Raw genomic sequence first — 57,671 nt, 5'->3', positions numbered from 1 at the left:
TTATGATGCTCGTGTTCACGGCAGATACGAATAGCCATGCGCAGTAACTTATTTTTGCGCAAAGCATCCGCTGCACCCCAATAGGTATATAAAGGTAATAACTTATGGGTTTTATCAGGGTCGCTAACAAGCTGCGTTTGGGCTTGCTCATTGGCAGTTAATGCCTCAGGGTAAGCCGTGGCCTCATCAGGCAACAGAGCGATGACGGGGATTTGAGCATCGTGGGCTTTTAAAATCTCTTTGACGTCTTTAAACGATAAATCATACGCATTCCCCATTAAAATAATGTCCCAAGACTGGCGCAATAACTTTATCAGCTCGTCTTTGGCATCCAAAAATCCTAAATTAACCTGTCTATAATAATGTTTTTCTAATAACCCAACTAAGTGTTCGGCATACAGCTGGTTATCATCAATGATTAACAGGTTGAGTTGTTTTTGTTTTTGCATCGATTAACTATCCCATTAAACGCTTGCTTTATAGAGCACTAAGCGACCTATTATAAGCGAATTTTTTGATAAATTATTTATAATATTAGATTCAATTTCTTATTATATGATTAATCAATCAAAACAGCTATAAAGCTATGAAAATCTTTTATTTTTAATGGGTTAGATTTAATTTGGCAACTTTTGTTGCCATTTTTTAGCGATTAAAACTGAATTCTCACAAAAGCATATTCCTCGACATCATCAGTCATATTAAGTAGCTCAGTTAAACGCACGTTAATTTCTTTGTTATCAATACGTATCACCAGCTTGTCTGCCACTTGGTAGCCAAAACGCGCCATCAGCAAACGGGTCTGGCTATCAGTGTGGTTTGGGGCGGTCGGAATAATAAATGCCGCAACAAAATGTGGCTGACGGCTACCGGCATTTTGAAAGCGCACGCCACAGGGAATCGCATTTTGACAATGCACTTGCACTTGTGCCTCAATTTCTAAGTAGGTCTTGTTGGTTGGTTGCCCAGTGGGCGTATCGATAAAACCCTGCCGGTTGTCTTTAATATAGCCGAGCTGCCAAGTTTTTGAACCATTAACCTTTCGCATCGCAATTAAGGAATTGACTTGCAGTTGATTCAGCGGGTGATAGCTATCGCCACGGCTGATGCTCGGATATGGGTCAACGATTTGATTGGCGTAGCTAAACACGTGCGACAGGCACATGGATTGGGGATTTTCTTTGTTCAGCTCCACAACGGTAGATTTTTTAAGATACGCCGTATGTTGAGTTTTGGGTTTTAACCGCTCAGGCAACTCATTGGCATGAATGAGATTGCCCAAACTGGTTTTATTCGCAAGCATGTAATGGATATTATTAAAACCGAGCACGACTTCACATTTTGAATGGCTATGATAATACTCTGCCGCTGGTTTTAACCCATCTTGCAGATTATTCAATACCAATTTGGCCTGACGCGCGCTATTTTTTATCTCAGCATCGGTGCTGATTTGACCTTGGGTAATGGTTTGATGCAAGCGTTTAAATAACCGACTAAACATCACAAACAGGCAGTTGCTAGTTGCTGCAAAAGGATTGAATAAATCATCGACTGCCAGCAGTTTGGGCGGCTGTTTACCTTCTAAATCAATATATAGGTAAGGTTTTTCAACCAAATCTTTACTGATAATGAGCTCTTCCATCAACTGGGTACTTACTTTTTGAATGGCTAAAATATCCGCACGCCGACAAGCATACGGATTGGTGACCGCCACCATCAAGCAGTGAAAATAAATAGCCTCAATCGATAACGGTGCGCCCTGTTTGCTATATTCATTGGCAGAATGCAGTTTGACTGGCAGGGTGATAGACTGCCAATCATTGGTGACTGCAAATCGATAGCAGGCATTCAGGTATTGCCAAATTACCTGTGTATCTTTACGATAGCCGGTATATTTTTCAAACAGCGATTGGCGCAGTAATACCATGATACTATATAGGCAGCGCTGAATGACTTGGGTGGGGGTAAGGGATTGAGGTTTACGGCGAAATAAGCCAGTGATGCCTTTTTTATCAGCCACTTCAGGGCGAGCCGCCGCACGTTGCCAAATGACATGGTAAAACATGATGCTCAGATAATGTACCGATAGTACGGTATCTAAGCCTTGCTGTTTTTCTTCATCTAAAATCCCGGGCTGGGTTTGGTAATTCACCCGTAATTTGCCGAGTAACACGCTGACGGCTTTATTAACCTCATCAAATAATGCAAAGCGTTTGACATCGTCAATATCGGCAAACATCAACTGGTTTATCACGAACTTATATTCGTTATACATCTCACACGCCGACATACGATTAAATCGTATCTGCCAATCGGTCGTATCCTGCAACGAATCCTGGGTAACTTTGAGTTCAATAGGACTGGTCGGTATATCGTTTATGCGCTGTAAGAAATCGTCTAGTGTGAGATCCGTAACCATTTTTTTGCACCAAAATGCACAACATTTTTCGACTTATTTAACAACAATAAATAACACAAAAGCCATGTTTTATCTAGATATTTAAGATAATTGTACTATTTATCAGATAAGTAACAGATAACCCGTTATTTTAGTTGTTGTGTTTCAAAATATGTTAGTGGTTATACAAGTCAACGGGCGTTTTAAATGGCTTATTAGGCAACTCTCGTACCAACTTTGGCACCAAGTAGCCAGCACATTTGGCGAGTAATTCCCAGTATAGAGCGACTGCTTGCTCATCTGAGATATAGAAGTGGCTCGCCCCGGCAACTTTATCAAGCACATGCAAATAATAGGGTAAGACGCCCGCTTGCCATAATTTTTCGTTCAAGCTTGCAAGCGTATTTGCATCGTCATTAATCGACTTAAGTAGCACGGTTTGGTTAAGTAACGTAACACCCGCTTTTTTTGCCTTAGCCAAAAATATTTGTGTTTCTTGGTCGATTTCATTGGGGTGATTGGCATGAATGACCATGACGATGTGACAGCGGCTGTTAGCAAATAGCGCAAGTAACGGCTCATCTAAGCGTTCAGGAATCATCACAGGTACACGGGTGTGGATACGGATGGTCTGTACTTGGGGTAGTGCTTCAAGGGTGGTGAAAATCTCCAATAATCGACGATTGCTCAGCGATAACGGGTCGCCGCCGCTTAAAATCACTTCATTGACTGCGGGGTGCGCTGTGATATAGGCACTGATGGCTTGCCAATCGTTTTGGGTTGGTAGATTCTCGTGGTAGTCAAAGTGCTGGCGAAAACAATAGCGGCAATTGACCACGCAAGCCCCGGTGACAGGAATCAGCACCCGTGATGCATATTTATGGATAATACCTTTGACGGGATTGGCGTGTTGCTCGTCGAGTGGGTCGGTGACAAAGCCGGTGACTTGTACCGTTTCTTGAAACGTCGGCAACACTTGCTTAAGCAGCGGATCATTAATATCGCCTTTCCCCATTTTTTGCACAAAGCGACGTGGCACTTTTAGGGGAAATTGACCGACCTGACTGTCAAAGCTATCTATCGGCAAATCTAACGCTTGCGCTAATTCAGCAAAGCTCGTGATAGTGTCAGAAAACGCATTTTGCCAGTTTTTTTGTGTCGCCAAATAGTTTATCATATAGTGTTTATCCAATCGTCAATGCCGCTTGCTGATAACGCCTGTCGCTGATAGGATTACCGCGTAGGCAGCGCTTTTTTAGCAAATTGGCTATTATACAAAGATTTGATTTACCTCGGTTATTTTTTAGTCGCAACACCTTATTAGGAAATTTTATGGCAACTTACTCAACCAATGAATTTAAAGCTGGCTTAAAAGTCATGCATGAAGGCAACCCCTTTGCAATTTTAGAAAATGAATACGTTAAACCAGGTAAAGGTCAAGCATTCAACCGCGTCAAAATGCGTAACCTAAAAACGGGTAAAGTATTAGAAAACACCTTTAAATCTGGCGATAGCCTTGAAGGCGCTGACGTTGTTGATACTGAAATGAACTACCTATACAACGACGGCGAATTCTGGCACTTTATGCACCCAGAAAGCTTTGAGCAGCTACAAGCCGACAAAAACGCGATGGGCGATGCGGCGAAATGGTTAAAAGAAAATAGCAACGAAGAATGTACCATTACCCTATTCAATGGCGTGCCTTTAAGCGTTGCTGCGCCAAACTTTGTTGAGTTAGTGATTACCGAAACTGACCCAGGTCTAAAAGGCGATACATCAGGTGGCGGCGGTAAACCTGCAACCCTTGAAACTGGTGCGGTAGTACGTGTGCCATTATTTGTCCAACAAGGCGAAAAAATCAAAGTCGATACCCGTACTGGCGAATACCTATCACGGGTACAATAATATATTTTATTACCAAGAATTTTGGAAAAATAAAAGCCCAACTAACTGTTGGGCTTTCGTTTTTTTAACATGTGATTGAAAAAATTTTTGTCACGCTGTCATATTGACGTAGCATCATAAAAAAATCATTCGTCAAACACGCATGGAAAAAATGATTACCCAAATAGAACAACAAATGAAATAATTCACCAAGATAATCAAACTAGCGTTAGCTCAAACCGCTAAAATACAAAGACAAATTAAAAGGCAAGTTAATATACAAATACCAATATAGACAACTCAAGGATATATCATGCCAGAACTCACCCCGCCAGAAACCAGCCCTGTCATCAGCCTTGAAGCGCCGCAACCCGTTGCCGTTGTGCCACAAGACGAAGCTGACCAACTGGTCAAACTTGACCTAACCAAAGTGCCTGAACTTGATGCCAAAGTGAACGATTTTGTGATGCATGTATTACAAACCCCTGTCAACACGTCTGTATTCGATGAGAAAGTCAACGCCATTCATCAGCTTGGTAGTGCCGAAATTCGCGCTTCAGCGCAGATTGCAAATCGCATGCTTGATCGTCCTGCCAAAAGCATGGATAAAGCCTTATTTGACAACTCCCCGATTGCCAAATCGTTGACTGAGCTACGCAGCGTGGTCGAAGACCTAGATCCAAACCGACAAGGTTCGCTGTCAAGTCCACGCAAATTTTTGGGCATTATCCCAATGGGCAAATCCGTGCAAGATTATTTTCGCAAATACCAATCTTCGCAAACCCATATCAATGCCATCATTGAAAGCCTGTATCACGGCAAAGATGAACTGATGAAAGACAATGCTAGCATTGAGCAAGAAAAGGTCAATATGTGGGCACTCATGCAGTCACTCCGTCAATATATCTACGTCGGTAAAAAAATTGATGAACGTCTAGAGCAAAAAATCGGTGAGCTTGAAGCCACCGACCCTGAAAAAGCACGCGTGGTCAAAGAAGAACTGCTGTTTTATGTGCGCCAGAAAAACATGGATTTTTTGACCCAGCTGGCGGTGAACATCCAAGGGTATTTGGCGCTTGATATGATTCGCAAAAACAACTTGGAGCTTATCAAAGGCGTTGACCGTGCCACGACGACAACGATTGCTGCGCTACGTACTGCGGTGATGGTGTCACAAGCGCTGAGCAGTCAAAAATTGGTACTTGACCAAATCAATGCGCTTAACTCAACGACCAGTAGTTTGATTGAATCAACGTCAGTCATGCTGAAACGCCAAACCGCGCAAGTGCATGAGCAAGCCAGTGGCAGCTCAGTTGATTTGGAAAAACTGCAAAAATCCTTTAACCACATCTATGAAACCATGCATGCGATTGACGCCTTTAAAGTCAAAGCACTTGGCAATATGCAGCAAACGCTTCGTGTACTGACCCAAGAAGTTGACCGCGCACAAACCTACCTTGACCGCACCAATCGCCAAACGGTGAGTGAGGTTACCAACGAGCTGCAAATTGATGAGGAGAAATTGGGTAATGTCAAACTTTAATCGCCGTTTGATTTGACTATGCGCAACCTCACGGGTGAGTGCGGTGTTTTTGCTGACACATAGCCTTAGTCAAATAGCTTTAGTCAGACAATTTATTGGGTAATTTTGCAAGCACTTGCGCGACCGTGTTATCCAGTTGACTGCTATCGCTCGGCATGACAGTGATATGAGCGATTTTGCGACCCTCGCGTTCTTCTTTATCATAATTGTGCACGTGCACGCCAGCGATGGCTAGGACTTCGGCCAGTTTTGGATACTCTCCGATGATGTTCAGCATGACAGAGGGTTTGACGATGGCTGTGTCTCCCAATGGCAATCCTGCCACCGCGCGCATGTGATTCTCAAATTGACTGGTTACCGCGCCTTCAATACTCCAGTGCCCTGAGTTGTGCACGCGGGGTGCGATTTCATTGGCTAGCAATTTTTCAGCGCCGCCTTCAGAAGTCACAAATAATTCTAACGTCAACACGCCCACATAATTTAAATGTTCGAGCAATTTTTTGATATTACTTTGGGCTTGCTCCGTGAGGTTATCAACATTGGGTGCAGGTGCGGTTGATTTGGCTAAAATACCATTGCTATGTTCATTTTGCACGAGCGGATAATAGCGGATTTCACCGTTTTGGGCGCGCACTGCAATGATAGATACTTCGCGCTCAAAGTGAATAAAGCCTTCGGCAATGAGCGGCGCTGTTTTGGTTGCGTCGCCAAGTTCTGCCCACGCGGTGTCGATTTGGTCAGCGGATTTGACCACAAACTGCCCTTTGCCATCATAGCCCCCGCGTGTGGTTTTGAGTACCAAGGGTAGTCCCAATTTGTCGGCAGCGGCTTGGATATCGGCTTTGCTATGCACTGCCATAAAAGGTACGGTGGCGATATCTAATTGGTTAAACAAGTTTTTTTCATTTAACCGATCTTGTGCCACTGATAGCGCAAATGATGATGGGTACAAGGTTTTGGTCGATTCCAAAAACTGGGCAGGTTTGAGCGGGGTGTTTTCAAACTCTAAGGTAAAAATATCACAGCTTTGGGCAAAATCTTCAAATTGCTCGCTACTAAACACTTTACCCAGTAAGCGTGCGGGGCAATTGGCACTATCCTCCAAAAACACGCAGCGAATGCCGAGTGGCAACGCCGCTTGCGCCAACATCATACCTAGCTGTCCGCCACCTAAAATCCCAATGGTTTTGACTGGATAATTGGAATGATTGATGGTATAAAAATTGGCGGTTTGCATAGGCATGGTGGCGGCTCTTTTTGATAAGTGAAACACAGAAGAAAAATTATGGCTAATTATAAAGGATTTGCCCACAAATAAAAAATCTAAGCACAAAAAAACCCATAAGTCTTTAGTCTTATGGGTTCAATAAATCAATGAATAGGCGTTACGCGTTAACTGTAATGCACGGGTTCTTCGTCATACACATTGGCATGCCACTGTGAGAGCTGCTTTTGCATTAAGGTTTGAATGGCAGCATGAATCATGCTTTGACCAATCAACTGGGTATCATCCCCTAACAGTTCTTTCACCTTGTCAGAAAATTCAATGCTTACCAAGTCTTCTGACTCATCATTCGAGGTACGTAGTACCATTTTGCCATCATCTTGCTCGACAAACTCCAGCATCATCGCTTCTGCTTTGGCATCCTTTGCCGCTTGCAGTAGGCTTTGGTAATCTGATTTTGTATCTTTTTGCATCGTCGCTCCTCAATCTTTTATCCGCCCCAGTGACTACTTTGGTTACTACCTTAGTAGCTATCTTATGAACTAAGCTTATAAACTAGGCTAATCAACCTGTTAGTCACCCTGTCATATCACTTTAATAAACCTAAGTATGGTTTAACGCTTGCATCTTTTTAGAAGCTTGTTGACAGCTTATTAACAGGTTTTGGCATCTTGCATGATTATTAAAATGGCGACTTTCACGGTAAAAATCAAGCATAATTTATGATATTAACACAGCCACTACAATGCTTAATGCTTGAGGGTTGCTGTGATAAATTATTTAGCGAACCATGTAGCTTGAAACATTGAACTTATAACAATTGCGGAAATACACTTTTTAAACCGCCAACAAAAATCTCTACTGCAACGGCTGCAAGTAGCATCCCCATGATACGATTGAGCACGTTAAGCCCGGTATCACCTAAAAAACGACTCACCTGCCCCGCTGCCATAAAGCTTAGATAAGTAATAATACTGATAATCAAACCTGCGGTGATAATCGCTAGCATATTAAAATAACTATGCCCGCTTGCGGCATAAATAATCACGGTAGAAATCCCACCAGGACCAATCACCATTGGAATCGTCAATGGCACCACGGCAGATGCCGCCCCTTGAAAAGCCACCCCATTTAAATCCCCTGACTTGCCGACATGCGGTTTGGCAACATTGCCAGCGCCATTCATCATGCCAATGGCAATAATCAGTACCAAGATACCGCCTGCGATACGAAATGACCCAAGCGAAATCCCCAGCACCTTTAAGATAGGCTCGCCTGCCAACGAAAATATTGCGATGGTCACAAACACGGTAATGGCTGAAATCAGTGCAACTTTGCGAGTTTGTTGTCGATTGGCGTCTTTGGTGATATCAATAAATAACGATAACGCGGCAAATGGATTGACCAGTACCACCAGTGCCAAAAATATTTTTAAGACTTGAGATTCCATGAGTATTGACTAACTTGTTGGGTGAAGTTGGGTGAATATGACAAAACAGTTATGGTAGCATAAATTTAAGTAAGCCAGGTTACGGCGTTAATCCGCTTAGCGCTACCAGTACGCATGCTAAGCCTGCATGATGAACCCGAAATTAGTGGCTGTCTAACGTTAGGGTGATTTTATCAAGATTTAAACTATCGGACATGGCATTAAAAATCTCATAGTATTTGCCTTGCTTGCGATACAGTTCATCATGCGTACCTGTCTCCACCACGCGCCCTTGCTCGATGACCACCAAATCATCAGCGTCAATAATCTGCGCGATATTGTGCGACACGATAATCACAGTGCGGTTTTGTTTGATTAAATCCAAACTACGCTTGATTTGCTGGCTGGCAATAGCATCTAGACTTGCGGTCGGCTCGTCCAAAAAGACAATTGGCGGATTTTTGAGAAACATACGTGCCAGTGCAATACGCTGCTGCTGTCCACCTGACAAGGATTTGGCTTCGCTTTGGTAGCCTTTGGGCAGTTGGGTAATTTGTTCATGAATGGAGGCTTGTATTGCTGCCTGCTCAATCTGAGCTTGACTGGCAGTTAAATCGCCATAACGAATATTTTCTTCAATAGTCCCGCCAAAAATATGGTTTTTTTGCAACACCAAACCGATTTGTTGGCGTAGCTCATGGGTATCATAGTCTTGCAAATCCTTGCCATCGAGCAAAATTTGCCCCTGCGTGGGCTGATAAAATTTTACCAACAGATTGATAATGGTGCTTTTACCTGCGCCACTCAGCCCGACCAACGCGGTAATTCGGTTGCGCCGAATGCGAAAACTGACATCCTGCAAGGCTTGGTTGCCGTTGGGATAAACAAAATCCACGTGCTGAAGTTCGATATCGCCCTGCACCGTCGCAGGATTGACACCGCCTACCACTTCGATTTGGCTATCATCTTCTAAGATATCAAAAAACCCTTCGGCATAAGTCAGCGCATCATTGACCTCATCATAGATACGATGCAACTGGCGAATCGGCGATGCCACGTTTTGAAACAACAACACATGAAACATAATCATGCCAATGGTCATCTGCCCATCAAGCACAAAATACGCCGTTAAAATAATAATCGCCACAACACCAATCTGCTCGATAAAGCTTTTGAGTGCATCATAGCCAAAGCCAATACCGCGCGTTTTAAGTTGGTTATCGGTCATCTCTTTTTGAATGGCAAAATGTTTTTGCGCTTCAATCGGCTCGCGGACAAAGGATTTGATCACGGTGATAGCGTTAATGAGCGAAATGATTTGCTCGCTTTTGCTCTCCCGATAGTGGCGCATCTGCCGACGAAAGCCTCGCAAACGCGTTGCTTGCTTTTGACTGATATAAAAATAAATCGGCACAATCACCAGCCCTACCATCCCCACCCACACATTGGCGCTAAACATCACTACCAGCGCTACCATCGCATTGGCAAATAAGGGCAACATATCAATAAAAAAGTTTTGCACCAAACGCGTCAGACTACTGACACCCAAATCAATGCGCGTCTGCAGCTTACCACTGTCGTTATCAGGATGAGTATAAAACCCCATGCGGTAACTTAAAATACGCGTCACGACTTTTTGCGATAAATCCCGGGATAAATTAATGCGGATTTTTTCACCAAAATAGCGCTGTCCAAAGCTAATTGCCGCGTATAACAGTTCTTTGAGCAGTAGCACGATGCTGATAGTCGTGAGCAGTTTTGCACCTTCCTGCCACGGCTCGCTGAGTTTGAGAATCTCGGTCAAATGATCGACCGTGTAACGCAGTACAAAAGCATTGACCTGCGCGGCAAATGAACCAACCACCGTAAGTAGCAGCGTCGCCATGATTAATGAGTGATAAGATTTTGCAAAAACGGATAATTTTTTGATAATTGACCACAGCACGGCACCGCGCTCGCGTTTGTTGAGTGATGTCGGTGCAGGTTGATTGGCTGGCAGTGTCGACGTATCAGCTAGCGATGGACTAGGAGATTGGTTGGGAGATGGGTTGGGAATATTTGGCAAGAGTGGCTCACAAATGATTTTTCAATACGTTTGGTGGTTTAATATCTTTGGTAAAGTTTAAATAAAACGAGTAAGTTTAAGGTAGTTGGTAATTGTTGCATTCTTGTCCATGCGAAGCTTTGCACTACAAAATCATAAAATAATTTTATGATAATTGGTATTATTTATGAATATTTATTATGATTTGAAGCTTTTAGCGGCAAATACCTTTATACTGGGCGGACTTATTTTTACCTTTCATTTTCTATCTTAGTTAATAGCCTATTAAAAGGATTTCAGCGTATGCCATTATCATATAAAGCTCCCCTACGTGATATTCGCTTTTTAACCAATGAAGTATTTAATTACCCCGAACACTACAAAACCTTAAAATCTGGTGAAAATGCCGATCCGGAAACCGTGGATATGATGCTTGAGAGTTTTGCGGATTATTGTAGCAATGTGTTGATGCCACTATACCAATCAGGCGATGCTGAAGGCTGCCATTTTGACAAGGGTGTTGTCACCACGCCAAAAGGCTTTAAAGAAGCTTATGATATGTTCGTTGAAGCTGGGTACCAAGCCATACCGTTTCCTGAAGAATTTGGTGGCTTGAATATGCCAATGTCTGTCAACCTCATCAAAAGTGAAATGATGGGCACAGCAAACTGGGCATTTTCCATGTATCCAGGACTGTCGGTAGGCTGTATGAATACCATCATGCAATACGGCACCCCTGAGCAAAAAGCCACTTATATGCCAGCCTTGGTAGAAGGTCGTTGGTCGGGCACCATGTGTTTGACTGAGCCACAATGTGGTACCGACTTGGGTCAAGTTAAAACCAAAGCCATCCCACAAGACGATGGTACTTATAAGATTAGTGGTACCAAAATCTTTATTTCATCCGGTGAACATGACTTAACGGAAAATATCGTGCATATCGTTTTAGCACGCCTACCCGATGCGCCTGAAGGTACCAAGGGTATTTCGTTATTTATCGTGCCAAAATTCTTGGTCACAGAAAACGGTGAGATTGGTGAGCGCAATCCCGTTAACTGTGGCTCAATTGAGCACAAAATGGGTATCAAAGCTTCAGCAACTGCAGTACTCAACTTTGATAATGCCACAGGCTATCTAATCGGTGAGCCGAATAAAGGCTTAAAAGCCATGTTTACCTTTATGAACACTGCCCGCCTAGGGACAGGTATGGAAGGTTTAGCGCACATGGAATTGGCTTTCCAAAACTCATTGCCTTACGCCAAAGAACGCCGCTCAATGCGTACCCTATCAGGTACCAAAGAGCCAAACCAAGTGGCTGATGCGATTATCCATCATGCCGATGTTGCGCGCATGCTACTCACCCAAAAAGCCTTCTCAGAAGGGGCGCGCTCAATGATTTATCACGCATCACGCTATGCTGATAAAATGTTTGAAGGCGCGATGCTCGGTGACGATGCTGAGTTCCACAAATGGGATGATAAATTGGGCTTTTATACCCCAATACTCAAAGGCTTCTTAACTGAACTAAGCATTGAATGTGCCAAACATGGTATGCAAATCTACGGTGGTCATGGCTATATCAAAGAATGGGGCATGGAACAAATCGCCCGTGATGCACGTATCTCAACCTTGTATGAAGGCACCACAGGCGTACAAGCGCTTGACCTACTAGGTCGTAAAGTGTTAATCCAATCCAAAGGCAAGGTGCTACTGGATTACACCGCCAATATCATGAAATGGTGTAGTGAATATGCACTAGACAAAGGCATGCGTAAATTCGTTTGGGAATTGACCAAATACTGTGCGGAGTGGAATACCCTTACCACACGTATCATGTTGACGGCGCGTAAAGACCGTGAAATCGTCTCAGCGGCATCCGATGATTACTTAATGTACTCAGGCTACGTCATCATGGGTTATCACTGGGCACGTATGGCAGCGGTAGCGTATGACAAACTCAAAAATGGCGGCAGCGAAACCAAAGAATTCTATGAAGCCAAAATCAAAACCGCTGAGTTCTATTTTGAAAAACTATTGCCACGCGCCTCAGGTCACTCAGAGAGCATGTTGGCACCAAGCGAGTTAATGGCGATGGATTTAGATAGCTTTAATTTCCTAGACTAATGCGTTAAACTTGTTGCGCCATTTTGCAAAAAGGCTGCTCAACCTTAATGGGGGCAGCTTTTTTATTGCTCAAAATTTTAACACATACGAAAGAATTGATTATGGAATTTACTGCTTTTTCGCGCCAAGTCATTGACCAACTAGAATCTGATATCCCCGCCTACTTCCAAGCCTGCAAGTTACCCTCGCCGCTGCATGAAGCAAGCCTATACGCGATGACCAATGGCGGCAAACGGGTACGTCCTTTGCTGATTGCAGCAACTTTTGCCACGGTAAAAACCGACAACAGTCTTGCCAACCCATCCCATCCATTGTCTAATGACGTGCGCCGTGCCATGATGGCGGTGGAGTGTCTGCACGGCTATTCGCTAGTGCATGATGACTTGCCTTGTATGGATGATGATGCGCTGCGCCGAGGTCGCCCTACCACCCATATCGCCTATGGTGAAGCCGCTGCCATGCTTGCTGGTGACGTGCTACAGACCTTGGCATTTGAAGCCTTGACCCATGCGTATTTTGGTGAAAACAGCGAGTTTGCCACTCCGCTTTCTGCTACGTTTGCGCCACGGGCACGGCGGATGGTCATGGGGCAAATGCTGGATTTAAATGGCGAGCACCAACAGCTTAGCCAAACTGCGCTTGAAGCCATCCACCGTGACAAAACAGGCGCGCTCATTGAAGCTGCAGTATTGATGGGTGCCATCTGTGCCAACGCGACTGACAGCGAGCGGCAAGCCCTCAATAGCTTTGCCGAGCAGATTGGTTTGGCTTTCCAAGTACAAGATGATATTTTGGATGTGACTGCCGATACCGAGCAGCTTGGCAAACCCGCGGGTAGTGATGAGAAATTGGATAAATCCACTTATGTCAAACTACTGGGCGTGGAAGCTGCCAAAACCTACGCGCAAAGCTTATTTGATACCGCTAAAAATGCGGTGATTGCTGAATTTGGCGATGATAACTATTTGCTCGATTTAGCGGACTGGTTGTGGGCGAGAGACAAGTAATTATTTCTTTCTAAACCCAGCAAACAAGCCTTCGTGGTTAATTTTTGGCATTTTCATGGTCACGGTGTTTGATAGCAAATCATGCAGCGCCAAGCCTTGCTTATTGACCCATGCAAACCAATAATTAAACAATAGCCCGATAAACATACTAAAATACAGCGCACCCACCGACTGGTGGATAAGATAGCCTATCATCCCGCAGACCACGGGTAATAAACACGCGGCTAATATCCGCATCATCGATTGCCGCCAACTCAGCAATGAGCCATCACGGTTCATGGTTTTGAGCCGCCAAGTCTGCATGCCAAGCGTCTGCCCTGCCTTACGCCAAAATACCCCATAAAACCCGACCAAGATAATCACGAACGCAGGGATTTGCACAGCATTACGATACCATAGCGGTAACGTCGCCGCTTGCTTCATATCCGTCCCTGCCAAACCTAGCAGTTTGGTGCCCAATACAATCAGCAACATCTGCACAAAAAATAGCATCGCCAAAATCAACATACCATCATACAGCATAGCAATCAGCCGAGTTGCCGCTTTTGCCATCACCGGTTGTTGTTCTGGCAATGGCGCTGATGGCAGAGATTGCGGCTGGCTGTTGGTTTTAGCTGTTTTTAACATTGGGGTTTCGGTCTTAGGCATAGGTATGGCGGGCGAATGATGGTAGCAATTAATAAGCGAAATTGTAGCCTAAATACAACCAAAACGCTATGACTCAAACACCAACTACAGACCCATCAGCGCATGGCTCATATAAACATAACTGGAATGAAAATGCTTTAGGCAATAGTGAGGCAGTGGTGAAACAACAGAACGGCAAAATAGCCTGCTGAGTAATTCGGGGCAAAAAAATAAGACATAAAAAAAAATCGCCTGAACTCAAAGAGTGGCGATTAATTTTAACAAAGTAATTAGTGGTGCGCTTGGAGGGAGTCGAACCCCCGACCCTCAAGTTCGTAGCCTGATGCTCTATCCAACTGAGCTACAAGCGCTTAACTAATGTCTTCGTTTGAAGTGGGCGCTATTATAAGTTAGAATATTTATTTTGTCAAACTTTATTTTAAATAATTTTAAAACTAATTTTGCTTCAATAAATGGCGGTGACGGAGGGATTCGAACCCTCGATACAGTTTCCCGTATGCAGCCTTAGCAGGGCTGTGGTTTCAGCCACTCACCCACGTCACCGAATTGGTCTTACTTATCTATAACACCGTACAATAATTTTAGTCAATGTCGCCATTAACCTCAAGTATTGTGGGTGGGCATTATAACAAACCAATCCAAATTTGCAAGACTTTTTAAAAAAATTATGTGAGAATAATTGCAGCACCTTGGCAATGGCACCATGCCTACCTATAACCCAGTCGCTGTTTATGGCTCAGTCGTTATGTGATAATCTGTTTGAAAGTAATGATTAAAAAACCACTTAACCAATCCTTTACAAGGATTGATAACCAGCCTGTGAGAATCTTATGTCAACCCCTGCTACTTTTGCCCCTATTTTAGCACCCAGCATGACACTGCGCCCCACTGTATTGTGTTTTTCGGGGTTAGATCCATCAGGTGGTGCAGGCTTGCAAGCGGATATTGAGTCGATTGGACAAGCAGGGAGTCATGCAGCGATTGCCTGTACTGCAGTGACCGTTCAAAGTTCACAGCAAGTTTTTGGGTTTGAGGCATGCGCAAGTGAGCTGGTAAGGGCGCAAGCACTGGCGGTGCTCAATGATTTGCCTGTCAAAGCCATCAAGTCGGGGATGCTTGGCACCACTGACAATATTGCAATGCTCGCGCAGCTTTTTACCGATGGCAGTATTGCAACAGGTACGCCGTATGTGCTTGACCCCGTACTGGTGGCCAACAGTGGCGGTGCTTTAGGTGACAAAGACACTTTGGTGGCTGCCTTTGCCCAGCTAACCCCTTTTGCGACCCTAATGACCCCCAACAGCATTGAACTGCGTGATTTGACAGGCATCGACAATCTACACGCCGCCGCCAAAGATTTGTGTCAACAAGGTGCCAAAGCAGTGCTAGTCAAGACGTCTCACGATAGCCAAGCCTCTGGTATCGAGCAGTATTTATACGTTAATGACAACCAAACCTGCCGACTGGCATACCAAGCGATTTTGCCAAGACTGGCGGGTGAATATCATGGCTCAGGCTGCAGTCTGGCAAGTTATATCGCAGGTCGTTTGGCACTGGGTGATGAGCTTGTGACAGCGGTACAATGCGCAGATATTTGGACACAACACGTGCTCAAAGTTGCTGACATTGTCCACCCTCATGGTCAACGAATTCCCAAGCGCTTTCATTACACCTCAATGTTAGGTTAGGCAAGCTAGTATGGGGTTATTATTGGAGTGGTCGATTGTCAAGACGTTGCTATTGCAGCTAGGTGTGATCGCCCATTTTCTCATCACGCTTTGGCTAGTTGTGCGGGTTATTCAACAGCAGCGCCACCAAAGCGTGGCAATCGCTTGGATTGCGGTGTTATTTGCCCTGCCTGTTGTTGGCATCATCGGTTATATGTTATTTGGTGAAATCAATATTGGGCATCAGTATCGTAAGCGCAGTTTGATGGCGCAAAAATTACTGCGTGACTTTGCCAACGCTCAGCATATTGATTTTAATGAAATTTCCAAAAATTTAGACACCGAAGCACGGCAACTGAGCAATATCGCCCTACTAAAAACTGGGCTTGGCGTGTATGACCATCATACGCTGACGCTGATGACAGACGCTGACCATATTTTTGCCAGTTTATTAGCCGATATCCGTGCGGCAAACACGATGATTTTGCTGGAATTTTATATTGTGTCGCCACAAGGCCGGGTGATTGAGTTATTAGAAGCTTTGATGGCGGCTAGCCAGCGCGGCGTATCCGTGCATTTGCTCGCTGATAGCGTTGGCAGTCATGCGTTTTTTCGCAGTTCGTGGGTGCAAAAACTCAAAGACGCTGATGTTTTTGTGCATGAGTCGCTGCCCGTGGGTTTGTTCAAAACTATTGTCAAACGCATTGATATCCGCAATCATCGTAAGCTGGCTATTTTTGACAACTGCTATGGCTATACGGGAAGTTTTAATTTAATCGACCCCGATTTTTTCAAACAAAACGAGCATGTGGGCAAATGGATTGATGTCATGATACGGGTGGAAGGTCATGATAACGTCAATTCGGTGAAAGCCATGGCACTTGTCACGACCACGGATATCAGCGCAGAAACCAACGCCAATTTTTCCGGCCTTAAAAAAATCGTTAATCGCTTTACCAAGTCGTTCTATACCGAGTCGCTGTATATTGGCACCTCAAAGCTGCATCATCACAAATTAAAAAACGTGACTAACGCTCGCGGGGTAGGTCAAAACGCTAACACTGGTGCCCCTAAGCCGCCCCTGCTTAACATTTTGCCACTGCAAAGCAACCTACAAGCCTACCCATCGGTGAGTCAAGTCAGTTTGCAGCTGATTCCATCGGCGCCAGAATTAACGGGGCATGTCATCTACGAAACCTTGGTGTGTGCGATTTTTGCCGCCAAAAAACAAGTGGTCATTACCACGCCTTATTTTGTGCCAGATGATGCACTGCTGCTTGCCCTCACTACCGCTGCCAAGCGTGGGGTCAAGGTGATTTTAAATGTACCCAAAAAAGTAGATTCGCTGTTGGTACGGTTTGCTTCACAGGCTTATTTTGAGCCGCTGTTGTCAGCAGGAGTGCAGATTTATTTGTTCAATGCAGGCTTGCTACATGCCAAGATTTTGTGCGTGGATGACGATTATTGCTTGTTTGGTACCGTCAATATGGATATGCGCAGTTTTTATCTGAATATGGAGGTGAGTATGGCGATTTATAATCGTACCATGACCCAGCAAATGCTCACTTGCCAGCATGAATATCTGCGACAAAGTGAGCCATTACAGCGCGATGGATGGCAGCAGCGTAGCTTTGGGGCAAAATTCTTGGACAACGCTATTCGCCTGTTTAGCCCACTGCTTTAAAGCTTACTCATTTAATCGTCGTTTGCCAAAGACTATAGGGTTACAAAGACTAGAGGGTTAATAAATAAACCCCTACGGTTTGCACCAAGGTTTCTAGCAAAATAATCAAGAAAAAACCCAGCATAGGTGCCAAATCAAGCATGCCTGTGGCAGGTAATACTTTGCGAAATGGCTGAATAATTGGCTCACTAAGCAAGGTGAGCAGGCCAAAAATCGCTGGCATTTTTTGGGTAAAAAGCATCACCCAACCCCCGATAAAGGAGCCAATAATGATGTACTGACACATTCTTAAAAAATCAATCAGCAAGGTCACCGCCGCCACAAAAAACATCATGACAGGTGAAAAATGCCGCGATAGATAATCAACCATGGCTAAGTTCACTTCTGGCATATAGAACAGCCCAATATTTTGACTATCAATGCGCATCATGCCAAGCACGCCCCAAATAAAAATCATCCGCAGCAAAAATAGCAGCACCAAACTTGCGGTATTGATTCTGCCATCGCCTAGGGTTGGGAAAATACGTCCAAACACATCGACAATACGTGTCATACGATAAATGGGTTTGGCAAACGCATCTTTTGCAGTAATGCCAGCAAACTGCAGCATAAATCGAAAGAAAACCAGTATCATCGCCGCCGCGACGACGATATCAAACAACCCTGCCAAAAGATTAGTCATGCCCTGTTTTTATCCTTATTTGCTGCTTACACACTTGTTAACGATGAGCCGTTAAGATAGTTAATTAAAATTTGCTGTTGTAGCCAATGTTATAGCCAAATCGAGTTATTTGCCAAACGCTTGGCTTAGCTCACGCGAGCGCTGCTCACATGCTAGCATGGCATCGGCAATAGTTTGATGCATTTGTTTAGCATCCATCACTTCAATTGCCGCTTGGGTAGTCCCATTGGGCGAGGTCACTTTGCGACGCAGCTCAGCTGGCGTATCATGACTGGTCAATGCCATTTGCGCTGAGCCCAGTGCCGTTTGCATTGCCAAAGCCGTGGCTTGGGTTTGGGTCAGCCCCAATTTTTCACCTGTGGCAATCATGTTCTCTAACATATAAAAGAAATACGCAGGCGCTGACCCTGAGATAGCAGTCACGGCGTGCAGTAGGTCTTCGTCATCTACCCATAACACCAGTCCTGCTGCGGACATCACTTGCTGCGCAAGTTGCTGCTGCGCCTCGCTGACCGCTGCTGTCGCGTACAGGCCTGTGGCGCCCATTTGAATCATCGCAGGGGTATTTGGCATCGCTCGCACTAGTTTGACTTGCGGTCCCAACCATTCGGCTAAACTATCGGTAGCAATCCCCGCGGCAATTGAAATAACCACTTGCTCGCCCCAGATGTCTTTGACTGGCAGTAGCACATCTTTAATGACCTGCGGTTTGACAGCGAGCACGACCACATCAGCTTTTTCGATGGCGTGCTTGGTATCGTCGATGTTGCTCGCATCGTAGGTATTCAACCCTTGGGCTTGAAAATCCGCTAACTTCTCGGCATCGGTTTCTACCACATGCAGTAGGCTAGTTGGTTGACCCTTTGCTAATAGCCCTGCAATGAGTGCCGATGCCATATTACCGCCACCAATAAAGGCGATATTAAGAGAAGTTGTGGTTGCCATAGATGTCCTTTGTAATCATTTTTTGTGGGGTGACGAAAGCAGTTAAAGGGTTCGCCCTCGCTATTATTCGCAAATAAGTCTACCATACCTACTGCAAATTTTGATGACAAATTTTGATGACAAATTTACAGCGTAAATTGGTGTACATGGCGCAAATTCAAGCGATTCATGCCCGTTTGATAGTCTCAGTTTATCACATGACAGTGTTAGTCCATGATAGTCTTAAATCAATGACATTCACTATCAAGACCGCATGTCCAAACCAATTGCCACGGACAAGGCGCTTGGGTAGCTAAATTCAGCTCACCGGCATCTGCCAGCCAAACACTGATATTCGGCAATAATAAAGCGAACCGTGGCGGTGTTTGAGATGCCGTGAGCACCTTTTCTTCGTCGTCATTCATGATGACCACTTTGGCAAATTGTCGCTCCCAGCTAGGAATATCAAATCGTTGGCACAGTTTTTTAAACGATTGGTGAAAAGATTGTGACAATAATTGAAAAGACTCATTGGGCAACACGGCTCTGCTAGCAAGCACCAATTCTAGAGATAGCCCCACAGATAATTCCTCAGATAATCCCACATCGGCAGTCAAATTGGCTAATACCCTGTTATCTGACTTGCTATGAATCGCCTTTACATAATCGGCATCAAGACGGTATAACGTATCGCGGTATTTTCTAATTTCAATCCCCTGCCACTGCAAAATCGCTTGCTGGTCTGTTTGCGCTGATTGTAGTAACTGCTCAATTTGTATAATCAATTGCCGAGTGGGGGCAAATTTTTGTGAGCCTTTGACCCAATGATGCAATAGGTTAAAGCGTCTCGCTTGGCTCAATGATTTTAGATTGGGGATATGCAAACATTGCTGATGACTTGTCCAGCCATTTGACCACTGACATAGCGCCAAATCTTGTTGATATTGGTCATCAACTATGTGATGCGCTTCGGTTAGGTTTTGCTGGGTGCGGGTGATATTTTGCACTACTTTATGAAAGCGCTCATCAAGGAGTGGCAAAATCTGATTACGTAAAAAAGCGCGCTGATTAGTTACGCCAAAATTGGTAGGATCATCGACATGAGGGAGATGGTGCGCTGCTATAAAGTCGCTAATCTCATCACGCGTTACCCCAAGCAACGGACGCCATAACCAAATAGGTTTGCCAAATTCGTGTTGCACCCCAAATGCCGTCATACCTGTAAGCCCTGCCAACCCTGTCCCTTGGCATAGGTTCATCAACAAGGTTTCCACCTGATCGTTGGCGTGATGCGCCAAGGCAACAATGGCGTTTTCGCCTGCAATCTGTATGATGGCATGATAGCGGGCGGTTCTGGCTTGTTGTTCATTTGCTTGTTGTGTGCCGATTTGTTGTTCGTTGGCTTGTTGTTCTTGGCTGATTGTACTATCGGCGGCATAAACTTGCTGCGATTGCCAATCGATACAAACGCTGTCATAGTCGATGTGGTGCTTGTGGCAATAGGCTTCTACCAGTTGTTGCCAGTCATCACTGATTTTTTGCAATTTATGATTGATATGAATCACATGAATCGGTAGTTGTAGCTGCTGACAGGCGAACAGTAATGCCATCGAGTCTCGCCCGCCACTGCACGCAATATAAATTTTAGTGGTAGACTTGGGGTGCGGGTTGATATGAGTTTGATAACTTTGTTTAATCGCTTCAATGACAGGTGACATAGGGACAGATGACATAGGGATAGACGACATAGTGCTCAAGCTCATGCGGCGAGAGAAAAACAGTGAGATAAAACAAATGAGATAAAATAATGGGCGCCTCAATAAACGCCCATGGGTCATTAAAATAGGTTAAATCACTGACAATTAAGCAGAGGCTTTTGGTAAGGACAGCGTAGAATTAAAGCTCATCAGTTTTTCATAGCGTTGTTGCAGACGCGTTTGCTCATCAAGTTCTATAAGCGCCGCTAGCTGTTGCTCCAGCGTGGCTTTAAGGTTGGTCATAGCCACATCGCTGTTAATATGCGCGCCCTCGCCTTCCCCAATGACTTCATCAATCAAGCCAAGGGATTTTAAATTTACCGCACTGAGTTTCAATGCCTCACTGGCTTGGGGCGCTTTTTCAGCCGTTTTCCATAGAATCGACGCACAACCTTCAGGCGAAATCACGGAATAAATGCTGTTTTCTAGCATATTGATACGATCAGCGACGCCGATCGCCAATGCACCGCCTGAACCCCCTTCACCGATTACCGTGGCAATCACAGGCACATTCAAGGATGAAAATACCGCAATACTTTGGGCAATCGCTTGCGCTTGACCACGCTCTTCTGCACCCACGCCAGGATATGCGCCTTGGGTATCAATAAAGGTCAACACCGGCAATTTAAACCGTTCTGCCATTTGCACCAGTCTAACTACTTTGCGGTAGCCTTCTGGGTTTGCCATACCAAAATTGTATTCAATACGCTCACGGGTGCTGCGACCACGATGTTGACCAATCAGCATGACAGGCTGGTCGTTAAACATCGCCATCCCGCCCAAAATCGCTTTGTCATCGGCATACGCGCGATCCCCTTGCAGCACATCAAATTCCGTGAACAGCTGGTTGGCATAATCCAAAAATAATGGTCGTTTTGCATGACGTGCAAGCTGTACTTTTTCCCAAACACTCATTGTCGTTATTCCCTTGTTTTACTGCGACTGTTGTCATCTCAAAAGAGTATGACAGACCTAAACGCTTAACTTTATTTAAAATTTAAAAATTTGCTTAGCTGTTTGTTTAACTATTTACTTAGCCATTTGCTTACGCAATAGCTGGCTCATAAGTAGTAACGGATAAGCTCATGCCCCACTTTTGCCAAATATCAATTTCATCTTGCAAATCTGACAGCACAAGACTTGCGTTATCATCCGCTAAATTTACCAAAACTTCCCAAGTATGGTTATCTTTAGCCGCTAGCTGAATCGGTAGCGTATCATGTTTGCTACGGCTGTGATGCACCAGTACCGCTAGGCGTAAAATCAGGGTTAAATACACCAGATTGTCACCGCCCACCATTTTGACTTCATCCAAACTATCAGGTTTTAATTTACGGCGATGGTGCATGACGAGCTGCGACAAGCGTGTTTTATCGACTTGTGAGAACCCATCAATATCCGAATTTTCCAGCAAATAGGCACTGTGCCTGTGATAGCTACTATGGCTGATGGCAAGACCAATTTCATATAGATAGGCACCACGGCGAAGTAAATCCGCATCCTCTTCATCAAGCCCCAAACGATTTCTCACTTGGTCAAACAGCTGCTGCGCGGTACCTACCACACGTTTTGCTTGTTTTCTATCCACCGAATAACGCGTCATCAAGGCTTGTACACTGCGATCGCGCACATCTTCACTGGCAAAACGCCCGAGCATATCGTACATGACGCCTTCGCGCAGCGCACCATCTGAATAAGAGATGGTATCAATGCCCAAAACATTCATCGCTGCGAGCAGCACCGCGACACCAGCCGGCAGCACTGCTTTACGAGTGTCTTTAATATCGGCAAAATCAATATTGTCGATATGTTTTGCTTTAATCAGTAACTTTTGGATTTCTTTGACACCGCTGTAGGTCACCCGAGCATTTTCATCGGCAAGCCCAAGTTGCAGCAAAATTTGATTGACCGCTTTAATCGTGCCGCTTGAGCCCGTGACACTGTCCCAGCCCGTTTTTTGGTACAAACGACTAATACCCAGCATTTCTTTTCTCGCCGCAGCAATCGCTTTTTCAAACGCTTTTTCGGTGATAGCGCCGTCAGTAAAATAGGATTTGGTAAAGGCAACACAGCCCATCTGTAGGCTTTCGGTCAAAATTGGGTCGAAGCCTTTACCAATAATAAACTCCGTCGAACCACCCCCAATATCAATCACCAAGCGTTTGTCGGTACTGGCATTGGTATGAGAAACTCCCAAATAAATTAGACGCGCTTCTTCTCGCCCAGCAATGACTTCTAAGGGTTTGGGTAAAATTAAATTGGCTTGTCGAATAAATTCATCCGCATTCTTGGCTTGGCGCAGGGCATTGGTAGCCACAATCCGTAACCGCTGTGGGGAAACAGCGTCTAGTCGTCCAACAAAACGGGTCAAACAATCCAGCCCGCGTTTTTGTGCCTCAAGCGACAAATAGTTGTTTTCATCAAGTCCAGCGGCAAGCTGCACTTTTTCTGACATTGATGCTAATTTGCGTACTTCCCCATGGTCTAACCGCGCGATGGCAAGATGAAAGCTATTTGAGCCAATATCAATGGCGGCCATAAGTTCGTTGTTAGCAAGTAAGTCAGGCATATGTCACTTAGTGTCGGTTAAAGTCAATAATTCGATTAGACACCATTTTACGCATTTTCACCCCTGAGTAAAAGCCATTTTATTGCAACTGCAACTTTTGCCTCCCGCGATACCTGTCCATTGATGAAAAAAATTGACTTTAATATTTTCTAAAAACTTCTATCGTTACAATCATTTAGATACGATTAGTTAGATACCATTAATGTTTCTTATCATAATTATCAAAACAATTAACCATAGCCATACCCTGTTTTGGGGTTGTGTTATGCTAAGATGACCCTATCATAATAATCACTATAAATTAATTTGCCGTTGGGTGTCTGTTTAATAGATTTCATTATCCTATCATTGCTTCTATCACTGTTTGATTGTATCCAATATTAAGATTTTTTTATTAGGCAAAAACAAGCACTGGGCAAAAACAAGCGTTTGGGTCATTACTTAACCGTAATCCAAAACCTAACAGTTAACAACATCAACACGTAAACACGTAGGAGTTACTATGTCTTCAGTTATTCATGCCGATGAAGGTACGTTTGAAAAAGCAGTACTACAATCAGATACCCCAGTATTGGTCGATTTTTGGGCAACTTGGTGTGGTCCATGTAAAGCCATCGCCCCTGTATTAGACGAGCTTTCCTCAGAATTTGAGGGTAAAGCGCGAATCGTTAAAATCGACGTTGACCAAAATCCAAACCTAGCCGCACAATATGGTATCCGTAGTATACCTACCTTATTTATGTTTAAAAACGGTGAAAAAGTGGATGCCACTATGGGTATGCAACCAAAAGCCCAATTGACTGCTCTTATCAACAAACACTTATAATCGCTAGGGTAAGAATCACTAGCGTAGGTTAAATTGAATTTTTATATTGGTAACGGTATATTTTTTTGATAATTACCAGTGAGATTCGCCGCGATTTTGATACTTGTGAGTAAAAAAATCGCGGTTTTTTATGCCCATACATTGACAAATGAATATGTCAAGTCGTATAGTGTGTCTCACAAAATAACTATCTTATCGATATGCTTAACGTTACGTTAGCAGGCATTTACTATTATTTGGTTTAGTACTTGGTATTGTCTGTTTGCAACGCTCAGTTAATCATTTCAAACGTTTCTATTTTTTTCTCTTTATATTCTCTTCACACCCTACTGTCTTAAAACGATGCAGCGCCTTTGCTCGACTCACGTTTTGAGGTGGTTCAAAATTAGTTATTGATGATTTACCTATGAATTTGACTGAACTCAAGAAAAAATCGATTGCTGAATTGTTGTTGATTAGCGAGCAAATGGGTCTAGAAAACATGGCCCGTAGTCGCAAACAAGATATCATTTTTGCTATTTTAAAAACCCACGCCCGAAACGGTGAAGCTATCTATGGGGATGGCGTGCTTGAGATTTTGCCCGATGGCTTTGGTTTTTTACGATCGTCGGAAGGCTCTTACCTAGCGGGTCCCGATGATATCTATGTGAGTCCAAGCCAAATTCGCCGTTTCAATCTCAAGACGGGTGACTCAATCGCAGGGACGATTCGCCCACCCAAGGATTCTGAGCGTTATTTTGCCCTATTAAAAGTTAACGAAATCAACTTCGACACCCCAGACCGCTCTCGCCACAAACTGATTTTTGAAAATTTAACCCCACTTTTCCCCACCCAGCAGCTTCGCTTAGAACTGGGTAACGGTACCACAGAAGACTTAACCGGCCGTATCATTGACTTGATTGCCCCGATTGGTAAAGGTCAACGCTCAATTATTGTCGCCCCACCAAAAGCGGGTAAAACTGTACTGCTACAATCTATCGCGCAATCCATCACCAAAAACAACCCAGAATGTTATCTCATCGTGCTGCTCATTGACGAGCGTCCTGAAGAAGTGACCGAGATGCAGCGTACGGTGCGTGGTGAAGTGGTCGCATCGACCTTTGATGAGCCGCCAACCCGTCATGTACAAGTCGCCGAAATGGTGATTGAAAAAGCCAAACGCTTGGTTGAGCACAAACAAGACGTGGTGATTTTACTTGACTCCATCACACGCCTTGCCCGCGCTTACAATACTGTATTGCCTTCATCGGGTAAAGTATTGACTGGTGGGGTGGATGCCAATGCCTTAGAACGCCCAAAACGCTTTTTTGGTGCCGCGCGTAATGTCGAAGAAGGCGGTAGCTTGACCATTATTTCAACCGCTTTGATTGACACAGGCAGTACCATGGATAAGGTGATTTATGAGGAGTTTAAGGGGACAGGTAACCAAGAAATTACCCTTGAGCGAGACATTGCCGAAAAACGGGTATTCCCTGCCATCAATATCAAAAAATCGGGCACTCGCCGCGAAGAACGGTTGATGGATGAGGCGATGTTACGCAAAGTATGGATTCTGCGCAAACTGTTACACCCCATGGATGAACTACAAGCTACCGAATTTTTGCTAGAAAAACTTAAAGACTCAAAAACCAATGATGAATTCTTTGAGCAAATGACGCGTAAAGATAAATCTTAATCATGTTACCGCTTAATCCTGTTAATTAGCTGACTCATAGAAATGAAAAAGCTCAACCTGGTGTTGAGCTTTTTGTTGGTGTCTTTTTTATTGGCGTCCTTTGGGCTTAAATCGCAACGCTACTTAAATTGCACCACTAAAAGTATCGCATTGGTTGATATCACCCGATTTTAGACCGCGTGAAAACCACGTCATACGTTGTTGACTGGTACCATGGGTAAAGCTATCAGGCACCGCTGCTCGACCACTGGCTTGGGCTAAACGGTCATCACCGATTTGCTGCGCCGCATTAATCGCTTCTTCAATATCGCCTTGCTCTAAGAATTGAACACGTTGTTGGTTACGGTTTGCCCAAACACCGGCGAAACAGTCCGCTTGTAGCTCTTGACGCACTGATAAGTTGTTGGCTTGTGCTTCAGTGGCACGGCGACTGGCTTCATCCACTTTTTGGCTAATACCCAATTGATTTTGCACATGATGACCCACCTCGTGAGCAATCACATAAGCCTGTGCAAAGTCACCTGCTTTACCTTGGTTTTGTGCATCACCTGAGCCATTTTGGTCACCTGTAATACCCAATTTTTGGCGCATTTCTTGGAAAAAACTGGTATCAAGATAGACGCGTTGGTCTGCAGGGCAATAGAAAGGGCCTGTGGCTGAAGAAGCGTTACCACAACCTGAACGTACCATACCATTAAATAATACTAATTTAGGCTGTTGGTATTGCATATTGTTTTCACTAAAAATTTGACCCCAAACTTCTTCTGTGTCTTTTAACACCACTGAGGCGAATTTTTGGTCGCGGTCAGCCGTTTGCTGGTCAAGGGTTTGTTGACCACTACTATTTCCACCTGTGATTGCAGAACCTGTCTGCATAGCAGTCATAGGATTCATACCAAATACCAGCCACAAAATCAACCCAATGATAATACTACCGATACCGCCGCCCACAGCTTTACCGCCGCTGACCAGTACATTTGAACTACCGCCACGATCTTCCCACTTCATACCACTACCTCCTCAAATCTCGTCTTGCTTTTATATATCGTATGCTTATTTTGGCATTGTAGCATTTTGCCTAAAAATTACTGTGTGAAATCGTAGTTTTATACAGATTTTTGAAAATAAACCCTAATAATATGCAACTAATGTAACTTATCTACCCATCAAAGCCTTAGAAATCTCATTAAGATTAAGCAATTATCACCATAAAAAATTATTTTTTAACTATATCCAATAGACCGCTAAAACAAAAAAATTGTAAATTTACAAAAATAAAGATATCTTTGCCATATTTTTATGCGTATAATACGTCATTTTCTGCGAAAAGCTAAAAAAGATATCTTTTTCGTGCGATATCAATAAATCTAAAAAGTTGTATTTGTGATTGCGGTGTTATTTTGTTACAACCTTTTATCAGATTTATTATATTTTTTTATGCGAAAGTTATTCTATCTTGACTAAGTTTCCGCTACAATATTGCCAGTTTCATGTCCCGTGTGTCTTTAATTCTAAATAAACTCTTTATTTAGAGTATCGTCGAGTGAATACGGGGTTATTTTCTTTAGGAGAACACGTAATGAACGTTAAATTAATCGCTGTATCAAGTTTAGTTGCTGCATCTTTAGCTATGACTGCATGTAGCAAAAAAGAAGAAGCTGCACCAGCTGCTGCCTCTACCACTGCTTCAACTACAGTTGCTTCATCAACTACTACTACCACTGTTGAAGCTTCTGCACCTGCAGTAACTGCATCTGCTGCAACTGTTAACGCTTCTACTGTTGTTGTAGACACTGCATCTGCTGCTGCACCAGCTTCTGCTGTTGCTGACGCTGCCGCTTCTGCTGCTACAACTGTTGCTGATGCTTCTGCATCTGCTGCAAAATAATCAGTTTTTTAAACTGAACAAAAAGGAAACCCGAGCGGTTTCCTTTTTTTATGGTTAAAGATTTTGTGTGGCATAAAATTTTTAAAATTATTTAGATATTAAAAAATTTAGACACTAAAAAAGTGGGTCATTGCCCACTTTTTCAGCTACCTGGCTTTGTTAGCCAGCTGATTTTTTAACTAATTAATTTTTTACCTAAGTGACTTTTTAGTTAATTCACTTTATTGTTTAACAGGGGTAGCCGGCATAAACTGCGCTTGGTTGATATCCGTGCCGTTGGCTTGATGCTGGGTTTTTAATGATTTTGCTACTTCTGGCGGCATGTAATTCTCATCATGCTTTGCTAGTACCTCGCTTGCTACAAAGGTATTGCCTTCAAGCGAACCTGTGGCTACCACGCCCGAACCTTCGGCGAATAAATCTGGCAAGATGCCTTTGTAGGATACCGGTACGGTGGATTTAAAATCGGTGATTTTAAATTTGATATTGAGCGGGTCTGTGCTATCTCGCTCGACACTACCGCGCACCACCATACCCCCTGCTCGGATACGGGTATCTTCAGGTGCTTTGCCTTGACTAATGGCTGTGGGGTCAAAATAATAGTCGGTTTGTTGTCCTACCGCATAAATCACAAGAACGACGGCAATGATTGCGCCAAATAAGGTTGCCATCACCCACATTAATTTTTTTTGTCGAACTTTATTCATCGCTTTTTTTCATCTCACTTTTGATGAACCACACCCTATGGGTCTACTTGTCTATTATAACACTGATTAGGGCGATAAATACTATTATCCGCTACTCTTAGCCGTACGCTGATGACGCTGTTGCTGGCGCGCCTGCTGGGTAGTGATATCTCGGTAGGTTGCTTTACGCTGACTACGACTAAAAAAGACGAGCGCGACAATCCCTAATAAAGTCAGTAGCCAAGTTGACCACACATAACTACCATGCCCACCCATGGCGATAAATTCGGCAAAATTATGAAAATACGGGCTCATTGGTCACCTCAGGTTTGAATGTAGGTTTAGAGAATGGATTGGTGTCATAGGATTGAAGCTATCGCTAGTTAAATGGCGATACTTTATGTCAGTAAGGAGGCTTTAACAATAACTCTTTAGTGATATAGCCGTTTGCATTCATCAATCACCCATTGTTTGCTACTTTCGCGCTGTAGAATCAAGGTGTTGGTACGATAGATGGTAAGCGCAGCCACTAAAAAATAGCTGCCTAACATCATCAGTAATAACGGAATATACATATCAGGCGGCATTTTTGGACGCTCAGTTACGGTAAATGTCGAGCCTTGGTGCAGGGTGTTCCACCAGTTGACAGAATATTTGATAATCGGCAAATTAACCGCACCGACAATCGATAAAATCGCCGCCGCTTTACCACGACTGGCGGTATGCTCAAATGCGGCAAATAGTGCCATCACGCCTGCGTACAAAAACGCCAAAATCAGCATAGAAGTCAGACGCGCATCCCATACCCAGTATGTGCCCCAGGTAGGCTTTGCCCAAATCGAGCCTGTAAGTAGACTTAACACACAAAGCATAAAGCCAATGGGAGCAATCGCTTGGGCAACCAAATTGGCGGTTTTAATTTTCCAGACCAAAAAAATCACCCCCAAAATTGCCATGCCTAAGTAAATTGACATGGCCAGACTGGCAGTGGGGACATGGATAAAGATAATGCGATAGCTATTGCCTTGCAAATAGTCGGGTGGCGCAAATGCCAAACCCCAAACGGCACCCACCGCTAATAGCAGCGCAGCAATGACAGCTAAGTATCTCACCCAAGGGGCAAAAATACGATAAAACTCTTTGGTGCCAACAGTTTTAAGAAATCCTTGCCAAAGGCGAGAAAAAAAGCCAGTTTTGCCAACGTTTGGGGTAATTTCTGCCATGGAATGCGCCTTGCTTTTTTTTCTAAAATGAATGTAAGCCATCAACAATAAGATATTTGTTCGCTTATTTTACTGGTATTTGGGGATTTTTTCATCTAAAAATCATCAGCTTAACCAAGCCAGTTTTAATGAAAATGCAATCACAAAAGGCGTGACGATGACTGCCAAAATACTGCCCGCCAGTAATAGTGCTAAAATCGGATAACCGTTAAGCCCCATGGCAAATTGCCCCACTGCCCCTGTGGCAAAAATCAGCACAGGCAGCTGCATGGGTAACGAAATCAATGGCACTAACACCGCGCCGTTTTTTAGCGATAATGTCAAGCTACTGGCAATCGCTGATAAGCACAACAAAATCGGACTGCCCACCAAAATCGACGCACTCAGGGCAATGGCTGCTTGGCTGGTCAAGCCAAAAAGCGGCATCGCCAAAAATGCGAGCAGACACACCATCCCCGCACTGGTCAGCCAATGCACGATGAGCCGTACTAGCACCCAAGTGGGAATCGAGGCACGAGCGACAACCAATTGCGCCAGTGTGCCGTTATCGAGGGCTGGGCGAAATAAGTTTTCCATACCCATAATCAGCGACAATAACGCTGCAATCCATACCGCAGGCACGCCCAGTTGCTGCAATAATTTTGGCTCCGTCCCCATCGCCAGTGGAAATAAGGTGATGATAATTAAAAACAACACTAACGGATATAACCACTGCACTTTATTTTGCTGCTTGATTTGCCATTCACGTTGCCACAGGGCAGAAAAATCAATCATTGCAGTTGCCCCTAAACCATATACAAGGTTAAATCTAATTGCTTGTTGGCGACGGCGACAGTTTGGTGACTGGTCATGAGCACTGCCCCACCGCGCTGAACGAATGTTTGCATCAAGTGTTCAATTTTGGCAATCATATTGACATCAAGCGCGGTCAGCGGCTCATCAAGTAGCCAGCAAGGAAATTGCGCTACATACTCAAGCCCAAACAGCAAGCGTGCCAAACCCACGCGGCGCGTCTGCCCTGCCGAGAGTTGATAGCAGTTGATTTTCTCATAACCTGCTAACCCAACCCAATCGAGTGCTCGCTCAAGCGCGTCTGCGCTTGGTTTGATGCCATACAAGGCTAACAAAAATCGCAAATTTTGCTCAACGGTTAGTTGCAAATGAATACCCAATTGGTGCGCCACATAAAATGGCTGCACAGGTAGCTCTGCCTTGCCCTGCCAACTGATATCACCGGTCAACACAGGAATCAACCCTGCAAGCTGCATCAAAAATGTGGTTTTGCCGGTGCCATTTTCACCCACCAAATGACAAATATCGCCACGGTTTAGCACCAAATTCACCGCTTCACACAGCGGAAATTCGCCACGTTGTATGGTGACATTTTGACAGTTTAGCAGCGAACTGGTCGCCGAGATAGGTATAGCAGTGGGTGTTGGATTTGGCATAGCATTGGTTAAAATTTGCAAGTCATTAAATAGATAACAGATTAAATTGATAAACTATAGCCCTATACCCATTGTATAGATAATTGGCTAAAGTTGTGTAGAAAGCTTATTATATACTAACTTGCGACAGGTCTTTGTTATTATCCATATAAAGTATCCATATAAAGCTTGGTGATAGCATCAAAGTTTTGCTAACCTGTTTGTTAAATTTTTTGTTTTTTAACTGTTCTGCTTTTCGTTTTTCTTTCTATTTTTAGCTATTTTTTCTTGGGTAAGTGAAATCAATGTCCAAAAATCCGAAGCGTTTATGGCAACGCCTAAAACTGTTCTTTACTGCTGAAAAATCAGCGTCACTCCCTGTAGCCGATAAGACAACTGACTCTTCTGTTCAGTGTGCTGAGACAAACGAGCATAGCGATGCTACTAGCTATCAGCCTTTTGCCAAAAACCCCGTCAATGCAGCTTTTGATGAGCATAGCCATTCACAAGATGAACCGTTTTTAGCCAGTGAGTCGCTTGATGCAGATGGCGAATTAGAGCTACAACCGATTACCCCCGATGACATAGAGCATATCTTAGCCAGTATGGGTTATCAATTTATGTATCACCCTGCCAGCGAACAAGATGAGCAAAGCATTCATCATTATACGATGCAAGTGTCAGATAAAGAGCGGCATTGGGGTTGTATGATTCGTTTTTTTAGTGAGCAGCAATTGATTGCGGTGTACAGTATTTATCCTACGGCGATTGCTGAAGCCAATCGTCCTGAGATGCTCGCCATGCTGGCTTATCTAAATTATGATTTGATGATTGGTAATTTGGAAATGGATGTGATGGACGGCGAGCTGCGCTTTAAGACGTCGCTTGATTTGGAGGTGACGGGGGTGAGCGAGTTAATTATGAGTTATTTGATACAGAGTAATTTCTCGTTGTTTTCACGGCTGTATGACACCATTCGCGAGATGATTGAGCAGCCCCATACTACGCATGATTTGCAAGGTGCGGTAGACAAGCTGATTGACTCTCAGCAAGCCCGCAATTTTTTCTTGGCGTCTGATGCCATTCAATAATAAGCGGCCAACATAAAAAAGGCGATGACATTCATTCATCGCCTTTTTTATGAGATAGTAAAAGCTGCTACAACATGGCAGCGACTTCCGCGCCTTCGCGAATGGCACGTTTAGCGTCCAATTCGCCTGCCAATTTTGCCCCACCAATCAAGTGATATTGGGCTGTCAAGTCATCACCCACCGCAGGCATCAAGTCATTGACCGATTCTTGCCCCGCGCAGATAACGATACTATCAACGCGCAATAATTGGCTATGACCGTCTGGGTTAGTAATCCAAATGCCTTCATTGGTAATTTTCTCATAGCCAATGCCGCTCACCTGTTTGACGCCATGCTTATTGATATGAGCACGGTGCACCCAGCCTGAGGTTTTATTGAGACCTGCCCCCAAGCGACCTTTTTTACGCTGCATCAAATACACTTCACGGGTCGGGGTAATGGGCTCTGGTTTTACCAGTCCACCTTCGCTGTCATAGTGTGGGTTGGTGTCCACACCCCACTCACGTTTCCATGAGGCTACGCTTTGCGGATGGGGTTGATAAATCACCTTGCCTTGCGCATCTTTTTCAAACGGTTTAACATGGGTGGAGGTCAAATATTCGCTAACATCGAAACCAATTCCGCCTGCACCGATTACCGCGACTCGCTTACCTGCGACTTTTTGACCCGATAGCAATTCGGCATAGCTCATTACTTGCGGTAACTCCACCCCTTCAAAGTCAAGCGCCCGTGGAACAACGCCTGTGGCAATAATCACATCATCAAACTGACCTGACTCTAGTTCCTCTTTGCTTACTTTATGATTGAGTTTGAGCTCAATGTCTAAACTGTCCACCAAATTGGTAAAATAGCGGATGGTTTCAAAGAACTCTTCTTTACCTGGAATCACTTTGGCATAGTTAAACTGTCCGCCGATTTTATCCTGTGCTTCAAACAAAGTGACCTGATGACCGCGTTTGGCGGCGACCGTCGCCGCTGATAGCCCTGCCATGCCTGCGCCCACTACGGCAATTTTTTTGGCTTTTTTGGCAGGTTTATAGACCAGTTCGGTTTCATAACAGGCTTGGGGGTTGACCAGACAAGTTGAGCGTTTATTGTCAAATGTATGATCTAGACACGCTTGGTTACAGCCAATACAGGTATTAATTAAGTCAGTTTGTCCTAAACTGGCTTTTGCCACCCAGTCTGGGTCTGCCAAGAACGGACGCGCCATTTGTACCAAGTCAGCTTGGTTCTCTGCTAGCAGCTGCTCGGCAGTCTCTGGCATATTGACACGGTTGGCAGCAATCACAGGAATAGTCACGTGGCGTTTGACTTCAGCAATCACATCGGCAAACGCTGCGCGTGGTACCGACGTGACGATGGTCGGGATACGTGCTTCATGCCAGCCAATCCCGGTATTTATTATGGTCACCCCGGCTTTTTCGATGGCTTTGGCGATAGTAATGACTTCATCCATGGTGTTGCCATCGGGCACCAAGTCAATCATCGATAAACGGAAGGTGATAATAAACGCTTCTCCCACCGCCTCGCGTACCGCTTTAATAACTTCAAGCGCAAAACGCATACGGTTTTCTAGACTACCGCCCCATTGGTCAGTGCGCTGATTGACGTGATTGCTTAAAAACTGATTGAGTAAATAGCCTTCTGAACCCATGATTTCGACGCCATCATAGCCCGCCATTTGTGCAAGTTTGGCAGTTTTGGCATAGTCTTTGATAGTCGCCAAAATATTTTTTTCACTCATTTGACGAGGTTTGAAGGGTGAAATAGGCGATTTGATGGCACTGGCTGATACCGCCAATGGATGATAACCATAGCGACCGCTATGCAGAATTTGCAAGATGATTTTGCAGTCATATTGGTGCACAGCTTTGGTGACTTTACGATGATTGACTACATCGCCTTTGTGATTGAGCGTTCCGCCTGCCGGCACTAACCAACCTTCATGATTGGGCGAGATACCGCCCGTGATCATCATGGCAACTCCCCCTTTGGCGCGCTCGGCAAAATAAGCGGCTAGCTTTGGATAGTTAAAGAACCGATCTTCAAGCCCTGTATGCATCGAGCCCATCACAATACGATTTTTTAACGTGGTAAATCCTAAATCCAGGGGTTCAAAAATATGCGGATAATGGGTGTTATGAGTAGATATCTGGCTGTTATTTGACATAAATAATCCTTGGCAGTAATTTCCTTTCACTATTTGGTCACATTAAGCAACTAATCTTGTCATTTTGTAAATGAGTTCGTTATCATAATCAATTCGTCAATGTGGTCACGCAATGTAGCTATATCAACATACCTTAAGCATACATCAAACCAAAATTAGGTCAACCTATTATAAATAGTCATCTTTGAAAGCATAAGGCAAATTTTGTCCCGATGAGTCTACAAAAAAATCATGCTTATTTTTGCGACAATGTTAATATCACGCTAGGATAAAAGTACAACAGGAGGGAAATTACTGTGAAGAAAATGATTGTTAGCACGTCCACGTCATGTCTAGACGACCTTGGCATTCCAGACAATGTCAAAATGTTGCCGATGAATATCCATATGGGCGGTGCCAATTATCTAGATGGACAAGACCTAAGCCTAGATAGGCTGTCGCGTGTTCTACTCGATAACCCCAATATCGAAATCAGTACCTCAGCGCCCACTGAAAATCAGCTCATTGAATTCTTTTATCAACTCATCAAAGAAGATGTGCAAGAAGTTTTAATCATCTGTTTATCCTCTTCTTTAAGCCAAACCTACAATAACTTGCTCAATATTAGCTCGATGTTTAGTCATCGCATGAAAATTTATCTCTATGATTCACGCACGATTTCACATGGCGAAGCGGTTCTTGTACAAGAAGCCTCACGCTTACTCAAACAAGGCATGGAAGTCCCACAAATCATCACCGAAATCAACCGCCTGCGCGATAAAATCCATATCTATTTGGCAGTTGATAACCTTAAAGGTATGATTCGTACCAAGCGTATTTCAGCGCCAGTCGGCTTTTTCGCCAATTTATTCGGTATTAAACCGATTGTAAAAATGGAAGACTCAGGTCAAATGGTCGCCTTTGAAAAGGTGCGCAGTTTTGAAAAATGTATTGAGCGACTCGCGGATGCTGCCATCACCGCCGCCAATGGTAAAAAAGGTAAAATGTATGTGATCAGCGGTAATTTAAACCCTCATACCAAGTCACTACTTAACTATTTATCGTCACGCGGTTATGATAAAACCGAAGTTCTTCCTGCCGCCAGTGTCTCTATAGCAAATATCGGTGTGTTCACCCTTGGCTGCGTATTTGTCGAAGACTAAACCCTGACTGGGTTTGCTAGCTTATAAAATAACAGGCGGGCTGTCTGTTTTGTCATTTTTTATATTTGTGAAAAAGCAGATTGAGATATAGGATTTCGTCAAAATCCTTGTTATGATAAAGGCGTTTATTTATTAACTACAGGGACGTCGTTATGCCAAACTTCCATACTGGGCTGGAAAAAAATCCTGCCAACTATACCCCGCTTACTCCCATTGATTTTATTGAGCGTACTGCTAGCATCTATCCCGATCAAACGGCGATAGTGTATAAAGATTATGAGCACAATGACCTACGTCAAAGTTGGGGCGAAACCTATAATCGCTGCCGCAAAATGTCGGATGCCCTAAAAAAACTAGGTATCGATAAAGACGATACTGTTGCAGTGCTACTGCCCAATACCCCAGCTATGGTTGAAGTCGCGTTTGGCGTACCGATGTCTGGTGGTGTGCTATGTACCTTAAATACCCGTTTGGACATCAATGCTTTGGTCTTTTGCCTACAGCACAGTGAAGCGAAAGTATTGATTGTCGATACTGAGTTTGAACAGCATGTTGCGCTGGTACAAGAGTCATTTCCTAACTTAATTATCATTCATGCCACCGACCCTGCGGTCACGCCCACTGAACAGTTTGGCAACATGACGTATGAAGAATTCATCGCCTCAGGAACCGACTTAGACAACTGGGAAAAACCAACTGATGAATGGGATGCCATCGCGCTCAATTACACATCAGGTACCACAGGTATCCCAAAAGGTGTGGTGTATCACCATCGTGGTGCCACCTTAAATGCCGTCTCTAATATTTTAGATTGGGATATGCCAAAGCATCCTGTGTATTTATGGACGCTCCCCTTGTTTCACTGTAATGGCTGGAGCTTTCCTTGGAGCATTGGCGAGCGTGCGGGTACCAATGTGTGCTTACGCAAAATTGATGCTGATTTGATTTTACGGTTGATTGCCGATGAAAAGGTCACCCACTATAGCGCAGCGCCTATCGTGCACAACATGATTGCCAATGGTAATGAAGCGCTGAAAAAAGCCATCAAACACGAAGTACGTTGTAATGTCGCAGGTGCACCACCGCCTGAGTCTTTGCTCGCCAAAATGGAAGAAATGGGTTTTAAAATCACGCATGTATACGGTTTGACAGAAGTATATGGTCCCGTCACCCTGTGTGTTGAGCGCCCAGAATGGGATGATTTGACTGTCAGTGAACGCGCGCAAAAAAAATCCCGCCAAGGTATGAACTCACATCTATTAGCGGGGTTCGATGTGTTCAAACAAGGCACCACTACCCCAGTTGCAGCCGATGGTAGTGAAATTGGTGAGCTTGCTATCCGCGGCAATATGGTGATGAAAGGCTATCTAAAAAACCGCAAAGCCACCGCAGAAGCCTTTAACGGTGGCTGGTTTAAGACCGGTGACTTGGGCGTCAAATACCCAGATGGGTACATCAAAATTATGGATCGGCTCAAAGACATCATCATCTCGGGCGGTGAGAATATCTCAAGTATTGAAATAGAAAACGTACTGTATCGTATGCCAGAAGTGGAAAGCTGTGGGGTAGTTGCTGCTCCTCATGACAAATGGGGTGAAGTACCGGTAGCCTTTATCGAAATCCGCGAAGGCTCAACCCTAGATCGGGAAGATATCATTGCCCATTGCCGTAAATATTTGGCAGGTTTCCAAGTGCCCAAACATATTATTTTTGCGCAAATTCCAAAAACCTCGACAGGTAAAGTGCAAAAATTTGAGCTACGTCAAGCGGCGCGCTCACTGGCGCATGAAGAAGCAAAAATCACTCACCATCATCCGCAAAGCTATTTGGCAGCGACAACCGACTCCAATCCGAGCACTGCCATGCCTAGTTCCGGCATACATAGCAACACCCAAACCCTACCCAATGATTCACCAGAAGATGCGGCACACTAAGGCTCAATATTGGCGACTCGTATTGCATATCCTCACTTCGTTAGTGGGGATTTTTGTTGCAACATATAGCTTGAAAACACCCAAAAAACACCCATTTATTTAGAGATTTTCTCATGTTATTTTTAATTAATTTTTAACAATCATAAGCGACAATATATGTCGTATATCAGTGATTTAGCCCTATAATTTTTCGTGTATTTTGTTATTATAGCCTTATCAATTCACTTCTTTTTTAACTTATCCCTACTTTTATATTTTTCCCTTTTTTATTAACCTTTTTTATCAACCTCTTTTGTAACAAGGAGTCCTTATGGACGACAATAAAGCCAAAGCTTTAACTGCCGCTTTATCACAAATTGAAAAACAATTCGGTAAAAATACCATCATGCGCCTGGGTGATGAGTCAGCAAAAATCAACGTGGATGTAGTCTCCACAGGCTCATTGGGTTTGGATATTGCACTGGGCATTGGCGGTTTGCCAAAGGGTCGTATCGTCGAAATTTATGGTCCTGAAAGTTCGGGTAAAACCACTTTAACCTTGCAAGCAATCGCCCAATGTCAAAAACAAGGCGGTACCTGTGCTTTTATCGATGCTGAACATGCGCTAGACCCTATTTATGCCAAAAAATTGGGCGTTGATGTCGACGCTTTACTTGTCACGCAGCCTGACAACGGTGAACAAGCACTTGAAATCACCGATATGCTAGTGCGCTCAGGTGCGGTGGATATGATTGTTGTTGACTCGGTCGCTGCCCTTACCCCACGCGCGGAAATTGAAGGCGAGATGGGCGACAGCCATATGGGTCTGCAAGCGCGCTTGATGAGCCAAGCGTTACGAAAAATCACCGGTAACGCCAAACGCTCTAACTGTATGGTGGTATTCATTAACCAAATTCGTATGAAAATCGGTGTCATGTTTGGCTCGCCAGAAACCACAACCGGTGGTAACGCCCTTAAATTCTATGCGTCGGTGCGCTTGGATATTCGTCGTATTGGTGCGGTTAAAGACGGTGAAAACATCATCGGTTCTGAGACCCGCGTTAAGGTAATCAAAAATAAACTGGCGCCGCCGTTTCGCCAAGCAGAATTTGACATCATGTATGGGACAGGTACCAATCATCTAGGTGAAGTGGTTGACTTGGGTGTCGATATTGATGCGGTCAAAAAATCGGGCGCTTGGTACAGCTACAATGACAGTAAAATTGGTCAAGGTAAAGCCAACGCCATTAGATTCTTGGAAGAAAATCCCCAAATCGCCCAAGAGATTGAAGCCAAAGTGCGCGCTGCTAAGCTTGGTAATGTCGAACCTGTTCCAGAAGAAGCGCATGACGTTGAACCCCCTGAGTTTATCGAAGGTATGCAATAATTGCTTAGCTACCCAAAACCCTAGTTTTTACTGGGGTTTTTGTTTTTATACTGCTCAACTTGTTCGCCAGCCGATGTTTAACCTTTTTTTTAATCACCCTTAAAACCGCTATGCCAGATCCTAAATCCTTGTTAGAAACTATCGAAAATCAGTTAATGACTGATGAACAACGCCAAGCTTACCATGACAAGCTTAAAGCCGAGAGCTACATGCGTTGGCTGGCGTTTTATTATCTTGGGCGGCGTGAGCAATCTAAAAAAGAGCTGCGGGACAAACTATTGGCAAAAGGATGTGATGCGGCGGCTATCGAAGCGCTTTTGAGCGAATTTGAAGCAGAAGGCTATCAAAGCGATGAGCGTATGACGTCTGCATTGATCAAAGAAGGTATCGGCAAGCAGCATGGTACCCAGCGGATTTTTCAAACGTTAAAAAAACACGGCTTAACCACCGTCAGTTCGGTCAGTGCGATTAATACATGGATTGAGACACACAATGATTTTTTTGAAGATTTATTACTCAATGACATTGAATCAGACACGGCGGATGACGACCCAGATGAGACCTATGAAGTGGATTGGCTTGCCCAAGCAGTGGCAGCACGGGTACGAAAATACGGTGATGCCATCCCGACAGAGCCTAAAGAAAAAGCCCGTCAACTGCGATTTTTGCAATATCGGGGCTTTGCTGCAGATGTGTGTTTTGATGCCTTAAAGTATGACCTAACTACCCTAGCCAATCGCTAGGATGACTGCTATTTTTTTACCGCCAATTGGTCAAAAATTGCGCCATCTTTAAAAAACTTGCTCATAATCTCATCCCAGCTACCAAAAACTTGATTTGGCTCAAAGGTGGCAATTGCAGGAAATTGGCTTTGGTATTTTGCCAAAGTCGCCGCATCCACAGGGCGCAAATAATTCTTGGCCATAATCTCTTGGGCAGGCGTATCCCACAAACCTTTTAAATAGGCTTTGGCCAATTCAGTGGTACCTTTTTGCTCGGTAACGGCATTCACCACAGCGACAGGATTACTAATCTTGACCGAATAACTGGGATAAACAATCTGTAAGTTTTTATCGGCAAATTCTTTTTTGGTGATTTGTGCTTCATTCTCTGTGGTAATCAGCACATCGCCAATTTCTCGTTGTAAAAAGCTTGTTGTCGCTGCCCTTGCGCCACTGTCATACACTGCCACATTGCTCAAAATTTGCTTCACCAGCGCTTTGGTCTTGGCTTCGTCATTATTGAAGTGGTGCAAGCCATATCCATACGCACCCAAGAAACCATATCTTGCTGTACCACTGGTTTTTGGATTGGCAATTACGATACTGACACCGGGTTTTGCCAAGTCATCCCAGTCTTTGATTTGCTTGGGGTTGTTGTTACGAACTAGTAGTACCATGGTGCTGGTATAAGGTACCGCGTTATTGGGAAACGCTTGTTGCCAGTTTTTATCCACCAAGCCTTTTTTCACCAGCAGTTCTACATCTGAGGTTTGGTTCATGGTCACTACATCCGCTTTAAGCCCATTCGCCACGCTCAAGGCTTGTTTGCTTGAGCCGCCATGCGACTGCTGAATAGTGACGGCTTGTTTTTGCTGCCCCGTAAAAATTGGGTTGTATTCTTTATACAACTCGCGGGACACATCGTAAGATACGTTTAGCAAAGATACACCATTGCCGTTAGTGGCTGAAGCGCTGGCTGCACTCTCGTTTTTGGGCGGAGCTTTTTGGCAGGCAGTTAAGCTTGCCACTGCCATCACTGAGATGCCGGCTAATGCAAAGATTTTACCTTTAGATTGCGTACGGGTAATTAATGGGTGATTTTGGGTCGCGTTTGTCATGTTTTCCTCATAAGTTTTCAAAGTGCCAAGCTAAACATCCAATGGCTTAATGATTGAAAATATAGTAAGGATTTTTAATTATACTGTCTTGGAATATTTAATACTTTCATTATTCCTTAGTTGAATAAAAAAGCCCGTAATGCATACGGGCTTTGAAAGTACAATCCTGCGATTAAAATTTTAAAAACGGGTTTTGAATTTTGGCGCAACTGGATTGGCTTGACCATTAACTGTCGTGGTATTTGCGCCTGCTTGGTTGTTTTGTCCAAATAATGGACCACCGCCACCGCCCATGCCTTTGGTCAACCCTTGCACTGCTTTCATCATTTTGCTGATGCCCGATGGGTCAGATAGCATCTTCATCATTTTTGCCATTTGCTTGTGCTGCTTTAACAGCTGATTGACGTGCTGTACGTCTTTACCCGCGCCTGCCGCGATACGGCGTTTACGGCTTGGGTTGATTTTATCGGGGTTTTTACGTTCAAATGGGGTCATGGAATGAATGAGTGCTTCCATTTCTTTGACCTTTTCTTCTGGTTTGGCATCTGATACCGCTTTTTGAACATCCGCACCGCTCATGCCTGGCATCTTATCCAAGAAGCCCGCCATGCCGCCCAAATTCTTCATTTGTTGGAATTGGGTTAGCAAATCCTCAAGGTCAAACTCGCCGCCTTTTTGGATTTTTTTCGCCATTTTTTCGGCTTTTTCGCGGTCAATTTTTTGCTCGACTTCTTCGACCAGTGACAACACGTCACCCATGCCCAAGATACGCTGTGCCACACGCTCAGGGTGGAAGGGCTCAAGCGCATCAAGTTTTTCACCACGACCCAAAAATTTGATCGGTTTACCGGTGATGGCACGTACCGACAACGCCGCACCACCGCGCGCATCGCCATCAGTCTTGGTCAAAATCATGCCGGTCAAAGGTAGCGCATCATTAAAGGCTTTTGCCGTATTTGCCGCATCTTGACCGGTCATTGAGTCAACGACAAACAAGGTTTCTGACGGGGTGACGGCTGCGGTTAAGGCTTTGATCTCGTCCATCATGGCTTCGTCGATGTGCAGACGACCTGCGGTATCGATAATCAAAATATCTTGAAACTGTACTTTGGCTTGTTCGATGGCGCGTTTGGCGATATCAATCGGGTTTTGGTCAGCACTTGATGGCACAAAATTGGCTTTGACTTGCTCAGCGACTTGCTCAAGCTGCTTGATTGCTGCGGGGCGATAGACGTCGGCAGAGACTAGCATGACTTTTTTCTTATGGCGCTCTTGCAGATATTTGGCAAGTTTACCGGCTGTGGTGGTTTTGCCCGCCCCTTGCAAACCCGCTAGTAGATAGACTACAGGTGGTTTGCCTGTCATTTCAAGTGATTGGTTAGCACTGCCCATCATCTCGGTCAGTTCATCATAGACGATTTTAACAAAGGCTTGACCTGGGGCGAGTTCTTTAAGGACTTCTTGACCTAGGGCTTTGTCTTTTACCCGTGACACAAAATCGCGCGTCACTGGCAAGGCGACATCAGCTTCTAGTAGTGCCATACGCACTTCACGCAAGGTGTCTTTGATGTTGTCTTCAGTTAGCTGCCCTGTACCAGAGATACTACGTAAACTCGTCGACAGGCGTTCGGTTAAGGTTTCAAACATATAATTTCTCTAATCTATTGCTATCAATTTTATAATCTTACTATTTTATGCTAAATTAGCTAAAACTGCTAATATAATACCGACAAAATCGCGATTTGTTGCATGGGTCATGCTAGTATAACCATCGCATTTTGCACGTATTTGATGATTTTTGATGAGGCTAGGGTGTTTGTAATCTTTGTACTTGCGTTAGTCTGTTATGGCTTAACTACCGTCTATTTGATGTGGGCAGTTACGCAACAAAAGCCCATCCGTAAAAGCATGGTGCTTGGGCAATTGCTGATTGGGTTATTGGGTCATGCGGTGGTGTTATATCCTGATATCATTACCCAAGGCGGGCTAAACTTTAATATTTTTAATGTCGTGTCGTTGACGACATTGTTTATGCTGTTATTTTATTGGGGGTTTTGTCTTTATCGCCAAATTTTGCCGCTTGGGATTTTGGCAACGCCGTTGGCATTTTTGGGCATGATGATTGGTTTTTTTGGCGATGCACCCTATCACCCGCTATCAACCATCAGTCCTATCTTACAAGCCCATATCATCATGTCTTTGGCTGCCTATTCGGTACTATTTATGGCAGCGATTGCCGCGATTATGCTACGGCTACAAATCAGCGAACTCAAACGTCAAACCTTTCACCGTGTCTGGGTCGATAAACTACCTTCACTCCAAAGCATGGAAGCCTTGCTGTTTGATATGATTACTGTGGGTTTTCTGCTATTGTCGATTTCGCTGTTGTTGGGCTTTATCGATACTACCAATTTACTGGCGCAGCATTTGGTACACAAGACTGTGTTTAGTCTGTTGTCTTGGCTGGTATTTGGGGCGTTATTGGTTGGACATTGGCGCTTTGGCTGGCGAGGTCAACGCGCGGCTAATATGACGCTATATGGTGTGATTTTGCTTGGCTTGGCGTTTATCGGGACGAAGTTTGTGTTGGAGCTGATTTTAAACAAATAAAAACCCCAATTTTATCGCTAAAACTGGGGTAAAATGCCGCTTAACTAAGTGATAAGTAAGCGGCTAAATTAAATAACTAGCAATTAGTTAGCCAATTTTGATTGTACGTAGCTGATAGCACTTTGCACCGTGGTCAATTGTGCGCTGTCTTCGTCAGGAATGGTAATACCAAATTCGTTTTCAAAAGACATCACCAATTCAACAAGGTCAAGTGAATCTGCACCGAGGTCATCCATAAATGAAGATTCATTTTTGATGTCTTCTGCATTCACGCCTAATTGCTCAGCTACTGCGGCTTTTACTTTTTGTTCGATTTCGTTACTCATGCTTCTCTCCTTGCATTGGGGTATATGATATATCGAGTAAACTACATATTAGAGCATATTATCATGCTCATTGCCTATTTCAAAATAAAATAATGCAACCTGTTACTATTTCAAAAACTGTATTTTAAGTTCAAAAACTGCATTTTAACGCTCGTTAGGTTGGTGTTTGGCAGGCTAAACCATTTACATGTACATGCCGCCATTGACGTCAAGCACAGTGCCGGTAATATAACCTGCTTCTTCACTTGCCAAGAAATTTACCGCAGCGGCGATGTCTTCAGGTTTGCCCAGTCTGGCTAGCGGGACGGCATTAAGCATGGATTGAATCAATGCTTCATTAAGCTCGCTGGTCATATCAGTGTCGATAAAGCCTGGTGCCACGCAGTTGACCGTGATTTGGCGTGACCCAATCTCCCGAGCCAGTGAACGGGTAAACCCTTCAATACCTGCTTTGCTTGCCGTATAGTTGGTTTGTCCGGCATTGCCCATCGCTGCGACTACTGAGGTGATATTGATGATGCGACCTTGCCGCGCTTTCATCATGCCTTTTATGGCGCGTTTACTAGTGCGAAACACCGAGGTCAAATTCACGTCGAGTACGCGCTCCCAGGCATTGTCATCCATTCGCATGAGCAGACCATCTTGGGTAATACCGGCATTGTTGACTAGTACCTGTACATTGCCAAATTCTTTTTCAATGCTATCAAATAACTGGTTGATTTGCTCGACATCCTGCACATTGAGCACACGACCTGCGCCACCCAATTCTTGTAGGTAATCATTGACTGTCGCTGCGCCTTTTTCACTGGTAGCAGTGCCGATGACAAGATAGCCTTCATTTGCTAGACGTTTGGCGATTGCTTGACCAATCCCACGGCTAGCGCCTGTCACTAATGCAATACGTTGAGTCATATACTTCCTTGGTTTTTTTATTGGGCTGATAATTGTTGTTTTATATTGTCTAGTTTGGCCACTGTATCGGTTGCTAGTGTGGTAATTTTCTGCGCTTGGCGTTTGGCTAGTCCTGTCAGCACACTACCGCTACCACATTCGATTTGTAAGCTGATTTGCGCGTCTGCTAAATTATTCTCAATAGTCGACCATAGCACGGGCATATTGAGCTGCTCAATCAACGCTTGTTTGATTGCGGTCACATCGGTTTCTACCCGCGTATGGCGATTTTGTATCACGGGAATACTGGGCGGGTTAAATGTAACGGTTTCTAATTCTGCGGCAAGCTTATCGGTGGCAGGCGTCATCAGCTGACAATGTGAGGGTACACTGACTTTTAGCGGCATGCTTTTTTTACCGAGTGAAGCAATTTTCTCTGACGCTAAATCCACGCCTGCCACATTGCCTGCAATCACCACTTGCCCTGGCGCGTTAAAATTGGCTGGGCTGACCACTGCCTGCGCATGCGCCGCTACCACAGCATCACATATTTGTTGTACATCTTCATCAGGCAGACCTAAAATCGCCGCCATTTTGCCTGTTTGTGATTGCATGGCGGCGCTCATATACTGGCCACGATGATGCACCAGCTTTACCGCATCTGCCAAACTCAACACCCCAGCGGCACACAGCGCACTGTATTCACCCAGTGAATGCCCGGCAAGATATGCCGGCTGTAAATCAAGCTCATCGCGCAGCACCCGCCAAATCGCCATACTAGCGGTCAATAGTGCAGGTTGGGTATACGCGGTATCATCCAAAGACGCGGCACCTGATGCCCCTTGGCATATCGCCCACAAGTCAAACCCAAGCGCCGTTGAGGCTTCATCAAATGTTGCTTTGACAGTAGGATACTGGGCTGCCCAATCGTTTAGCATGCCCACACTCTGCGAGCCTTGTCCTGGAAAAATCACAGCATATTTCATAGAGGCAGCATTGTGTTGTGATGAAGTGGCTGGTTGATTTGCGCTGGCTTGGCTTTGCATTGGGTTATCCATAATGTCCTAACTTACTATATTTTACTGCCTATGTTGTAATGCTTATGTTGTATTGCGTCTACTAGACTGCTAAAAAATACGGTTAAAAAATTTGCTTAGGCGATTTTTTGGTCGATTACTTTACCAAAAGTTATCAGCAAAATCAAAATGGCGTCAGTAGCTTAGATTGACGTTATAAGCTTATCAAACTTAACCGGCAATAATATAACTTACTATCCAGCAAGTAGGCAAAAGTAAGTCAGTAAATTTATGTGTACAATTGTACTCTGATTATTATGGCATATTGAAAAAAAAATTCTAGCTTTTTCTTTCGGGTATTTTTACATCAAAAACAAATAAAAAAAGGCTGATGATAATTCATCAGCCTTTTTGGTGCTTAGCCAATGCATACTAAGCTATGTCAAAGCCCTGCATTTTGCGCTAATTATTCAGCAACGGCTGCTACTTTGAATAATTGACGACCACGGTAAAAACCGTCTTTGGTCGCATGGTGACGGATGTGTTTTTCACCGGTAGTTGCATCTACAGCAACAGCATTGATTGTGATGCGGTCGTGTGAACGACGCATATCACGGCGTGAACGGCTTTTACGGTTTTGTTGAACAGCCATGAGGTTAGCTCCTGTGCTTCTCGCTATTAAAACATCGTTCCCTTAACCTCATTACATCATCATGCAAACAACTTGATATCGATATTTGGCATGGATATAAGGCAAACTATTGGAACAGACAATCAGATAAATTTATAAACGCCATATTATACGTAAAAAAACCCATTTAGCAAAGCCTTAACCGACATTTAGTGACAAGTTTTTGTTACTACGTGTATGACAGCATATATACTGGCGTTGTTCTTTTTAACTTTTTAAGCTTGCCAGTACCGCAAACGGATTCTCTTTTTCCGCCATTGCCTCTGGTAACTCGCCCACCTCAGTGACTGCCATTTCACAGTCATCATGCTTGGGCGCTAATGGCAAATCAACCAATAACTCATCTTCAATCATTGATAATAGCCACAGTTTATTGTCATCCGTTAGCTCATCAATCAGGATGATTTCTGTGCCTTCATCAAGGAATGCGACATGATTTTCATCTTCAAGTAGCGCAAGCTCACTATCGACATCTAGACTCACTGCGACGGGGTCTAGGCAGCGCTGGCAGGTTTGCCAAAGCACGCCCGTGGTGTGTAGTTGCCAAAATACCACGTCCCCTTTTTTCTGAATATCTAGTATCACATCCAGTGGCTGATCGTTGTCATGATGTTCATCACCCAAGGCATAGATACGTGGTAAATCCTTGAGACTCACCTCGCCTTCCCAGTGATAATGGTTATCGTTGTTATGCTCCCAACGTGCCAAATCAATAAACTTGACCAAGCTGGCACTAGAGCCAATCTCACTGGTGGTGTTATTGGCGGTTTTGGATGGGGCAGTTGTTGGTACATCTTGCGATGATTGTGCTGGCACGTTTGATGAAGAATGTAGCGTCATTTCACCGCTCCTTTCAGTTATATTGCGTTGTAGTATAAAGCATACTGACGTCCATTGCATGGTAGCATGTTGTTGGCGTGATTTCCTAGTCGATGCGGGCGGTTAAATTGTATAATAGCAATTTTTATCAACTCGACTTTTGCTATGTCCACACACCTATCGCCAATATCTGCACAAATATCACCACCAACCCTTGCTATTTTTCCCTTTATGACGCTGCCTTTTGTCAGTCAATTCGCGGTGGCGCCTGTGTTAGCCAATGATATGGACACCACTGTGATTGACCAACAAAGGGCGCAGTTAGCATTAAAGGTTAATTTTGTGCCCGTACTCGCCAGTATATCAAAGACAAAAAATCGCCCTTTGACTGACTATCAATGGGTATCGATGGAAGCATTACAAGTGCAATGGCTGATAGGTTGGTTCAAACGCTGGTTTTGCCATCGTGATACGATTTTGGTCAAAGGCGAGCATGAGCCTGAATATTTTGCCGCGACCGATACCGAGCCTGCCAAAATTGTGTTTGCGCATGGATTTTTTGCCAGTGCCTTGCATGAAATTAGCCATTGGTGTATGGCAGGTCAAAAACGCCGATTGCTCAATGATTTTGGCTACTGGTATGCCCCCGACGGACGTAATGAGCAGCAGCAGCAACAGTTTGAACAAGTAGAAATCCTGCCGCAAGCGATTGAATGTTTATTGACGCTCGCTTGCAACAAACCCTTTAGCGTGTCTAAAGATAATTTGTTTGCTGATTTTGATACCACTCAGAGCACTTTTGAAGCCGATGTCCAAGCTCAAGCGATGAAGTTTTGGCAAACGGGACAAAAACTGTCAACCGATGCCAAAGTGTTGCTAAGCCAGTTAACCAAACTGCGCCCGCTACCATTGACCTCGTTTGATATCTCTCACAATTTTATCAAAGTGAATTAAACCAATAAAAAAGGCAGTCATTGAACACTGCCTTTTTTATTGGGGATAAAAAATTAGTCTTCTTTATATTTTTCATGACAGGATTTACAGCTAGCCCCCAAATCGCCAAATTGGGTTTTGATGCCATCAATACTGGTTGCAGTGGCAGCGGCGGCATTAAGGGCACTGGCAGCGGTTTTAAATTTATCAATTTGTTGTTGGAACCCTGCAGCATCGCGCCAAATTTCATCTTTTGCTTCACCGCCTTTGGCTGTCTCTGGATAATGCACCCAAGGATTTTGGTTAAGTTTCTCGGCGGCGGCTTTGACTTGCGCGGCATCAAATTTGCTTGGATCTTTGACCATCGCACCAATGGTTTGGCTGGTTTTTTTCCACTCTTTCATGATTCTTTCACGCGCTTTTTTGTGGTCTTCTGGTGTCATATTAGGGTCAACTGCCGTGGTCGAGGTCGTTGTGGTACTTACCGTAGCGGTTGCCGTTGCACCATTGGCGCTAGCGGTAACTGTGGTAGCAGGCGCTGAAGCGGTAGTTGTAGTTTCTGTTTTCTTATTACAGCCTACCAGCGCCATCGCAACGATTAATGGGGTGGCAAATTTTAATGCAGTTGACATCGTCCTTTCCTTCCGTGTTTTTTTATATGAATTAAATAATGAATGTTATTATCAGAGTGTGGATTAATGATATTTAAGGATTTTAACAAGTATTGGCAAAAAAATTATTATGATTTGGTAACTAAGCCTAAGCACTCTTTGAGATAGGGTGTGGTTTTTTGATTAAGTGCTTTGTAATTTGATTGCTTTGCCTTGGGCTTTGATGGACTTACCTTGTAGGACCGCTTGGGCAATTTTGATATGTTTAGGGTCATGAAAACCTGTGATACGATACAAGGTTAGACCGTCAGCATTGTAGATGGTCATGCTATCGGTAGTGGGCTCAATGCTATCGCTGGGCAATAATTGATAGCTTGTGACGTTAGCACCTTGGTGATGGCTAAAACCCTGTTGGGTCAGTCGCAGCTCACCCCCTGTTAAAGTAGGCACCTCTTTTTTTCGGTTGAATGATTGCCACACAACACTTGCGATGATGGCTAGTAAAATCATCAGCGAGCCGATGGCAACTGAGAGCATTTTAAATGCCATCAATAGCCCTAATCCCGCAATGGCGATACCCACCCATAGTATTTGGGTCAGCTTGTTTGATGTCACCGCTTGACTTTGCAAACCAATGGTAACGCCTGTGTCGGTGACTTTTAACATAATCATCTCTATGACAATTAAAAGGGCGTATACGCTACGCCCTTACTAGTCTAGCTTGTTTTGTTAGGCTTTTCTACCAACCTAGCACCGCTTGTTGTTCGGCAATCAGCTGTTTGATACCTTCTTCAGCAATTGTTAGCATTTCATCCACTTGCGCACGGGTAAAAGGTTTTTCTTCGGCAGTGCCTTGAATCTCGATAAACTCGCCTTTTTGGGTCATCACGACGTTAAGATCTGTGTCACAGCTTGAGTCTTCGCTATAGTTCAAATCCAATAGCACCTCACCATTTTTGATACCCACAGAGACCGCTGCCACCAAGCCTACCAAAGGATCGGCTTTGAGTTTTTTGGCGGCTTGCAATTTTTCTAATGCATCGACCAATGCCACAGCCGCACCGGTGATACTGGCAGTACGGGTACCGCCATCGGCTTGCAGCACGTCACAGTCGATATGGATGGTATTTTCCCCAAGCTTTTCAAGATCTACCATCGCCCGTAAGCTACGACCAATCAACCGCTGAATCTCTTGGGTACGACCTGATTGTTTACCTTTGGCGGCTTCGCGTTGGGTACGCTCGTGGGTCGCGCGTGGCAACATACCGTATTCAGCGGTAATCCAGCCTTTACCTGTGCCTTTGAGCCAGCGCGGTACTTGGGTTTCGATACTGGCGGTACATAGCACTTTGGTATCACCATAGCTGACCAACACGGCACCTTCAGCATGTTTGGTAAAGTTACGCACAAAACTAATTGGGCGAAGTTGGTTGTTTTCACGATTATCGATACGCATAAGATTCCCTAAAAGACCGCCTTGACGGTTTGGTAGATAGTTTTTAAGCAATGGGCAAAAATTACAGTGGTTTTATGCTACCTTGCCAACCCAGTTTTAGCAAGACAATTCCGTCGGCAACATAGCAGGTTGCTATTCAAGTCCTTCGCGCTTACGCAGCTCTTTACGTAAAATTTTACCAACATTGGACTTGGGCAGACTATCGACAAACTCGACATAGCGTGGGCGTTTATAGCCACTTAAGTGCTGTTTACCAAACGCCAGTAGTTGCTCAGCGGTGACGCGGTTGTGTTTTCTGACCACGAATATTTTGGGCTCTTCACCGCGCGTCGCGCTTGGTACGCCAATCGCCACACACTCGAGCACGTCGGCATGCTCGAGCATCACCGACTCAATCTCATTTGGGTAGACATTAAACCCTGACACCACAATCATGTCTTTTTTACGGTCAACGATTTTGATAAAACCGCGCTCATCAATGATGCCAATATCGCCCGTGCGCAAATAGCCTGTCGCGGTAAACGCATTAGCAGTCTCAACCGGTAGATTGCGATACCCCACCATCACTTGAGGGCCTTTGACGGCGATTTCTCCGCGTTCGCCAATGCGCACAGGTTGGTCGTTGTTGTCCAATAAGATGATGTCAGTGGCAGGGGTGGGTAGCCCGACTTTGTTGGTAAATTCTGCGATAGTTAATGGATTAAAGGTAATCACAGGCGCAGTTTCTGAGAGCCCATAGCCTTCGATAATCGGTAACCCTGTGATGGTGTGCCATTTTTTGGCAACGCTAGGGAGGATTGCCATGCCGCCGCCAATGGTGGCTTTGAGTTGGGAAAAATCGAGCCTTCGAAATTCAGGATGCTGTATCAAGGCGCTAAATAGCGTATTGACCCCCAAAATAAAATGCGGCGGTGTACGCCTTAGCGTATTAACCAGTTCATTGATATCACGTGGATTGGGCACGAGCCTTGAGGCAAACCCACGATACAAAATAAAAACACAGCAAATGGTGAATGAAAATACATGATACAGCGGCAACGATGCCAAAATAATATCTTCTTGCCCTTCTTCATCGTACGCGCTGCGAATCAACGCATCGATTTGCAGCAAATTGGCAATCACATTGCCATGACTGAGCATCGCGCCTTTTGCCGTCCCTGTGGTACCACCGGTATATTGAATTAATACGATATTCGATAACGTGAGATTTGGGCGTTGATAAGCCTTGCTAGCGCCCGCTAATAACTGACTAAAATAAATCCAATTACCTTTTGGCGGCAAATCGGTGGTCGCTGAGACCAGATTGATTAACGCGCCTTTGAGCTTACTTTTTAAATCGCCCAACCGACAGATGATTAAATGATGTAAATCGCGGTTAAGGTTATCGGCAATGTCTTTATAGGTATAAATAAATTTATCTAATATAAACAACGCCTTGATATCGGCATCATCCATTTGGTGCTCAAGCTCGCGGCTGGTATAGGAAGGATTCATACTCACCAGTACCATGCCAGCACGGATGACGCCAAGGGTAATCACAGGATATTGCAAAATATTGGGCAACATCACGCCAACCGCGTCACCGACCTTAAGCCCTAACTGCTGTAAATAAATGGCAACTTTTAGACTCAGTTTATCTAGCTGCTCGTAAGTAATCTGCTGATCATCGCAATAATACGCCACTTGCCGCGCATGTTTGGCAAACCCCGCTTCTAACATGTCAATCAGCGACGTTTGTTCATCTGGCATATCGATGGTACTACAAATGTTATAACGCTCGTAGCTAATCAGCCACGGTTGCTGATTTTCTTCCCATTCATACATCTCATGCATCGGGCGGTCATTGATTGGTGAAATAGCGTCATCCATAAACTCAGTATTGCTCGTAACAGCCTATTGGTATCCCCAATTTTATAAGGTTAGTTGGGCGCGATGCAATAAAAAACCCAACTAATCTGATATAGAAAAGCTGGGTCTTGGCAACAAGCGTTAGCTTACTTTTTTTCTTCAAGTTTACGCAGTTCTTTGCGCAGGATTTTGCCAACATTTGATTTTGGCAATTCATCCACGAACTCAACTTTACGGGGACGTTTATAACCGGTTAACTCGCTTCGTGCGTATTGCAGCAACTCTTGCTCAGTGAGGCTTGGGTCTTTACGTACCACAAACGCTTTTGGCACTTCACCGCTTTTTTCGCTCGGTACCCCAATCACCCCGACTTCCAACACTTTAGGATGCGCCGCTAGCACCTCTTCAACTTCGTTTGGATAGACGTTAAATCCTGATACCAAAATCATGTCTTTTTTACGGTCAACGATTTTGAAGTAGCCTTGCTCATCAATGACAGCGATGTCACCGGTTTTGAAATAACCGTCTCCTGTCATTACTTCTGTAGTGGCTTCAGGACGCTGCCAGTAGCCTTTCATCACTTGTGGACCTTTAACCGCAATCTCACCACGCTCACCTGCTGCGACTTCATTGCCGTTGTCATCGAGCAGTTTGATATCGGTGTTGGGCATCGGGATACCGATTTTGGCGCTAAATTGCTCTTGTGCCAAGGGGTTTAGGGTGGCAACGGGTGAAGTTTCGGACAAGCCGTAGCCTTCTAGGATATTGGTACCTGTAATACGTTTCCACTCTTCAGCGGTTGAAGGCAATACCGACATACCACCCCCTAGCGACAAACGCAATTTGCTGTGGTCTAATGCGCGAAAACCGGTGTGGTGCGCCAAGCCATTAAATAATGTGTTCACCGCTGGGAAGAACACTGGCTTATATTTTGCTAATTCTTTGACAAAACTATCCAAGTCACGGGGATTTGGAATCAATACAACCGTAAAGCCCATGTTCATACCGAGTAGCGCACAGGCGGTAAATGAGAAAATATGATAGAGCGGTAAGGCAACGACGACGTACTCACCCACCATTTGATTGGGGAACACTTGTCTGGCAAATTCTTGGCACTGTAGCATATTGGATACCAAGTTGCTGTGGGTAAGCATCGCACCTTTGGCAACCCCTGTGGTGCCGCCAGTGTACTGTAGTACCGCAATATCACTGCCTTTGATACCTTCTGGGCGCTGATAGCGACTGGCAGATACTTGCTTAATAACACTCTTAAAGGTCACATGCCCGTCAATTTGCCAAGCTGGAATGGCTTTTTTGACATATTTGACCACGGTATTGATGAGCATACCTTTGAAGGTACCCATCAAATCACCGATTGAACAGACGATAACGTGATCAACCATTTTTTTGCCAATATCTTGATAGGTTTTGGCAAAGTTTTCAACGATAAATAACGCTTTGGCTTGCGAGTCTTCTAACTGATGGGCTAATTCATGAGCGGTATATAAGGGATTGACATTGACCAAGATAAAACCTGCGCGGATGATACCAATCATACACACTGGGTATTGCAAGATATTTGGCATCATGACCGCAACGGTATCGCCTTTTTTTAGACCCAAACCCTGCAAATACGCCGCGATTTGGCGGCTATAAGTGTCTAGCTGACGATAGGTCATGCTACTACCCATACACACAAAGGCATCACTACCATTGAATTGTTCGAAGTTCTTTTCAAAAACATTCATTAGGTTAACTTCGTCACCGGGCATTTGCATGTTATAGTTCATGCCGTAATGCTGGTAAGTCTTTAACCAAGGTTTCTCATGATGATCGGTAAGCTTTGGCGCATGTGGCTGCGCTTCCCTATTATCGACGGGAGCATCGATGGGAGTATCGATGGGCGCAGTGTCGTGGGCATTGTTGTCAGGGGTTTGAGCTGAGGTGGTTGATTCATTCATGAGAAATTTTTTCCTTAGGTATGTGGTCTATCAGCGAATAGTATATTGATAATTAAAAGAATTTTTATAAAAAGGTCAATCCCACTGCTAAAAATTATATTAAAAATCGCGGCCAAATGTACTATTAACATACTAAATATTTACTCAATTCTCAAGCCTATTCTCTGTACTTATGGGATGATAAAAATGATTTCGCGTCGAAATAGTTATCGGTTATTTGACCGTTAACGCGGCTACAGTGTCCAATTATCTTTAAAAGGCGTTTTTGCGACACAGTTTGACGTGTAAAACTGGGCAAATTTGCCATGTCATGGATTAATACTTGTTTTTCTACTCTCAAGCTTTATGATATTTCCTCATACTTCTTATCTCTGTTTCGAACTTTCTTTCTTTTGCACTTTCTTTTATTTTTTGTCATTGATTAAGTAACCATTATGTCTGATACCCTTGTAGCAAAAATCACCAAACCAAACGATTTGAATAACCCCACTCGCTCAGTCGCTGAATTTACCGAAAACGCGTATCTGAACTACGCGATGTACGTCATCATGGACCGGGCATTGCCACACGTTGCCGACGGGTTAAAACCTGTGCAGCGCCGTATCGTGTATGCGATGAGCGAGCTTGGGCTCAAAAATACTGCCAAACCCAAAAAATCAGCGCGCACTATCGGTGACGTCATTGGTAAATACCATCCGCATGGCGACTCCGCCTGTTATGAAGCCATGGTGCTCATGAGCCAACCGTTTAGCTACCGTTATCCACTCATTAGCGGTCAAGGCAATTTCGGCTCGCCTGACGACCCAAAATCCTTCGCTGCGATGCGCTATACCGAAGCCAAGCTATCGGCTTATGCCAATACCTTACTAAACGAGCTTGGTCAAGGCACTGTCGATTGGCAAGACAACTTTGACGGCACCTTGCAAGAACCCGTCACCTTGCCTGCCCGTCTACCGAACATTTTGCTTAACGGCACAACGGGCATTGCGGTCGGTATGGCAACCGATATTCCGCCGCATAACTTGTCTGAAGTGGTCAAAGGCTGTATCGCGCTACTTAAAAAACCCGCGATGACGGAAAAAGAGCTGGCAAAGTACATCCCAGCACCCGATTTGCCGACCAAAGCAGAAATCATCACCTCGCCTGAGGATTTGCTACAGCTATATAAAACGGGTCGTGGTAGCTACAAAATGCGCGCTACTTATCATGTTGATGACAAAGAAAAAAACTTAGTCATCATCGATGCGCTACCCTATCAAATATCCGGCAATAAAATCATTGAGCAAATTGCCAATTTAATCAATGCCAAAAAACTGCCTTGGGTAACTGACATCCATGACGAATCCGACCACCAAAACGCTTGCCGTATCGTGCTTGAACTGCGCTCCAACCGTGTTGATATCGAGCCGATGATGAGCCATTTGTTTGCCAGTACCGACCTTGAGAGTAATTACCGCGTTAATCTCAATATGATTGGCACCAATGGCAAACCCCAAGTCAAATCACTGCTCACCATCCTCACCGAATGGCTGTCTGTGCGCCGAGATACCGTCACGCGCCGTCTGCAATACCGCTTGGATAAAATCGAGCAGCGTCTGCATATCTTGGCAGGTTTGCTGATTGCCTATCTGCATATTGATGAAGTCATCCGTATCATCCGTGAGGAAGACGACCCAAAAGCAGAATTGATGACGCGCTATGATTTGACTGAAATCCAAGCCAACGCGATTTTGGACATTCGTCTGCGTCAATTGGCACGCCTTGAAGAAATTGAGCTCAAACGTGAACAAAGTGACCTAGACGCAGAGAAAGCCCAAATCGAAGCATACTTGAACAACCCAGACAAATTGACGGGTTTAATGATTGAAGAGCTCACTGCCGATATGAAAGAGCATGGCGACAAACGCCAATCGCCGATTGTAGAACGCATGGAAGCCACCGCGCTTAAAGAAACTGACCTAGCCCCAAGCGATCCTGTGACGGTCATCGTGTCAAAATCAGGCTGGATTCGCTCCGCCAAAGGTCACGATGTCGATGCCGCCAATATGAATTACCGTTCAGGCGATGCCTACCTTGCCCATGCGCAAGGCAAATCCAATGAAAAAGTCTATCTCATGGATAACACCGGTCGCAGCTATCGCCTCGATGCCCATACATTACCCTCTGCGCGGGGACAAGGCGAGCCGCTTACCAGCCTGCTAAAACCCACGGGCGGGGCAAGTTTTGTCAATGTGCTGATGGGGCAAGATGACAGTAAGCTCATCATGGCAAGCTCACAAGGCTATGGCTTTATTAACACTTTTGCTGATCTTGATACCAACCAAAAAGCGGGCAAAAACGTGATTAATTTTGATGACGCCTGTAGTTTAATAACCCACCAAATTGGTGAGCAAGATACGCTAGTTGGCGTGGTCAGCTCGGCAGGGCATTTGCTGGTATACCCATTGACTGAGTTACCGATGATGAAAAAAGGCAAAGGCAATAAGCTGATTGATTTAAAAGACGGTGACAGCGTGGTCGCCATCACCACATTTGCCGAAGGGGATAGTTTGTCATTGGACAGTGGTAAACGCACCTTGACGCTCAAACCGATGGATATTGCCAATTTTATGGGTACACGCGGTCGACGCGGCGCACTCTTGCCAAAAGGGTTTCAAAAGGTGAGTGGAGTAACGAAAGTCTGATTTTAAATTCATTCCATTGTGAGGTGTGTTTTACGCACCTTTTTAATTGAATAAAAGCAAATTTTTAGTCAGTGATTTTTATGTGATAAAATAGAAAAGCGAATAGTATTTATTAATACAAGTAATTGATTTATATATAATTTTTCATTAATAGAAGTTGACTTTGGATTGTATTTTGTTATTATGCAATTATCTATTTTTATTAAAAAAGAAATATAAAATGATAAGTATTAACATGACAAACAAAGTAACTGAAGGTAGTGCTAAATCACGTTTTAAAGAAGGTTTTGCTAGTCAGCTATTTATTACCCCTACTGAACAAGGTTATGAGATTTGGATTGAAGACCATTTTTTACATAAAAGTCGTTTAATTCCATTGGTAGACTTTCTTGGAAGATTTGGTGAGCCTATAGTTTTTTCAACTTTGAATCTAGCCAAAATTACTGCGAATAGAATCTGTGATGATAGTAAAATTTTAGTGCTAGAATCTTTAGATAAGGTAGTCATAAATTGATTAATAATAAAAACCAACTTACCACTACCGCAGGGACTGGGGTAGTGTTAAAAAATGCGAGTAAAAGCTTAAAAATTACCAATAAGTTATTGGGGGAAGTTGATGAATTTAGGAAGGATTGGCACTGGTGGTTAAATTTACCTTATAAATGGAAAGAACAATTAATTATTTCATCATTTAATTTTGAAGCACAAAATTTGAATTGGGATGATAAATCTGCTATGTATAAATACGTTAAATTAATATCAAAAATTTGTGATCTTAATTTATCAAATAGACTGCCAGTTATAAACTCTGATTATTCAGATATTACTCCTATTGCACATCTAAAACAATTAGAAACTCTTCACCTAACATATAACATGATAGAGAGTTTAGAACCAATTGGTAACCTAATTAATTTAAGAACCTGTTCACAATCTTTTCAATAACAAAGCGATGAAAGCAAGATTGGT

Annotated in this window: 50 protein-coding genes, 2 tRNA genes and 1 pseudogene (1 of these 53 running past the window's edge); 19 read left to right on the top strand and 34 right to left on the bottom strand. The window is 44.2% G+C overall.

Annotated elements, in window-relative coordinates; all coding sequences use genetic code 11:
* The 3 genes from RTL34_RS07255 to epmB all read right to left on the bottom strand — a co-directional run.
* On the bottom strand, positions 1-449 hold the 5' end (the start) of the coding sequence (locus RTL34_RS07255; protein WP_312115801.1) for a GGDEF/EAL domain-containing response regulator. It extends 1,741 nt beyond the left edge of the window; 449 of the gene's 2,190 nt are visible here — the first part of the coding sequence; it begins with the start codon at positions 447-449; the stop codon falls past the left edge of the window.
* A gap of 203 nt (positions 450-652) precedes the next feature.
* Positions 653-2,419, bottom strand: a complete 1,767-nt coding sequence (locus tag RTL34_RS07250; RefSeq protein WP_312115799.1) for a hypothetical protein — start codon at positions 2,417-2,419, stop codon at positions 653-655.
* Positions 2,420-2,573: 154 nt separating this feature from the next.
* Positions 2,574-3,575, bottom strand: coding sequence for an EF-P beta-lysylation protein EpmB (gene epmB / locus RTL34_RS07245; protein ID WP_312115797.1), 1,002 nt, complete (start codon positions 3,573-3,575; stop codon positions 2,574-2,576).
* Between the two features lie 155 nt (positions 3,576-3,730).
* On the opposite strand from epmB, the gene efp reads away from it, so the two are divergent.
* Together efp and RTL34_RS07235 are read left to right on the top strand one after the other, a co-directional pair.
* On the top strand, positions 3,731-4,303 hold the full coding sequence (efp, locus tag RTL34_RS07240; protein WP_007117135.1) for an elongation factor P: 573 nt from the start codon (positions 3,731-3,733) through the stop codon (positions 4,301-4,303).
* 292 nt (positions 4,304-4,595) lie between these two features.
* Entirely contained in the window at positions 4,596-5,825 is a 1,230-nt protein-coding gene (locus RTL34_RS07235) for a toxic anion resistance protein (protein WP_312115795.1), read from the top strand.
* Between the two features lie 79 nt (positions 5,826-5,904).
* Here RTL34_RS07235 and RTL34_RS07230 read toward each other — a convergent pair whose 3' ends face one another.
* From RTL34_RS07230 to RTL34_RS07215, 4 genes are all read right to left on the bottom strand, one after another.
* A complete protein-coding gene (locus tag RTL34_RS07230) occupies positions 5,905-7,062 on the bottom strand; it encodes a 5-(carboxyamino)imidazole ribonucleotide synthase (RefSeq protein ID WP_409455448.1) in 1,158 nt (385 codons plus the stop codon).
* Positions 7,063-7,217: 155 nt separating this feature from the next.
* Positions 7,218-7,523: a hypothetical protein gene (locus RTL34_RS07225; protein WP_083102070.1), complete on the bottom strand. Its 306-nt coding sequence runs from the start codon at positions 7,521-7,523 to the stop codon at positions 7,218-7,220.
* A 338-nt stretch (positions 7,524-7,861) separates the two neighbouring features.
* On the bottom strand, positions 7,862-8,500 hold the full coding sequence (locus RTL34_RS07220; RefSeq protein WP_007117140.1) for a MarC family protein: 639 nt from the start codon (positions 8,498-8,500) through the stop codon (positions 7,862-7,864).
* A gap of 142 nt (positions 8,501-8,642) precedes the next feature.
* Positions 8,643-10,424 carry an ABC transporter ATP-binding protein gene (locus tag RTL34_RS07215; RefSeq protein ID WP_312115938.1) on the bottom strand — a complete coding sequence of 594 codons (1,782 nt, stop codon included), beginning with the start codon at positions 10,422-10,424 and terminating at the stop codon, positions 8,643-8,645.
* 402 nt (positions 10,425-10,826) lie between these two features.
* Between RTL34_RS07215 and RTL34_RS07210 the strand changes: the two genes are divergently transcribed.
* Both RTL34_RS07210 and RTL34_RS07205 read left to right on the top strand, forming a co-directional pair.
* Complete coding sequence (locus tag RTL34_RS07210) at positions 10,827-12,647, top strand: acyl-CoA dehydrogenase C-terminal domain-containing protein (protein ID WP_312115789.1); 1,821 nt, start codon at positions 10,827-10,829, stop codon at positions 12,645-12,647.
* 101 nt (positions 12,648-12,748) lie between these two features.
* On the top strand, positions 12,749-13,654 hold the full coding sequence (locus RTL34_RS07205; protein WP_312115787.1) for a polyprenyl synthetase family protein: 906 nt from the start codon (positions 12,749-12,751) through the stop codon (positions 13,652-13,654).
* Here the strand turns inward: RTL34_RS07205 and RTL34_RS07200 are convergent, their stop codons facing one another.
* From RTL34_RS07200 to RTL34_RS07190, 3 genes are all read right to left on the bottom strand, one after another.
* A complete protein-coding gene (locus RTL34_RS07200; RefSeq protein WP_312115785.1) occupies positions 13,655-14,281 on the bottom strand; it encodes an RDD family protein in 627 nt (208 codons plus the stop codon).
* A 294-nt stretch (positions 14,282-14,575) separates the two neighbouring features.
* Positions 14,576-14,652: transfer RNA gene (locus tag RTL34_RS07195), tRNA-Arg, on the bottom strand.
* Positions 14,653-14,755: 103 nt separating this feature from the next.
* Positions 14,756-14,845 (bottom strand) — tRNA-Ser (locus RTL34_RS07190).
* A 335-nt stretch (positions 14,846-15,180) separates the two neighbouring features.
* On the opposite strand from RTL34_RS07190, the gene RTL34_RS07185 reads away from it, so the two are divergent.
* Positions 15,181-15,990: a hydroxymethylpyrimidine/phosphomethylpyrimidine kinase gene (locus RTL34_RS07185; protein ID WP_050324774.1), complete on the top strand. Its 810-nt coding sequence runs from the start codon at positions 15,181-15,183 to the stop codon at positions 15,988-15,990.
* Positions 15,991-16,000: 10 nt separating this feature from the next.
* Positions 16,001-17,653: a phospholipase D-like domain-containing protein gene (locus tag RTL34_RS07180; protein WP_312115784.1), complete on the top strand. Its 1,653-nt coding sequence runs from the start codon at positions 16,001-16,003 to the stop codon at positions 17,651-17,653.
* A gap of 49 nt (positions 17,654-17,702) precedes the next feature.
* On the opposite strand, the gene RTL34_RS07175 is transcribed toward RTL34_RS07180, so the two are convergent.
* The 5 genes from RTL34_RS07175 to RTL34_RS07155 form a co-directional block, all read right to left on the bottom strand.
* Positions 17,703-18,335 carry a YggT family protein gene (locus RTL34_RS07175; RefSeq protein ID WP_050324582.1) on the bottom strand — a complete coding sequence of 211 codons (633 nt, stop codon included), beginning with the start codon at positions 18,333-18,335 and terminating at the stop codon, positions 17,703-17,705.
* Positions 18,336-18,440: 105 nt separating this feature from the next.
* Entirely contained in the window at positions 18,441-19,280 is an 840-nt protein-coding gene (proC, locus tag RTL34_RS07170; RefSeq protein WP_312115781.1) for a pyrroline-5-carboxylate reductase, read from the bottom strand.
* 227 nt (positions 19,281-19,507) lie between these two features.
* A complete protein-coding gene (gene tilS, locus RTL34_RS07165; protein WP_312115779.1) occupies positions 19,508-21,007 on the bottom strand; it encodes a tRNA lysidine(34) synthetase TilS in 1,500 nt (499 codons plus the stop codon).
* A gap of 114 nt (positions 21,008-21,121) precedes the next feature.
* Positions 21,122-21,931, bottom strand: coding sequence for an acetyl-CoA carboxylase carboxyltransferase subunit alpha (locus RTL34_RS07160; protein ID WP_312115777.1), 810 nt, complete (start codon positions 21,929-21,931; stop codon positions 21,122-21,124).
* Between the two features lie 130 nt (positions 21,932-22,061).
* Positions 22,062-23,585 carry a Ppx/GppA phosphatase family protein gene (locus tag RTL34_RS07155; RefSeq protein ID WP_312115776.1) on the bottom strand — a complete coding sequence of 508 codons (1,524 nt, stop codon included), beginning with the start codon at positions 23,583-23,585 and terminating at the stop codon, positions 22,062-22,064.
* A 502-nt stretch (positions 23,586-24,087) separates the two neighbouring features.
* On the opposite strand from RTL34_RS07155, the gene trxA reads away from it, so the two are divergent.
* Both trxA and rho read left to right on the top strand, forming a co-directional pair.
* Positions 24,088-24,411, top strand: coding sequence for a thioredoxin (gene trxA / locus RTL34_RS07150; protein WP_007117153.1), 324 nt, complete (start codon positions 24,088-24,090; stop codon positions 24,409-24,411).
* Between the two features lie 406 nt (positions 24,412-24,817).
* On the top strand, positions 24,818-26,086 hold the full coding sequence (gene rho, locus RTL34_RS07145) for a transcription termination factor Rho (protein ID WP_060994528.1): 1,269 nt from the start codon (positions 24,818-24,820) through the stop codon (positions 26,084-26,086).
* A gap of 123 nt (positions 26,087-26,209) precedes the next feature.
* Here rho and ypfJ read toward each other — a convergent pair whose 3' ends face one another.
* Positions 26,210-27,094: a KPN_02809 family neutral zinc metallopeptidase gene (gene ypfJ, locus RTL34_RS07140; protein WP_144918730.1), complete on the bottom strand. Its 885-nt coding sequence runs from the start codon at positions 27,092-27,094 to the stop codon at positions 26,210-26,212.
* 571 nt (positions 27,095-27,665) lie between these two features.
* Here ypfJ and RTL34_RS07135 point away from each other — a divergent pair.
* Positions 27,666-27,974, top strand: coding sequence for a hypothetical protein (locus tag RTL34_RS07135; protein WP_312115770.1), 309 nt, complete (start codon positions 27,666-27,668; stop codon positions 27,972-27,974).
* Between the two features lie 221 nt (positions 27,975-28,195).
* Here the strand turns inward: RTL34_RS07135 and ccmE are convergent, their stop codons facing one another.
* From ccmE to ccmA, 5 genes are all read right to left on the bottom strand, one after another.
* Positions 28,196-28,681, bottom strand: coding sequence for a cytochrome c maturation protein CcmE (gene ccmE, locus RTL34_RS07130; RefSeq protein ID WP_312115768.1), 486 nt, complete (start codon positions 28,679-28,681; stop codon positions 28,196-28,198).
* An 84-nt stretch (positions 28,682-28,765) separates the two neighbouring features.
* A complete protein-coding gene (ccmD, locus tag RTL34_RS07125) occupies positions 28,766-28,975 on the bottom strand; it encodes a heme exporter protein CcmD (protein ID WP_060994525.1) in 210 nt (69 codons plus the stop codon).
* Between the two features lie 116 nt (positions 28,976-29,091).
* Positions 29,092-29,883 carry a heme ABC transporter permease gene (locus RTL34_RS07120; RefSeq protein WP_095356618.1) on the bottom strand — a complete coding sequence of 264 codons (792 nt, stop codon included), beginning with the start codon at positions 29,881-29,883 and terminating at the stop codon, positions 29,092-29,094.
* A 105-nt stretch (positions 29,884-29,988) separates the two neighbouring features.
* Positions 29,989-30,657 carry a heme exporter protein CcmB gene (locus RTL34_RS07115; protein ID WP_007117161.1) on the bottom strand — a complete coding sequence of 223 codons (669 nt, stop codon included), beginning with the start codon at positions 30,655-30,657 and terminating at the stop codon, positions 29,989-29,991.
* An 11-nt stretch (positions 30,658-30,668) separates the two neighbouring features.
* Complete coding sequence (ccmA, locus tag RTL34_RS07110) at positions 30,669-31,331, bottom strand: heme ABC exporter ATP-binding protein CcmA (RefSeq protein WP_312115763.1); 663 nt, start codon at positions 31,329-31,331, stop codon at positions 30,669-30,671.
* 284 nt (positions 31,332-31,615) lie between these two features.
* On the opposite strand from ccmA, the gene RTL34_RS07105 reads away from it, so the two are divergent.
* Positions 31,616-32,401, top strand: a complete 786-nt coding sequence (locus RTL34_RS07105) for a YbjN domain-containing protein (RefSeq protein WP_312115761.1) — start codon at positions 31,616-31,618, stop codon at positions 32,399-32,401.
* A gap of 67 nt (positions 32,402-32,468) precedes the next feature.
* On the opposite strand, the gene RTL34_RS07100 is transcribed toward RTL34_RS07105, so the two are convergent.
* Entirely contained in the window at positions 32,469-34,574 is a 2,106-nt protein-coding gene (locus RTL34_RS07100) for a 2,4-dienoyl-CoA reductase FMN-binding domain-containing protein (RefSeq protein WP_219332184.1), read from the bottom strand.
* A 305-nt stretch (positions 34,575-34,879) separates the two neighbouring features.
* On the opposite strand from RTL34_RS07100, the gene RTL34_RS07095 reads away from it, so the two are divergent.
* From RTL34_RS07095 to RTL34_RS07080, 4 genes and pseudogenes are all read left to right on the top strand, one after another.
* Positions 34,880-35,716, top strand: coding sequence for a DegV family protein (locus RTL34_RS07095; protein WP_312115934.1), 837 nt, complete (start codon positions 34,880-34,882; stop codon positions 35,714-35,716).
* Positions 35,717-35,868: 152 nt separating this feature from the next.
* A pseudogene (locus RTL34_RS07090) lies at positions 35,869-37,500 on the top strand (acyl-CoA synthetase); the annotation flags it as partial.
* 460 nt (positions 37,501-37,960) lie between these two features.
* Entirely contained in the window at positions 37,961-39,016 is a 1,056-nt protein-coding gene (gene recA, locus RTL34_RS07085) for a recombinase RecA (protein WP_138018465.1), read from the top strand.
* A 110-nt stretch (positions 39,017-39,126) separates the two neighbouring features.
* Positions 39,127-39,759, top strand: coding sequence for a regulatory protein RecX (locus RTL34_RS07080; protein WP_138018464.1), 633 nt, complete (start codon positions 39,127-39,129; stop codon positions 39,757-39,759).
* 8 nt (positions 39,760-39,767) lie between these two features.
* Here RTL34_RS07080 and RTL34_RS07075 read toward each other — a convergent pair whose 3' ends face one another.
* Together RTL34_RS07075 and ffh are read right to left on the bottom strand one after the other, a co-directional pair.
* Positions 39,768-40,856 (bottom strand): sulfate ABC transporter substrate-binding protein, encoded by a 1,089-nt coding sequence (locus RTL34_RS07075; RefSeq protein WP_219332180.1) that lies wholly within the window; start codon positions 40,854-40,856, stop codon positions 39,768-39,770.
* 180 nt (positions 40,857-41,036) lie between these two features.
* Positions 41,037-42,503 carry a signal recognition particle protein gene (gene ffh / locus RTL34_RS07070; protein WP_219332179.1) on the bottom strand — a complete coding sequence of 489 codons (1,467 nt, stop codon included), beginning with the start codon at positions 42,501-42,503 and terminating at the stop codon, positions 41,037-41,039.
* A gap of 165 nt (positions 42,504-42,668) precedes the next feature.
* On the opposite strand from ffh, the gene RTL34_RS07065 reads away from it, so the two are divergent.
* Positions 42,669-43,466, top strand: a complete 798-nt coding sequence (locus tag RTL34_RS07065; protein ID WP_312115755.1) for a cytochrome C assembly family protein — start codon at positions 42,669-42,671, stop codon at positions 43,464-43,466.
* Between the two features lie 83 nt (positions 43,467-43,549).
* Here RTL34_RS07065 and acpP read toward each other — a convergent pair whose 3' ends face one another.
* The 5 genes from acpP to RTL34_RS07040 all read right to left on the bottom strand — a co-directional run bounded on the left by acpP (position 43,550) and on the right by RTL34_RS07040 (position 47,230).
* A complete protein-coding gene (acpP, locus tag RTL34_RS07060) occupies positions 43,550-43,792 on the bottom strand; it encodes an acyl carrier protein (RefSeq protein WP_007115622.1) in 243 nt (80 codons plus the stop codon).
* Positions 43,793-43,975: 183 nt separating this feature from the next.
* Positions 43,976-44,704: a 3-oxoacyl-ACP reductase FabG gene (fabG, locus tag RTL34_RS07055; RefSeq protein ID WP_312115752.1), complete on the bottom strand. Its 729-nt coding sequence runs from the start codon at positions 44,702-44,704 to the stop codon at positions 43,976-43,978.
* A 17-nt stretch (positions 44,705-44,721) separates the two neighbouring features.
* Positions 44,722-45,669 (bottom strand): ACP S-malonyltransferase, encoded by a 948-nt coding sequence (fabD, locus tag RTL34_RS07050; RefSeq protein WP_312115931.1) that lies wholly within the window; start codon positions 45,667-45,669, stop codon positions 44,722-44,724.
* Between the two features lie 496 nt (positions 45,670-46,165).
* Positions 46,166-46,351, bottom strand: a complete 186-nt coding sequence (gene rpmF, locus RTL34_RS07045) for a 50S ribosomal protein L32 (RefSeq protein WP_007115626.1) — start codon at positions 46,349-46,351, stop codon at positions 46,166-46,168.
* Between the two features lie 246 nt (positions 46,352-46,597).
* Positions 46,598-47,230, bottom strand: coding sequence for a YceD family protein (locus RTL34_RS07040; RefSeq protein ID WP_312115749.1), 633 nt, complete (start codon positions 47,228-47,230; stop codon positions 46,598-46,600).
* Between the two features lie 144 nt (positions 47,231-47,374).
* Here RTL34_RS07040 and RTL34_RS07035 point away from each other — a divergent pair, with 144 nt between their 5' ends.
* Positions 47,375-48,163 carry an elongation factor P hydroxylase gene (locus RTL34_RS07035; RefSeq protein ID WP_312115746.1) on the top strand — a complete coding sequence of 263 codons (789 nt, stop codon included), beginning with the start codon at positions 47,375-47,377 and terminating at the stop codon, positions 48,161-48,163.
* 53 nt (positions 48,164-48,216) lie between these two features.
* Here RTL34_RS07035 and RTL34_RS07030 read toward each other — a convergent pair whose 3' ends face one another.
* From RTL34_RS07030 to RTL34_RS07010, 5 genes are all read right to left on the bottom strand, one after another.
* Positions 48,217-48,774 (bottom strand): c-type cytochrome, encoded by a 558-nt coding sequence (locus tag RTL34_RS07030; RefSeq protein ID WP_312115744.1) that lies wholly within the window; start codon positions 48,772-48,774, stop codon positions 48,217-48,219.
* 162 nt (positions 48,775-48,936) lie between these two features.
* Positions 48,937-49,419, bottom strand: coding sequence for a hypothetical protein (locus RTL34_RS07025; RefSeq protein WP_312115742.1), 483 nt, complete (start codon positions 49,417-49,419; stop codon positions 48,937-48,939).
* Positions 49,420-49,492: 73 nt separating this feature from the next.
* Positions 49,493-50,209 carry a ribonuclease PH gene (gene rph, locus RTL34_RS07020; protein ID WP_312115741.1) on the bottom strand — a complete coding sequence of 239 codons (717 nt, stop codon included), beginning with the start codon at positions 50,207-50,209 and terminating at the stop codon, positions 49,493-49,495.
* Positions 50,210-50,341: 132 nt separating this feature from the next.
* Positions 50,342-52,078, bottom strand: coding sequence for an AMP-binding protein (locus RTL34_RS07015; RefSeq protein WP_312115739.1), 1,737 nt, complete (start codon positions 52,076-52,078; stop codon positions 50,342-50,344).
* A 125-nt stretch (positions 52,079-52,203) separates the two neighbouring features.
* Positions 52,204-54,018, bottom strand: a complete 1,815-nt coding sequence (locus RTL34_RS07010) for an AMP-binding protein (RefSeq protein WP_312115738.1) — start codon at positions 54,016-54,018, stop codon at positions 52,204-52,206.
* Positions 54,019-54,452: 434 nt separating this feature from the next.
* Here RTL34_RS07010 and parC point away from each other — a divergent pair, with 434 nt between their 5' ends.
* From parC to RTL34_RS06995, 3 genes are all read left to right on the top strand, one after another.
* Positions 54,453-56,702, top strand: a complete 2,250-nt coding sequence (gene parC / locus RTL34_RS07005; protein ID WP_312115737.1) for a DNA topoisomerase IV subunit A — start codon at positions 54,453-54,455, stop codon at positions 56,700-56,702.
* Positions 56,703-56,937: 235 nt separating this feature from the next.
* Positions 56,938-57,216 (top strand): hypothetical protein, encoded by a 279-nt coding sequence (locus tag RTL34_RS07000; protein WP_312115735.1) that lies wholly within the window; start codon positions 56,938-56,940, stop codon positions 57,214-57,216.
* Entirely contained in the window at positions 57,213-57,647 is a 435-nt protein-coding gene (locus RTL34_RS06995; protein WP_312115733.1) for a hypothetical protein, read from the top strand. Before RTL34_RS07000 ends, RTL34_RS06995 begins: the two co-directional genes overlap by 4 nt.
* Positions 57,648-57,671 lie beyond the last annotated feature (24 nt).

The sequence above is a fragment of the Moraxella sp. CTOTU47915 genome, from assembly GCF_031986685.1.
GTDB lineage: Bacteria > Pseudomonadota > Gammaproteobacteria > Pseudomonadales > Moraxellaceae > Faucicola > Faucicola tetraodonis.
This window is presented reverse-complemented; position numbering and strand designations above follow the sequence as displayed.

What these genes read in the sequence shown, in the direction of transcription:
- rph (WP_312115741.1), bottom strand. Translation starts at nt 50,209, where the DNA reads ATGCGTATCGATAATCGTGAAAACAACCAACTTCGCCCAATTAGTTTT.
- RTL34_RS07230 (WP_409455448.1), bottom strand. Translation starts at nt 7,062, where the DNA reads ATGCAAACCGCCAATTTTTATACCATCAATCATTCCAATTATCCAGTC.
- RTL34_RS07225 (WP_083102070.1), bottom strand. Translation starts at nt 7,523, where the DNA reads ATGCAAAAAGATACAAAATCAGATTACCAAAGCCTACTGCAAGCGGCA.
- RTL34_RS07025 (WP_312115742.1), bottom strand. Translation starts at nt 49,419, where the DNA reads ATGTTAAAAGTCACCGACACAGGCGTTACCATTGGTTTGCAAAGTCAA.
- RTL34_RS07080 (WP_138018464.1), top strand. Translation starts at nt 39,127, where the DNA reads ATGCCAGATCCTAAATCCTTGTTAGAAACTATCGAAAATCAGTTAATG.
- rpmF (WP_007115626.1), bottom strand. Translation starts at nt 46,351, where the DNA reads ATGGCTGTTCAACAAAACCGTAAAAGCCGTTCACGCCGTGATATGCGT.
- RTL34_RS07160 (WP_312115777.1), bottom strand. Translation starts at nt 21,931, where the DNA reads ATGAGTGTTTGGGAAAAAGTACAGCTTGCACGTCATGCAAAACGACCA.
- RTL34_RS07205 (WP_312115787.1), top strand. Translation starts at nt 12,749, where the DNA reads ATGGAATTTACTGCTTTTTCGCGCCAAGTCATTGACCAACTAGAATCT.
- RTL34_RS07000 (WP_312115735.1), top strand. Translation starts at nt 56,938, where the DNA reads ATGACAAACAAAGTAACTGAAGGTAGTGCTAAATCACGTTTTAAAGAA.
- ccmE (WP_312115768.1), bottom strand. Translation starts at nt 28,681, where the DNA reads ATGAATAAAGTTCGACAAAAAAAATTAATGTGGGTGATGGCAACCTTA.
- RTL34_RS07035 (WP_312115746.1), top strand. Translation starts at nt 47,375, where the DNA reads ATGTCCACACACCTATCGCCAATATCTGCACAAATATCACCACCAACC.
- RTL34_RS07120 (WP_095356618.1), bottom strand. Translation starts at nt 29,883, where the DNA reads ATGGCAGAAATTACCCCAAACGTTGGCAAAACTGGCTTTTTTTCTCGC.
- RTL34_RS07105 (WP_312115761.1), top strand. Translation starts at nt 31,616, where the DNA reads ATGTCCAAAAATCCGAAGCGTTTATGGCAACGCCTAAAACTGTTCTTT.
- RTL34_RS07200 (WP_312115785.1), bottom strand. Translation starts at nt 14,281, where the DNA reads ATGTTAAAAACAGCTAAAACCAACAGCCAGCCGCAATCTCTGCCATCA.
- epmB (WP_312115797.1), bottom strand. Translation starts at nt 3,575, where the DNA reads ATGATAAACTATTTGGCGACACAAAAAAACTGGCAAAATGCGTTTTCT.
- RTL34_RS07210 (WP_312115789.1), top strand. Translation starts at nt 10,827, where the DNA reads ATGCCATTATCATATAAAGCTCCCCTACGTGATATTCGCTTTTTAACC.
- RTL34_RS07235 (WP_312115795.1), top strand. Translation starts at nt 4,596, where the DNA reads ATGCCAGAACTCACCCCGCCAGAAACCAGCCCTGTCATCAGCCTTGAA.
- rho (WP_060994528.1), top strand. Translation starts at nt 24,818, where the DNA reads ATGAATTTGACTGAACTCAAGAAAAAATCGATTGCTGAATTGTTGTTG.
- fabG (WP_312115752.1), bottom strand. Translation starts at nt 44,704, where the DNA reads ATGACTCAACGTATTGCATTAGTGACAGGCGCTAGCCGTGGGATTGGT.
- tilS (WP_312115779.1), bottom strand. Translation starts at nt 21,007, where the DNA reads ATGTCGTCTATCCCTATGTCATCTGTCCCTATGTCACCTGTCATTGAA.
- RTL34_RS07220 (WP_007117140.1), bottom strand. Translation starts at nt 8,500, where the DNA reads ATGGAATCTCAAGTCTTAAAAATATTTTTGGCACTGGTGGTACTGGTC.
- RTL34_RS07155 (WP_312115776.1), bottom strand. Translation starts at nt 23,585, where the DNA reads ATGCCTGACTTACTTGCTAACAACGAACTTATGGCCGCCATTGATATT.
- RTL34_RS07115 (WP_007117161.1), bottom strand. Translation starts at nt 30,657, where the DNA reads ATGATTGATTTTTCTGCCCTGTGGCAACGTGAATGGCAAATCAAGCAG.
- acpP (WP_007115622.1), bottom strand. Translation starts at nt 43,792, where the DNA reads ATGAGTAACGAAATCGAACAAAAAGTAAAAGCCGCAGTAGCTGAGCAA.
- fabD (WP_312115931.1), bottom strand. Translation starts at nt 45,669, where the DNA reads ATGAAATATGCTGTGATTTTTCCAGGACAAGGCTCGCAGAGTGTGGGC.
- RTL34_RS07250 (WP_312115799.1), bottom strand. Translation starts at nt 2,419, where the DNA reads ATGGTTACGGATCTCACACTAGACGATTTCTTACAGCGCATAAACGAT.
- RTL34_RS07075 (WP_219332180.1), bottom strand. Translation starts at nt 40,856, where the DNA reads ATGACAAACGCGACCCAAAATCACCCATTAATTACCCGTACGCAATCT.
- RTL34_RS07100 (WP_219332184.1), bottom strand. Translation starts at nt 34,574, where the DNA reads ATGTCAAATAACAGCCAGATATCTACTCATAACACCCATTATCCGCAT.
- parC (WP_312115737.1), top strand. Translation starts at nt 54,453, where the DNA reads ATGTCTGATACCCTTGTAGCAAAAATCACCAAACCAAACGATTTGAAT.
- RTL34_RS07180 (WP_312115784.1), top strand. Translation starts at nt 16,001, where the DNA reads ATGGGGTTATTATTGGAGTGGTCGATTGTCAAGACGTTGCTATTGCAG.
- ccmD (WP_060994525.1), bottom strand. Translation starts at nt 28,975, where the DNA reads ATGAGCCCGTATTTTCATAATTTTGCCGAATTTATCGCCATGGGTGGG.
- efp (WP_007117135.1), top strand. Translation starts at nt 3,731, where the DNA reads ATGGCAACTTACTCAACCAATGAATTTAAAGCTGGCTTAAAAGTCATG.
- RTL34_RS07010 (WP_312115738.1), bottom strand. Translation starts at nt 54,018, where the DNA reads ATGAATGAATCAACCACCTCAGCTCAAACCCCTGACAACAATGCCCAC.
- ccmA (WP_312115763.1), bottom strand. Translation starts at nt 31,331, where the DNA reads ATGCCAAATCCAACACCCACTGCTATACCTATCTCGGCGACCAGTTCG.
- RTL34_RS07030 (WP_312115744.1), bottom strand. Translation starts at nt 48,774, where the DNA reads ATGTCAACTGCATTAAAATTTGCCACCCCATTAATCGTTGCGATGGCG.
- proC (WP_312115781.1), bottom strand. Translation starts at nt 19,280, where the DNA reads ATGGCAACCACAACTTCTCTTAATATCGCCTTTATTGGTGGCGGTAAT.
- RTL34_RS07095 (WP_312115934.1), top strand. Translation starts at nt 34,880, where the DNA reads ATGATTGTTAGCACGTCCACGTCATGTCTAGACGACCTTGGCATTCCA.
- recA (WP_138018465.1), top strand. Translation starts at nt 37,961, where the DNA reads ATGGACGACAATAAAGCCAAAGCTTTAACTGCCGCTTTATCACAAATT.
- RTL34_RS07175 (WP_050324582.1), bottom strand. Translation starts at nt 18,335, where the DNA reads ATGACTAATCTTTTGGCAGGGTTGTTTGATATCGTCGTCGCGGCGGCG.
- RTL34_RS07015 (WP_312115739.1), bottom strand. Translation starts at nt 52,078, where the DNA reads ATGGATGACGCTATTTCACCAATCAATGACCGCCCGATGCATGAGATG.
- RTL34_RS07040 (WP_312115749.1), bottom strand. Translation starts at nt 47,230, where the DNA reads ATGACGCTACATTCTTCATCAAACGTGCCAGCACAATCATCGCAAGAT.
- trxA (WP_007117153.1), top strand. Translation starts at nt 24,088, where the DNA reads ATGTCTTCAGTTATTCATGCCGATGAAGGTACGTTTGAAAAAGCAGTA.
- ffh (WP_219332179.1), bottom strand. Translation starts at nt 42,503, where the DNA reads ATGTTTGAAACCTTAACCGAACGCCTGTCGACGAGTTTACGTAGTATC.
- RTL34_RS07135 (WP_312115770.1), top strand. Translation starts at nt 27,666, where the DNA reads ATGAACGTTAAATTAATCGCTGTATCAAGTTTAGTTGCTGCATCTTTA.
- ypfJ (WP_144918730.1), bottom strand. Translation starts at nt 27,094, where the DNA reads ATGAAGTGGGAAGATCGTGGCGGTAGTTCAAATGTACTGGTCAGCGGC.